This window comes from Streptomyces sp. SS8 (assembly GCF_054072955.1).
Map to the genome: position 1 here is coordinate 1 of NZ_JBSVCZ010000007.1, position 56530 is coordinate 56530.

Sequence of the window (56530 nt, forward strand, 5' to 3'; positions counted from 1 at the left end):
TACGGGACCTTTCGTGTGTTCGGGATGGGTGGCCTATGCGTTATGACCTGGTGATCTTCGACAACGACGGTGTCCTGGTGGACAGCGAGCCGATATCCAACCGGATTCTCGCGGCCTGTCTGACGGAACTGGGGCATCCGACCACCTATGAGGACTCCATCCGGGACTACATGGGCTCCGCCATGCACCGGATTCACGATCTGATCCTGGAGCGATCGGGGCAGCGCCTGCCCCATGACTTCGACGACGTCTTCCACGGCCGGGTCTTCGAGGCCTTCCGGCGTGATCTGCTGCCCGTGCCCGGTGTGGGCGAGGTGTTGCGGAACCTCGACACCGAAAGCGTGCCGTACTGCGTGGCTTCGTCCGGCAGCCACGAGCGGATAAGGGTGGCGCTGGGGAGGACCGGGCTGTACGAGCGCTTCGGGGAGAAGCGTGTCTTCAGCGCGCAGGACGTCGGGCGGGGAAAGCCCGCACCGGATCTCTTCCTCCACGCCGCGGAGGTGATGGGGGTGCCGCCCGAGCGCTGTGCCGTGGTCGAGGACAGTCCTCCGGGAGTGCGGGCGGCCGTCGCGGCGGGGATGGACGTGTACGGGTTCACCGCCATGACGCCGGCGGAGAGGTTGCCGGGGGCGACGGCGCTGTTCTCCGCCATGGACGAACTGCCCGCACTCCTCCTCGCCTGAGAGGCCGGGGCAGGAGGGGAGGCAGGACGAGAGGGGCCCTGGTGGCCGGACTGTCCGTTCGCGGCTCGCGGCGGTGTGGGCGGCCGTGTGGCTCCCCGGGCCGCCCGATACGGTGGCGGGTATGAGCGGCGGCGCACAGTTGATGTGGGACGAGGCGGTCACGGGATACGACTTCGGGCCCGGGCATCCGATGGATCCGGTGCGCCTGAAGCTGACCATGGAGCTCGTCGAGGCTTTCGGGCTGCCCCGTGCCTCCGGGCTGAAGGTGGTCGCCGCGGCGTCCGCGGGCGACTCCACGCTCGGGCTCGTGCACCGCTCCGACTACATCGACACCGTGCGCCGGATCTCCGCGGACCCCCGGGCGGCGGACGGGTCGTACGGCATCGGGACCGAGGACGATCCGGCCTTCGAGGGTATGCACGAGGTCTCGGCGCTGATCGCCGGGCAGTCGGTCGGGGCCGCCGAGGCGGTGTGGCGAGGGGACATCCTCCACGGCGTGAACTTCGCGGGCGGACTGCACCACGCCATGCCGGGCGGTGCGGCCGGCTTCTGCGTCTACAACGACGCCTCCCTGGCCATCGCCCGGCTGCTGGAGCTGGGCGCCGAACGGGTCGCCTACGTGGATATCGACGTCCACCACGGGGACGGCGTCCAGGCGGCCTTCTGGGACGATCCGCGGGTGATGACGGTGTCGTTGCACGAGCACCCCCGCATGCTCTTCCCCGGCACCGGCTGGCCGGAGGAGACCGGCGGGGAGAAGGCGGAGGGCAGCGCGGTCAACATCGCCGTCCCGCCCGGCACCTCCGACGGCGGATGGCTGCGGGCGCTGCACGCGGTGGTGCCGGACCTGCTGCGCTCCTTCCGGCCGCAGGTGCTGGTGACCCAGCACGGCGCCGACACGCACATCGAGGACCCCCTGGCGCACCTGGCGGTGACCGTCGACGCGCAGCGGGCGGCCGCCGAGACCTGCCACGACTGGGCGCACGAGTACGCGGAGGGACGCTGGGTCGCGCTCGGCGGCGGCGGTTACGCGGTGGTCGACGTCGTACCGCGCGCCTGGACGCATCTGGTGGCGATCGCGGCGGGCGAGCCGATCGCGCCGGAGACCATGATCCCGGAGGACTGGCGGCGGCAGGTGTACGCACGCACCCGGCAGGACGCGCCGCGGCGGATGACGGACGGCCGCGAGCCTGTGTGGTCGGAGTGGGAGGCGGGTTACGACCCGGCGAGCGCTCTGGACCAGGCGGTGCTGGCCGCGCGGCGCTCGGTGTATCCGGCGCACGGGCTGCTGCCCTGAGCCGCTGAGCACGGCGGCGGGCCGGGCCCCGAACCGGGCTCGCAGCCGTGTCCCGGCGCAGTCGTCCTGCCGGGAGCACCCGGCCGGCTCACGGGTCCCTACGCTCCCCGTCCGGTGCCCTGTCGGCGGGGTGACCTCCCGTTCTCGCATCGGTGCGGGGGAGATGTGTCGACATGGCGACCCGGTTCGAGGTACGTCCACCGACCCCGCCGGTGCTTGCGCGGGGTCGCGCCGATCCGGAGAGAGGGAGCGCACCTGACGCCCGGTGCGCCGGGCGTACGCTCCCGGCCTCTCTTCCCCGGACGTACGGCCCTCGCCGCCGCGGCGGCGGCCGGGGCCGCGGTGGAGTCGGCGGCCGGGGGGCCGTGCACGGGCAGCGGGGCAGGTCAGCCGGGTGCCGGGATATCGGCTCGGTGGACGGGGGCGGCCCTGCGGCGTCCGCCGCCCGGCCGGGCGGACGGCGTCGGCGGCTGTTCCGGTGTGTGACCGCCCGGCACCACGAGGTCACACACCGCCTGTGTGTTATGTGCTCAATCGTTCCCGTCTGTCACATTAGGAGACCGATGGTTACTCCTCTTCCCCACTCGCATCACCCGCCCCTAATCTGGGGAGGAGCGCGCATGCGAGCAGGAGACACCGGAGGGGAAGCCGGTGCCCGACATGTGCGGAAGGTTCAGGTGTGACATGGCTGCTGCCGAGAGGCCTCTGAACGAGGTCGTGTTCCTGACCGTGGCGGAAGTCGCCTCGGTGATGCGAGTGTCCAAGATGACCGTGTACCGCCTGGTGCACAGCGGTCATCTGCCGGCGATCCGGGTGGGCAGGTCCTTCCGGGTGCCGGAGCAGGCCGTCCACGAGTACCTCCGCGAGTCGTACGTGGAGGCGGAGAAGAGCGCGTAACCGCGGAACGACGGGCTTGTGGCCCCCTCGTGTCACGAGCACTATCCGGCGCCGGGTAGGCTGGGCCGACGTAGGTCGTGTGGGCTCGGACGCCCCGCACCGAGTGACGAAGTGAGCGAGGGTAAGTCGTGGGCTCTGTTATCAAGAAGCGGCGCAAGCGGATGGCCAAGAAGAAGCACCGCAAGCTGCTCAAGCGCACGCGCGTTCAGCGCCGCAACAAGAAGTGAGCGGGCGCGCCGCACACTGATCACCGCCCTCCCACCGCCGTGTCGGTGGGAGGGCGGTGGCGTTCCGCCGTGGAGCGGCGGCCAGCCGATACGGTGGCCGCGGACCGCGCGCAACCGGTCCGGGACCAGGCCGTGAGGAACGGTGGGGAACGGCGAGGAACAATGGAGGGCCGCCGGGGCCCGTGGCAGGACTCCCGGAGGCGCTCCACCGCACGCTGAGAGGGAGCAACGTTGGGCAAGGTCGTGCTCGTCACTGGCGTCGCCCGCCGGCTCGGCGGGCGCTTCGTACGGCGGATCCTGCGCGAGCCCGATGTCGACCGGGTCGTCGGGGTGGACGCCGTGCCGCCCGGACACCACCTCGGCGGGGCGGAGTTCGTCCGCGCCGACATCCGGCAGCCCTCGGTCGCCGGGGTGCTGGCCGAGCACGGGGTGGACACCGTCGTGCACCTGGACGTCAGCGGGGTGCAGCTCCTGCCCGGCACCCGGGCGTCGGTCAAGGAGACCAACGTCATCGGCACCATGCAGCTCCTGGGCGCGTGCCAGAAGGCGCCGTCCGTGCGGCGGGTGGTGGTGAAGTCCAGCACGAACGTCTACGGCTCCTCGTCCCGCGACCCGGCGGTGTTCACCGAGACCACGCCGGCCAAGGGGCTGCCCGGCGGCGGCTTCACCAAGGACATCGTGGAGGTCGAGGAGTACGTGCGCGGGTTCGCCCGCCGCCGCCCCGACGTGGCGGTGACCGTGCTGCGCTTCGCCAACATCCTCGGCCCCGGCGCGGACACGCCGCTGGCGGAGTACTTCCGGCTGCCGGTGCTGCCGACCGTCCTCGGGTACGACCCGCGGCTGCAGTTCGTCCATGAGGACGACGTCGTCGAGGTGCTGCGGCTGTCGGCCGGGGAGCCGCGGCGCGGCACGCTCAACGCGGGGACGTTCAACATCGCCGGCGACGGGGTACTGCTGCTGTCCCAGGCCGCGCGGCGGCTGGGGCGGCCCACGCTGCCCCTGCTGCTGCCGGCGATCCGGTGGACGGGGACGGCGCTGCGCACGGTCGGGGTCACGGACTTCTCGGCCGAGCAGATCCGGCTGCTGACACACGGCAGGGTCGTGGAGACCACGCAGATGCGCGAGGTCCTCGGCTTCGAACCGCGGTACACCACGGCCGGAGCCTTCGCCGACTTCGCGCGCTCAGGGGGTCCGGGGCTGCTGCCGCCGGAGAGACTCGCACACGCGGTGGACCGTATCGAGGAGGTCGTCCGCCATGGCTGACGCCAAGGTCATTCCGTTCGACGACGACCGGTCGCGCGGCGGCCCGGGACGGACCGCCCGGGGACGGGCGGCGGGCGGCGGGCGCCGTACGGGGGGCGACGGTGGCCGTACCGGCCAGGAGGACCGGGGCGGCGCGCAGCAGCCGCTCACGGCCGTTCCCGGAGCCGATTCACGGTCCGGTCCGCAGGACGGCCCGGGGAGCGGCCCGGGGCCGCGGCGGGCGGACCGGGGCGACTGGGACCGCAGGATCGCCGAGGGGCTGGCCTTCCTGCGGCGGCGGATCACCGGGGAGTACGAGGTCGACGAGTTCGGTTACGACGCCGACCTCACCGAGCACGTGCTGCTGTCGGCGCTCCGGCCGGTGTACGAGAAGTACTTCCGGGTCGAGGTGCTCGGCATCGAGAACATCCCCTCCGAGGGCGGCGCGCTGGTGGTCGCCAACCACTCCGGGACCCTGCCGCTGGACGCGCTGATGCTCCAGGTCGCCGTGCACGACCACCATCCGGCGGAGCGGGCCCTGCGGCTGCTGGCGGCCGATCTGGTCTTCATGCTGCCGGTCGTCAACGAGCTGGCCCGGAAGGCCGGGCACACCCTGGCGTGCGCGGAGGACGCCCAGCGGCTGCTGGAGCGGGGTGAGATCGTCGGCGTGATGCCGGAGGGCTTCAAGGGGCTGGGGAAACCGTTCTCCGAGCGCTACAGGCTCCAGCGCTTCGGACGCGGCGGCTTCGTCTCCACGGCGCTGCGGGCCGGGGTGCCGATCGTGCCGTGCTCGATCGTCGGGGCGGAGGAGATCTACCCGATGGTGGGCGACTTCAGGACGCTGGCGCGGCTGCTGGGCATCCCGTACTTCCCCATCACGCCCACCTTCCCCTGGCTGGGGCCGCTGGGGATGGTGCCGCTGCCGACGAAGTGGACGATCCAGTTCGGCGAGCCGGTCCCGATGGACGACTATCCGCCGGAGGCGGTCGACGATCCGATGCTGATGTTCAACCTCACCGACCAGGTGCGCGAGACGATCCAGCACACCCTCTACCGGCTGCTGGTGAGGCGGCGTTCGGTGTTCTTCTGAGCGGCGTTCCCATGGGCACGCGCCACCCGTGGCAGGAGTGCCGTCGGTACGAGCTCCGGGCGGCCGGTGCCCTTCGCGGGCACCGGCCGCCCGTCCGCTAGTCGGAGTCGTCGCCCGCCTCGATGCCCAGTCCCGGCAGGAGGTTCGGGAGGAGGGGCGGGATGGTGATGTCCGGCTCGGGAAGCCGGGGGGCGCCGTCCGGTGTCTTCGACGCGCCGCCCTCGCCGGGGGAGGGGTCCAGCAGATCTCCGGGGTCGGGCAGAAGCCCCTCCCCGTCCGGGGCGGTGGAGCCGGAGGAGCCGGACGGGCTGGGCCGCCGTTCGCCGTCCCGGCCGCCTTCCTCCGCGCCGTCCGCACCGCTCTCGCCGGGCACGGGTGACGACGGCCGGTCCGTACGGCCGGCGTCCGGCCGGTCGCCGCGGCCGGTGTCGGCGGCGGAGTCCGTGTCCTCCTGCGCGGAGTCCAGCAGGGGCCTGAGCGGGCCGACTTCGTCCTCTATGGCGTCGAGGAGCGAACTGACCTCGTCGCCCACGTCGGTGAGCTGGACGGGAAGACCCGCGCGCACCTCGTCCCACTTGGCGCGGTGGGACCGGGAGAAGGACGACAGCGAGCGGATCGGCGCGATCTCGCCCTCGCGCTCGTAGGCCTGGCTGAGCAGCCGGTGGCCCTCAAAGACGTCGTCGCGCATGTGGGAGAGCGTCCTGCGGATGTCGCCGAGCGACTCGTGGTCCAGCGGTCCCGACCGGCCGCGCTCCAGCAGGCGCCGGGCCTCGTCCAACCGTGTGGAGGCGTGGTCCAGATGGACCTCGCCGCGGTCGGCCTCGTCGCCCGCCATGCCGAGTCTGAGATCCTCTATGCCGAGTTTGAGGCCGTAGAGGGTGTCACCGGGCAGGGCGTCGGTGCTGGCCACGGCGGCTCCGCTGAGGGCGCCCGCCGCGAAGCCGAAGCTCAGGCCGCCCGCCGCCAGTCCCCTGGCGAGTCTCGTTCTCGGGCGCAGTCTGCTCAACGGGCCCGGCGCGGAGGCCCGGTGGGTCCCGCCGCGCTCCGTGCGGGCGGAGCGCGGTCCGGGGACCGAGGCGCCCTCGCCGCTTTCGGCGAAGGCGTTCTCCACGGCGGCGAGGAGCTGTGCCCGCTGGGCGGCCTTGACGTCGGGGTCCAGCGCCGGTTTCGGCAGGGCGTCGAGCCTGTCGGCCAGCGACAGCAGCGCCGTGCGCTCGTCGGACGGCCCGCCCGTCGGCCCGGCCTTCGTCTTCTCCGCCTCCCCGGCCGGGACTTCGGGGATCACGCCCCCGGACCGTTCGGCCGCCGCACCCACGGACTCGCGCTCGTCGAGGGCCTGGGCGAAGGCGTTTGCCCGCCGGCTCGGCGATACGGCTCCCATCACGGGCGGCACCTCCTCTCGTCAGCACAGTCGACTCCCTGCCCCACAGGAGGGTTGCACGGCCGTACGGGAGCGGCGGCTCGGGCGCCGCAGTCCGGACGCGACGGGCCGCGGGGAGTCTGCAAACCGCACAACGACCACCGGCCGACGGGGTTACGCCCCGACGGGGGCGCGGTCGCCCTGCCGACCGCTGTGAAACGGAACGTCACCGCACGTCACCACATGTCACCGGCTGTCCTCCGGAAGCAGCCGGGCCAGGGTCCGCACCGCCCGGTACTGGAGGGTCTTGATCGCGCCCTCGTTCTTCCCCATGACCCGCGCGGTCTCGGCGACCGACAGACCCTGCAGGAAGCGGAGCGTCACGCACTCCTGCTGCTGCGGGTTGAGCCGGCGGACGGCGTCCAGCAGGGCGGCGTTGGAGAGGGACTCCAGGACCGAGTCCTCCGGGCTGCGCTCCACCTCGTTGGCGTCGAGCATCTCGCCGGTGGTCACCTCCAGGCGGAAGCGGCTCGACTTGAAGTGGTCCGCCACCAGATTGCGCGCGATGGTGACCAGCCAGGCGCCGAAGTCCCGGCCCTGCCAGGTGAAGGTGCCGATCCGGCGCAGGGCGCGCAGGAACGTCTCGCTGGTGAGGTCCTCGGCCGTGGCCCGGCCGCCGACGCGGTAGTAGATGTAGCGGTAGACGGTGTCGGAGTACTGGTCGTAGAGGCGCCCGAAGGCCTCGGCCTCGCCGCCCTGGGCGCGTTCGACGAGGTCCATCATGCGGCGGCTGTCGCCGTCGACCGGGCGCCGGGCGGCGCCCGGGGCGGCCGCGGCGCGTGTGCGCCGGCCCACCGCGGCGGTGCCGGCGGCTCCCTCGGCCAGGGCGTAGACGGGGCCTGCGGGGACAGGTGCGGCGAGGGCGGGGACGGCGTGCGCGGAGGGGACGAGGACGCGCAGCTGGTCGATGACCAGCGTGCGCAGCGCAGCCAGGCCCGAGGCGTCAACCCCGACGTGTGGGTACACGGGACTCCCAGAGGCAGAGCTTCCATCACGTGCAGTGCGGGACCGTCCGCCCGTCACAAGGGCGTGTGGACACCGGATTGCGTCTGAGGAGAATAACGCTTCGTACAGACCGTGCTACACCTAGTTGCCGAAATCGCCGGTTAGGTTTGCTCTGTTACGCGTTTGCGGCTGCCCGGGCGGCGAACCGGGGTGTTGATGCGATCGGTTCGTGTCGCTTTCCGACCGAATCGGCGTTTCGCCTGTGGCCGGGGACGGCTTCCGTCCGAACTGGCGACCGGTGCGGCCGCTCGGGTGCGGACCGGGCGAGGCCCGGATGCGGCTTCGGCGCGGCCTCAGCGGCGGCGGCGCTGGATCGCCATGGCCGCGGCGGCGCCGCCGGCCACCGCGCCCACCCCGGCCGCGGCCGGGATGCCCACCTTCGCGGCCTTCCGGCCGGTCCGGTAGTCGCGCAGCCGCCAGCCCCGCTCGCGCGCGTGGGCGCGCAGCCTGCTGTCGGGGTTGATGGCGTACGGGTGCCCGACCAGCGAGAGCATCGGGATGTCGTTGGCCGAGTCGCTGTAGGCGGCGCAGCGGGAGAGGTCCAGGTCCTCGGCGGCGGCCAGCGCGCGCACCGCCTCCGCCTTCGCCGGACCGTGCAGCGGCTCGCCGACCAGGCGGCCGGTGTAGACGCCGTCGACGGACTCGGCGACCGTGCCCAGGGCGCCGGTCAGCCCCAGCCTGCGGGCGATGATCGTGGCGGTCTCCACGGGGGCGGCGGTGACCAGCCACACCTTCTGGCCCGCGTCCAGGTGCGCCTGGGCCAGCGCGCGGGTGCCCGGCCAGATCCGGCCGGCCATGTACTCGTCGTAGATCTCCTCGCCGATCTCCGTCAGCTCCGAGACGCGGTGGCCCTTGACGATGGACAGCGCGCTGTCGCGGGCGTCCTGCATGTGCTCGGCGTTCTCCGAGCCCGCGAGCCGGAACCAGGCCTGCTGCCAGGCGAAGCGGAACAGTTCGCGCTTGTGGAAGAACTTCCGCTTGTACAGGCCGCGGCCGAAGTGGAACAGGGCCGCGCCCTGCATGATCGTGTTGTCGAGGTCGAAGAAGGCCGCGGCCCTGGTGTCCCCGTGGACCGGGAACTCCGGCTCCGCCGGTTTCCCCGCCTCGCCGGGGGCGAGCGCGTCGACCTCCCGCGAGGTCTTGCGCGCCGCCTCGGCGGCGGCCTCGCCTGCGAGAACGCTGCGAGCCGTCGCCGAACGCCTGCGGGGAACGAGCCATCCAAGTGCGGCCATGCCGCGAGCATAGCCAGTGTTCCGTGGGGTTCCGGTGACGGAGGGGTGTCGGCAGGGCGGTGACTGCGCCAACCGGGGAAAGCGCGTTCCGGACCGGGCCGGGGACGGGCGAGGACGTGGCGGGAGGTGGCGGGGGACCGGGCGCGGAGGGGTCGGGTGCGGCGGCACAATGGCGGTCATGAAGACCGTCACTCTCATCGGCAAACCCGGGTGCCATCTGTGCGACGACGCCCGCGCGGTGGTCAGCGAGGTGTGCGCGCAACTGGGCGCGCGCTGGGAGGAGAAGGACATCACGCGGGACGAGGAGCTGTACCGCCGTTACTGGGAGCAGATCCCGGTGGTGCTCGTGGACGGCGCGCAGCACGACTTCTGGCGGGTGGACCCGCGGCGGCTGCGCGCGGCGCTGGAGGCGTGATCCGCAGGTCCGCCGTCGGCGGGCCCGCGGCGGGGACCGGCCGCCCCTCGACCGCTCCTCGAGGCGTCCCACGGCCGACGGGCGTATATGTAGGAGGCGTTCCGGGCGGGATCCGGTTCCGCCCGGCGCGTGTGGCACCGGTCACTTTGGCCGGACAAAGCGGACACCGTCTTTGTGCACACGTTCACAAAGACATAGCCTGGGCGGGACGGAGCGGTCCGGACGCATGTCCAGCGGGTGTCCAGCGGGGCCGCTCACCGTTCCGCTCAGACGGCAGGAGCACCGTGGCAACTGGCCGAACACACCGACCGGCGACCCGTAGCCGAGGGATCCCCGAGGCCACCGTCGCCCGGCTTCCGCTGTACCTGCGGGCGCTCACCGCGCTCTCCGAGCGCTCGGTGCCCACGGTCTCCTCGGAGGAGCTGGCGGCCGCCGCCGGCGTCAACTCCGCCAAGCTGCGCAAGGACTTCTCCTACCTCGGCTCGTACGGCACGCGCGGCGTGGGCTACGACGTCGAGTACCTCGTCTACCAGATCTCCCGCGAGCTGGGCCTGACACAGGACTGGCCCGTCGTGATCGTCGGCATCGGAAACCTGGGCGCCGCGCTCGCCAACTACGGCGGCTTCGCCTCCAGGGGCTTCAGGGTCGCCGCGCTGATCGACGCGGACCCGGCGATGGCCGGGAAGCCGGTCGCGGGCATACCCGTGCAGCACACCGACGACCTCGAGGCGATCATCGAGGAGAACGGCGTCTCCATCGGTGTCATCGCCACCCCCGCCGGAGCCGCGCAGCAGGTCTGCGACCGGCTCGTGGCCGCCGGGGTGACCTCCATCCTCAACTTCGCGCCGACCGTGCTGTCCGTGCCCGACGGCGTGGACGTGCGCAAGGTCGACCTCTCCATAGAACTGCAGATCCTCGCCTTCCACGAGCAGCGCAAGGCCGGTGAGGAGACGCCCGGCGAGGGCGGTGCCGACACCACCCCGCCCGCGGCGCCGCCCGCAGCGGCCGTGCGCCGCCGCGGCGAGGGGACCGAACCGGGGCCCGACGGGGACGTGCCCGCCGTGATGCCCGCATGAACGAACGAGCGACCGTGAGACGCGTCACGCGCGCACCGCACGCCGCGCGGTCCGAGCGGAGCGGGGGAGGCGCATGAGTCTGCTGGTAGTGGGGCTGAGCCACCGCAGCGCACCGGTGAGTGTCCTGGAGAGGGCCTCGCTGGCGCCCGAGGTGCGCGGCAAGCTCCTGCAGGACGCGGTCGGAGCCGAGCCCGCCTCCGAGGCGGCGGTGCTCTCCACCTGCAACCGCACCGAGCTCTACGCCGACGTCGACAAGTTCCACGCCGGCGTCGCCGAGCTGTCCTCCCTGCTGGCCCGCTACAGCGGCGTCGACCTGGAGGAGCTGACCCCGTACCTGTACGTCCACTACGAGGACCGGGCCGTCCACCACCTGTTCTCGGTGGCCTGCGGGCTGGACTCGATGGTCGTCGGCGAGGGGCAGATCCTCGGCCAGATCAAGGACGCGCTGGCCGTGGCGCAGGACCAGCACACCGCCGGGCGGCTGATGAACGACCTGTTCCAGCAGGCGCTGCGGGTCGGCAAGCGGGCGCACAGCGAGACCGGCATCGACCGGGCCGGGCAGTCCCTGGTCACCTTCGGCCTGGAGCAGCTCGCGGCCGGGCGCCCGGTCGGCGAGTGGGCGCGCGGCCGGCGCGCCCTGGTGATCGGCGCCGGCTCGATGTCCTCCCTGGCCGCCACGGTGCTCGCCCGCGCCGGCGTCACCGAACTGGTGATCGCCAACAGGACGCTGGAGCGCGCCCGCCGCCTGGCCGCCGGGCTCCACGGCGGCGGGCTCACCGCACGCGCCGTGCCCGCCCACGAGATGCCCGCCGAGCTCCCGCACGCGGACGTCGCCGTCTCCTGCACCGGGGCCACCGGGCTGGTGCTGACGGCCGGCGACCTGTCGGCCGCGCTCACCGCGCGTGCGCGGACCCGCGAGTCCAGCGGCTCCCGCGAGGAGCCGATGGCGCTGCTCGACCTGGCCATGCCCCGTGACATCGACGCCGCCGCGCACCGCCTGGAAGGCGTACGGTTGGTGGACATCGAGTCGCTGGCCGAGGCATCCGCCGACGCGCCCATGGCCGCGGACGTCGACAAGGTGCGCGGCATCGTCGCCGACGAGGTCGCGGCCTTCGGCGCGGCCCAGCGGGCCGCGACGATCACGCCCACCGTGGTCGCGCTGCGCGCCATGGCCGCCGACGTCGTCGCGGCCGAGATGGCGCGCCTGGACGGGCGCCTCCCCGGACTCGACGCCAAACAGCGCGCCGAGATCACCCAGACCGTGCGCCGGGTCGTCGACAAGCTGCTGCACGCGCCGACCGTGCGCGTCAAGCAGCTCGCCGGCGAACCGGGCGGCGCCGGATACGCCGACGCGCTGCGAGAGCTCTTCGACCTCGACCCGCAGACCGTGGCGGCCGTCAGTAACCCCGAACAGGAGCGGCAATGAGCACCAACGCACCCCAGCCGCTGAAGCTGGGCACCCGCCGCAGCCGACTCGCCATGGCCCAGTCCGGGCAGGTGGCCGAGCGCGTCCGGCGGCTCACCGGCAGGCCCGTCGAGCTGGTGGAGATCACCACCTTCGGCGACGTCTCCCGTGAGCACCTCGCCCGGATCGGCGGCACAGGGGTCTTCGTCTCCGCGCTGCGCGACGCGCTGCTCGGCGGCGAGATCGACTTCGCCGTTCACTCGCTGAAGGACCTTCCCACCGACCAGCCGGAGCAGCTCGCGCTGGCGGCCGTACCCGTCCGGGAGGACCCCCGTGACGCGCTGGTCGCCCGCGACGGCCTCACCTTCGAGGAGCTGCCCGACGGGGCGCGGGTCGGCACCGGTTCGCCGCGCCGCATGGCGCAGCTGGCCGCCTGGGCCCGGTCGCTGGGCCGGGACATGGAGATCGTGCCGATCCGGGGCAACGTCGACACCCGCATCGGATACGTGCGCTCCGGCGAACTGGACGCGGTCGTCCTGGCCACCGCCGGCCTCCGGCGCGTCGGCCTGATCGGCGAGGCCACCGAACTGCTCGACCCCGGCGCGGTGCTGCCCGCACCCGGCCAGGGAGCGCTGGCCGTCGAGTGCGCGGCCTCGCGCCCCGACCTCGCAGCCCTGCTCGCCGAGCTCGACGACCCGCGCACGCGGGTCGCCGTGACCGCCGAGCGAACCCTGCTCTCCGCTCTGGAAGCCGGTTGCAGCGCGCCCGTCGGCGCACTGGCCGACTTCCCGGCGGCAGGGCAGGATGTCACCGAACTGCGTCTGCGCGGTGTCGTCGGCACGACCGACGGCGCCACACTGGTGCAGTTGTCCACCACCGGTCGCGTACCGGCGTCCGACGGCGAGCTGCTCTCCCTGGCCCAGGCCATGGGGCGCGAACTCGCCGACGAGATGCTCGCCAAGGGCGCGGCCGGTCTGATGGGGGAGCGAGCACATTGAACCCCACCACCGATCACTCGTACGGCACCCACGGGCACGTCACCTTCCTCGGTGCCGGGCCCGGGGACCCGGGACTGCTGACGCTTCGCGCCGTCGAGGCGCTGGCACAGGCCGATGTACTGGTCGCCGACCCGCAGGTGTACGACGTCGTGCGGGCGCACGTGCGGGCAGGTGCCGACACCCCGCTCCAGAGGGCAGGTGACGACACGTCAACAGCATCCGCGGGTGCCGACGATGCCGTAAATCTTGTCATGAGGGCCGTACGGGGCGGCAAGCGGGTCGTCCGTGCGGTCGCCGGCGACCCCGGCCTCGACGCGGACGCGGCGAGCGAGATGCTGGCCTGCGCCTCCGAGGGCGTCACCTTCGAGGTCGTGCCGGGCATCGCCAACGCGGTCGGGGTCCCCGCCTACGCGGGTGTGCCGCTGCGCAACGGCCACGGCGCGGACGTGCGCTTCCTGGACGCGCGGACCGCCGACGCCCAGGCGTGGAACGAGGTCGGCGCCAGCGACGCCACCCTCGTGGTCTCCACGACCCTGGAGACGGTCGCCGCCACCGCCGCCGAACTGGTCACCGCGGGCCGCAAGCCCGACACCCCGCTGACCGTCACCGTCGACGGCACCACCACCCGGCAGCGCACCTGGACGGCGACGCTGGGCTCCATCGCCCAGACCCTCAAGGCGGCCAAGGTGCTGCCCGCGGCCAACGGCTCCCGGCCGGCGATAGCCGTGGTCGGCGAGCTCAGCGCCGCCGCGCAGCGCGACCGGCTCGCGTGGTTCGAGTCCAAGCCGCTGTTCGGCTGGCAGGTGCTGGTGCCCCGCACCAAGGAGCAGGCCGCCTCGCTCTCCGACCAGCTGCGCTCCTACGGTGCGGTGCCCAGCGAGGTGCCCACCATCGCGGTGGAGCCCCCGCGCACCCCGCAGCAGATGGAGCGCGCGGTCAAGGGCCTGGTCACCGGGCGCTACGAGTGGATCGCCTTCACCTCGGTCAACGCGGTCAGGGCGGTGCGCGAGAAGTTCGAGGAGTACGGTCTGGACGCCCGCGCCTTCGCCGGGATCAAGGTCGCGGCCGTCGGCGACCAGACCGCCAAGGCGCTGGTCGACTTCGGCGTCAAGCCCGACCTGGTGCCCAGCGGCGAGCAGTCCGCGGCCGGGCTGCTGGAGGACTGGCCGCCCTACGACCCGGTCTTCGACCCGATCGACCGCGTCTTCCTGCCGCGCGCCGACATCGCCACCGAGACGCTGGTGGCGGGTCTGATCGAGCTGGGCTGGGAGGTCGACGACGTCACCGCCTACCGGACGGTGCGCGCCTCGCCGCCGCCGGCCGAGACGCGTGAGGCGATCAAGGGCGGCGGGTTCGACGCCGTGCTGTTCACCTCCTCCTCCACCGTCCGCAACCTCGTCGGGATCGCGGGCAAGCCGCACAACGTGACGGTCATCGCCTGCATCGGCCCGGCGACGGCGAAGACCGCCGAGGAGCACGGGCTGCGGGTGGACGTCATGGCGCCGGAGCCGTCGGTGCACAAGCTGGCCGAGGCGCTGGCGGAGTTCGGCGCCAGGCGCCGGGACGCGATGATCGAGGCGGGCGAGGCGGTGCAGCGGCCCAGCGAGAAGCGCCCGGCCAGGAGGAGGGCCCGGACATCGTGAAGATCGGCGAGAGCACCTACGGCAGCGGTTACGGCGGTGCTTACGACAGGGGGCGCGGCGGCTACGGGGACTTCCCCGTGGTGCGCCCCCGCCGGCTGCGCACCACCCCGGCGATGCGCCGGATGGTCGCCGAGCACCGGCTCCACCCGGCCGATCTGATCCTGCCCGTCTTCCTGCGGGAGGGCATCGCGGAGCCGGTGGAGATCTCCTCGATGCCGGGCGTGTACCAGCACACCCGCGAGACCCTGCGCAAGGCGGCGGCCGAGGCCGTGGCCGCGGGCGTGGGCGGGATCATGATCTTCGGCGTGCCCGAGGAGGGGAAGAAGGACGCCACCGGCTCCTGCGGCACCGACCCGGAGGGCGTCCTCCAGGTGGGGCTGCGCGATGTGCGCGCGGAGGTCGGGGACGATCTGGTCGTCATGTCCGACCTGTGCCTGGACGAGTTCACCGACCACGGCCACTGCGGTGTCCTGGACGAGCGCGGCCGGGTGGACAACGACGCCACGCTGGAGCGGTACGCCGAGATGGCGTGCGTCCAGGCCGAGGCGGGCGCGCACGTGCTGGGGCCCAGCGGGATGATGGACGGCCAGGTCGCCTTCGTCCGCCGCGCCCTGGACGAGGCCGGCCACCAGGACGTGGCGCTGCTGGCGTACACGGCCAAGTACGCCTCCGCGTTCTACGGCCCCTTCCGGGAGGCGGTGGACTCCTCGCTGACGGGCGACCGCAAGGCCTACCAGCAGGACCCGGCCAACGCGCGGGAGTCGATGCGCGAGCTGGCGCTCGACCTCGCCGAGGGTGCGGACATGGTGATGGTCAAGCCCGCGCTGCCCTATCTGGACGTGCTGCGCCGGGTGGCGGACGCGGTGGACGTGCCCGTGGCGGCCTACCAGGTCTCCGGCGAGTACGCGATGGTCGAGGCCGCCGCGCAGCGCGGCTGGATCGAGCGGGACCGGGCGATCATGGAGACGCTCACCGGCGCCAGGCGGGCCGGCGCGGACATGATCCTGACCTACTGGGCGACGGAGGCGGCCCGGCGGCTGCGCTGAGCCGCCGGACGCGGCCCGGGACCGGACGAGCGGGCCGGGGCCGCCGGCCCGTGGGGCCGGGCTCAGTCGCGGGGGAAGCCGTCCGTGGCGATGGTGAGCTCCACGGACGTCTCGGTGATCTTCACGGGCTCGCCGAAGTCGACGGTCAGCTCGCTGCCGTAGCCGCCGTCCTTGGGATGGGTGTGGAGGTGGCAGCGGGCGCCGTACGGGTCGACGATCAAGTAGGCGGGGACTCCGGCGGCGGCGTACGCCTTCAGCTTGGGACCGTGGTCGTTGGCCGCCGTGGAGCGGGAGAGGACCTCCACGACCAACTCGACGTCGTCCGGGGAGTAGCGGTCCTGCGCGTCGGGGACCGCGCCTTCGGTGATCTTCACCAGGTCGGGGGCGAAGCCGTTGAGGTGGCCGGGGAAGTCGATCCGGACGTCGGAGCCGATCTCCGCGTCCAGACCGAACTGGTCCTCCAACTGCCGCAGGACCTTCCGGATGATCCTCCAGTGCGTCCAGCGCTGCGGTGTCATGTAGACCGACCCCTCGACGATCTCGACCTTGTATCCCTCGGGGACGGGCATCCGCTCCAGACGCTCGAAGAGTTCGTCCAAGGTGGTCTCGTCGGACTCGGCCATCTCGATCCTGTCGGTCAGCTCGACGGTCACGGTGACGCTCCTCCCCGCCGCGCCGGGATGCGCGGCCGCGCGGTACAACGATACGTCCGGGCCACCGGTCACGCCCTGACCCGGCGCCGCACCGCGCGGGCGCGTCAGCCCTTGACGCAGACGACCTGCCGAAGCTTCGCGACCACCTCGACCAGATCGCGCTGACGGTCGATGACCTGCTCGATCGGCTTGTACGCGGCCGGGATCTCGTCGACGACGCCGGAGTCCTTGCGGCACTCCACGCCCCGGGTCTGCTCCTCCAGGTCCCGCGCGGTGAACCGCTTCTTCGCCGCGTTGCGGCTCATCCGCCGCCCCGCGCCGTGGGAGGCGGAGTTGAAGGAGGCGGCGTTGCCCAGACCGCGCACGATGTAGGAGCCGGTGCCCATCGAGCCGGGGATGATGCCGTACTCGCCGCCGCCCGCGCGGATGGCGCCCTTCCGGGTGACCAGCAGGTCCATGCCGTCGTAGCGCTCCTCGGCCACGTAGTTGTGGTGGCAGGAGATGACCTGCTCGAAGGTTGGGGAGGCCTTCCGGAACTCCTTGCGGATCACGCCCTTGAGCAGGCTCATCATGACCGCGCGGTTGCGCTTGGCGTACTCCTGCGCCCAGAACAGGTCGTTGCGGTACGCCTCCATCTGGGGGGTGTCCGCGACGAACACGGCCAGGTCGCGGTCGACCAGGTCCTGGTTGTGGGGGAGCTTCCGGGCCACGCCGATGTGGTACTCGGCCAGCTCGTTGCCGATGTTGCGGGAGCCGGAGTGGAGCATCAGCCAGACGGCGCCGTCCTCGTCCAGGCAGACCTCGACGAAGTGGTTGCCGCCGCCGAGCGTCCCCATCTGGCGGGCGGCCCGCTCCCGGCGGAAGTGGACGGCCTCGGTGACACCGTCGAAACGGGACCAGAAGCCGTCCCAGCCGGAGGCGGGGGAGTCGGGCAGGCGGCCCGGGTCGACGGGGTCGTCGTGCATGCCGAAGCCGACCGGGATGGCCTGCTCGATGCGCGAGCGCAGCCGGGAGAGGTCGCCGGGCAGGTCGTTCGCGGTCAGGGAGGTCCGGACCGCCGACATGCCGCAGCCGATGTCCACGCCGACCGCCGCCGGGCAGACCGCGCCCTCCATGGCGATGACCGAGCCGACGGTGGCGCCCTTGCCGTAGTGGACGTCGGGCATGACCGCCAGACCCCTGATCCACGGAAGCGTCGCGGTGTTGCGCAGCTGCCGCATCGCGCCGTCCTCGACGCCGGACGGGTCGGCCCACATCCGGATCGGCACCCGGGCCCCGGGAACCTCGGTGTACGACATGTTCGTTCATCCCCCTGACGAAGAAGTGCGAGCACGCTCTGCCACATGCGTGCGAATCGCGCACGGTTCGCGCACGGATCGCGCGCGAACCGGGTACGTCCGCACACACAAGACGGACGTATTACTGCATATGCACCGATGGGTGGAGGTCCCGCGGCGCGCGTGGCGGACGTCGTGCGATAGACATTGTGTTCTGTCGTGGTCGTACGGCGGCAACGTGTTTTCGAGTTCTCGGGCGTTCGCGCGGACATGAGGAGTTGGGCAGTGCAGCGGAAGGCATACGCCACCGGCGCGGCGCTCGTTGCCGCGCTGGCCGTCGGGACCGTCGGCTGCACCGGCGGCTCCGGCACGGGCGGCGCCGCGGCCGACAGCAAGCCCGGCACGGTCGGCACCGCCGCCGCCACGGCTCCGCCCGGCACCTACCGCGATCTGCCCGAGCCCTGCGGCGCGGTCGACACCGGCCTTCTGAAGGCGATGCTGCCGGGTGCCGCGAGCGCCTCCCCCGAGGACGGCGCGGAGGGCGGGGAGACTCCGGCGGCGTACGAGGGCGAGCAGACCGTCACCTACGACGACGACCGCCGGGTCGGCTGCCGCTGGAAGAGCTCCACCGGCATGGGCAGCCGTCACCTCCTGGTGGACTTCGAACGGGTCGTGTCCTACGACCCCGCCGTCAGCGACGACGAGCGGGCGGTGCGCCTGTACGAGGACATGGTGCTGGAGGCGGGCATCCCCAGCTCGCCGCCCTCGGAGGAGGAGTCCCCCGGCCCCGGCGAGGAGACGGACGGGGACGGGACCGGGGACGGCGGGGACGCCGGCGAGGCGTCCCAGGAGAGCGGGGAGCCCGCCGAAAGCGGCGGGGACGGCGACGACGGAGCCCGGGACGGCAGCGGCGAGCCGGAGACGTCCGTCCCGCAGCCGGCCCCCAGCGCGGCGGCGGCACTGGCCCCGCGCCCCCTGGAGAACCTCGGGGACGCCGCGTACATCGACGACGAGCTGGTCACCGCGGACTCGGGCGTCCACCGCGACATCACCCTGGTCTTCCGCACCGGGAACGTCATCGTCACCGTCGAGTACGAGCAGTGGGTGACGGACAAGCGCAGGCTGCCCGACAGCGCCGAACTGCAGGAGAGGGCACTGGAACTGGCCGGCCGGCTCGCCGGGGAGTTCCGGGACTGACGCCCCCTCGCGGGCCCGCTCCCGTGCCCGCCCCGCGCCCCCACCGGGACTGAGACGACGGACACACCCGGCCCCGGCGCCGCCCGGCAGGGCCTGAGGCCGTTCTAGGCTGCTGCGGTGTCATCGCCCGAATGGCGTACCGTCGTGCCGTCCGACAGGGCGTGCCCGGCGCCCAGCACATCCGGAAGCGAAGGAACCATGCACCGTAACGCCACGCGCACCGCCGTCCGCACCCTCGCCTGCGCCGCCGTGCCCATGCTGCTGGTCGCGGGCTGTTCCTCCGGCTCCGGTGGCGACGACTCCGCCGGGCCCTCGCCCAGCGCCTCCGCCTCCAGCGCGTCCCCGACCCCGGCGCCGGTGAAGTTCACCACCCTGCCCGACCCCTGCAAGACCCTCTCGGGGGACACGGTCGGCGAGGTGGTGCCCGAGGCGAAGAAGAAGGGCAAGAACCTCGGCTCCAAGGACACCGACGGCTACGGCACCTGCCTGTGGAGCGGTCTGGACGACTACCAGTACCGGGCGCTCACCGTCTCCCTCAAGCGGTTCGACTCCGACGTGACGCTCGGCAGCGGCAGCGAGCGGGCCGCCGAGTACGCCGGCCAGCAGGTGGCCGCCGTCTCGCAGGACGAGGAGAACAAGAAGGTCAAGGACGCCCCGCTCGACGGGGTCGGCGACCAGGCGACGTCCATAGCCTTCGAGACCGAGCGCAAGGACGGCAAGAAGACCGAGGAGTACCGCGAGCAGCGGGTCGTCGCCATCACCGGCAACGTCGTGGTGACCGTGGACTACGAGGGCGCCGGGTTCGAGACCGGAAAGACGCCGAAGGCCGAGGACATCCGCGAGAACGCGGAGAAGGCGGCGAAGGAGGCCGTCAAGGCCGTCAAGTAGGTGACCGGGCCGGCTCCCCGGTCCCGTCACCCGCCGCGCGTACCCTGTCTTCCCCTCGGGGACCTCCGGCTCCCCGTCCCCTCCGCCGTCCCTCCCGCCGTCCGGCCGGGCGGCGGGCACCGGCGCCGACGACCGACGACGATCTCGCGAGGACGCAGCAGTGGACCTGACACGCACTCACCGAATACTCATCGGCGTGGTCGTCGCCGGGGCGGTGGTGATCGCGGCGATCGGCTTCGCCGGATCGTACGCCGCCGTCCGCGACCTCGCCGAACAGAAGGGCTTCGGCGGCTTCGCGCCGTTCTTCCCCATCGGCATCGACGCCGGGATCGTGGTGCTGCTCGCCCTGGACCTGCTGCTGACCTGGATCCGCATCCCCTTCCCGATGCTGCGGCAGACCGCCTGGCTGCTGACGGCCGCCACCATCGCCTTCAACGGCGCCGCCGCCTGGCCCGACCCGCTGGGGGTCGGGATGCACGCGGTGATCCCGGTGCTGTTCGTCGTCGCGGTCGAGGCCGCGCGGCACGCGGTCGGCCGGATCGCCGACATCACCGCCGACAAGCACATGGAGGGCGTGCGGATCTCGCGCTGGCTGCTGGCCTTCCCCTCCACCTTCCGGCTGTGGCGCCGGATGAAGCTGTGGGAGCTGCGCTCCTACGACCAGGTCATCCGCATGGAGCAGGACCGCCTCATCTACGAGGCGCGGCTGCGGGCGCGCTACGGGCGCGGCTGGAAGCGGCGGGCGCCGGTGGAGGCGCTGATGCCGCTGCGGCTGGCCCGGTACGGGGTGCCGCTGGCGGAGACCGGCCCGGCCGGGCTGGCCGCCGCCGGCATCGACCCGCAGGCACTGCCCGCCGCGGGCGGCAAGGCCGCGGTCGCGGGCGGGAGGGCCGCGGCCGCCGAGGCGCTCCCCGCGGGGACGTCCGCCGAGCGGGCACCCGGCGCGGCGGCCGGTGAGGAACCCGGGCCGGGCACGGCGGTCCCGGTGGAGGCGGCCGGACAGGAGCGGCACGAACTGCTTCCGCCGTCCTGGCGGACCGCCGGGGACAGAGGGGAAAGAGGGGCCGCGGTGAGGGAAGCCGCTCACGGGCCGGCGCCTTCCGCACGGGAGGAGGTCACCTATGTGCGGGCCGCACCGGCGGAAGAAGCCGTTTCGGTGCGGGAGGCCGTGCCGGAGACGGTGCCCCGGAACCGGCCCGCGCCGGAGGAGGTCCCCGCCACCGGGCTCACGATTCCGAGGGATCCGGCCAATCCGGACGGGCCTCACCGTCCGCTGGGAGGGGCCCCGTCGAACGGCCGCTCCGTTTCCGTGCCGGGGCAGTACACGGCCCGGCCGGAAGCGGAGGAGGAAGTGGCCGACGAACCCGTCGGCATACCGGACGGGATGCCCCGCGAGGAGGCCTACTACCGGGCCTACCACAGGTACATCGTGGAGAAGGGCGACTTCCCCAACCCCCACCAGCTCGCTCTGACGCTCCTGGACGACGGCATCAAGGACGTCAACGGCGGGCCCCTCAGCGAGTCCTACCTCCGCCCGTACGTGTACGAGTTCAAGGACCGGTATCAGACGGGCCTGGTGGGCTGACCACCCGTCAGGTTCCCGACTCCACCCGGCGGGCACCCCCCGCGCCGGGAGGTCGGCCCTCCCGCTCCGGGTACGGAACGCACCGTGCCGCGGCCCCGGCACTCCTTCAAGGAGTGCCGGGGCCGCGGCACGGGCGGGCGCCGGTGTTACGCGCCCAGCAGCTTGCGGACCCGGTCCGCGCCGACGGCCAGCAGCAGCGTGGGCAGCCGCGGGCCGGTGTCACGGCCCACCAGCAGCCGGTACAGCAGCGCGAAGAAGGCGCGCTGGGCCACCTTCAGCTCCGGCGTCGGCCTGGCCTCCGGCGACAGGCCCGCCCGGACCTTGGGCACGCCGTAGACCAGCGTGGTCAGCCCGTCCAGCGACCAGTGGTCGTCCAGGCCGTCCAGCAGCAGCCGCAGCGACTCGCGCGCGTCGTCGTCGAGCGAGGCCAGCAGCTCGGTGTCCGGCTCCTCGCGCACCCGGGTGCGCTGCTCGGCCGGCACGTGGGTGCTGATCCAGCGCTGCGCGCAGTCCAGCCGCGGACGCGTCTCGTCCAGGGAGGCCACCGGGTTGTCCGGGTCCAGCTCGCCCAGGATGCGCAGCGTCTGCGCCTCGTCCCCGGTGGTGATGTCCGCCACCGAGGCCAGCGTGCGGTACGGCAGCGGGTGCGGGGTGCGGGGCAGTTCGCCGCCGGCCGTGGTGGTGGCACGGCGGTACGCGGCGGCGTCCGCGGGCTGCGCGGTGCCGTCGGCGACCTTGCGCTCCAGGGCGTCCCACTCGTCGTAGAGCCGCTGGATCTCCTGGTCGAATGCGATCTTGAAGGACTGGTTCGGGCGGCGGCGGGCGTACAGCCAGCGCAGCAGCGGAGCCTCCATGATCTCCAGCGCGTCGAGCGGGGTGGGCACCCCGCCCTTGGAGCTGGACATCTTCGCCATGCCGCTGATGCCGACGAAGGCGTACATCGGGCCGATCGGCTGCTCGCCGCCGAAGATCTCCCGCACCAGCTGCCCGCCGACGACGTAGGAGGAGCCGGGGGACTGGTGGTCCACGCCGGAGGGCTCGAAGACCACGCCCTCGTACGCCCAGCGCATCGGCCAGTCGACCTTCCAGACCAGCTTGCCGCGGCGGTGCTCCGACAGCAGCACCGTCTCCTCGTGGCCGCACCGGCACACGTACGTCATCCGCGTGCTCTCGTCCTCGTACGCGGTGATCGTCGTCAGGTCGCGGTCGCAGACGGAGCAGTACGGCTTGTAGGGGAAGTACCCGGCGTCGCCCGTGCTGCCGTCGTCCTCGCCCGCGGCGCCCGAACCCTCGGCGGCCTCGATCTCGGCCGCGGACATCTCGGCGTCCTTCGGCCCGCCCTGCTTCTTCGGGGACTTGCCGGCGTTCTCGGGCGTGACCTTGGTGCGGTAGCGGTCCAGGACGGCGTCGATGCGGGCGCGCTCGCGCATGGCGAAGAGGATCTGCTCGCCGTACGCGCCGGAGGTGTACATCTGGGTCTGGCTGATGCCGCGCACCTCGACGCCCAGCTCGTCCAGCGCCCGCACCATGGCGGCCCTGAAGTGCTCGGCCCAGCTGGAGTGCTCGCTGCCGGGAGGCGCGGGCACCAGGGTGAGCGGCTTGCCGATGTGCTCCGACCACGAGGCGTCGACGCCCTCGATGCCCGCCGGGACCTTGCGGAAGCGGTCGTAGTCGTCCCAGGACAGGATGTGCTCGCAGGGCACGCCGCGCCGCTTGATCTCGTCGGCGACGAGGTGCGGCACCATGACCTCGCGGAGGTTGCCCAGGTGGATGGGGCCGGAGGGGCTCAGGCCCGAGGCGCAGACGACCGGTTTGCCGGGGGCACGGCGCTCCGCCTCGGCGATGACCTCGTCCGCGATGCGGGAGACCCAGTCGGCCTCTGTGCTCTGAGCCACGGTCGGCACGTCCCTTTCCTGGCTGTGGTGTGCTGTGGTGTCCGGGATGACGGCTCCATTGTTTCAGACGCGGTACGGGCCGCGTGCCCGTGACGAACGCGCGCGCCCCGGCGGTGGACCGCGTGGGATACTGGACCGATCCGGTAAACCCCACTCAGAGGAACGGCACTCCTTCATGGCCTCGGTCCCCTCCCTTGCCGCAACCGTCCACCAGCGCGTCGCGGACGCCCTCTCGGCAGCCCTGCCGGAGGCTGTGGCATCGGGTACGGACCCTTCCCCTCGCTCTTCGAGCTGGGGAGACCCCATGCTGCGACGCAGCGACCGGGCGGACTTCCAGGCCAACGGGATGCTGGCGCTGGCCAAGAAGCTGGGGGGCAACCCGCGTGAGCTGGCCGGCAGGGTGGTCGCCGCGCTGCCGGAGACCGACGAGATCGCCGGCATCGAGGTCTCCGGGCCGGGCTTCCTCAACATCACCGTCTCCGACGCCGCGATCGTGCGGACGCTGGCGGCGCGGGCGGCCGACGAGCGGCTGGGCGTGCCGTACGCCGAGCGGCCGGGCACCACCGTCATCGACTACTCGCAGCCCAACGTGGCCAAGGAGATGCATGTCGGGCACCTGCGCTCGACGGTGATCGGCGACGCGATCGTGCAGATCCTGGAGCACCGGGGCGAGAAGGTGGTCCGGCGGCACCACATCGGGGACTGGGGCACGCAGTTCGGCATGCTCATCCAGTACCTGGTCGAGCACCCGCACGAGCTGGACCACGCCTCCGGCGAGGAGGCCGGCGGATCCGGCGCGTCCGGTGAGGCCGCGATGTCCCGGCTGAACCGGCTCTACAAGGCGTCCCGGGCGCTGTTCGACTCCGACGAGGAGTTCAAGGCGCGCGCCCGCGACCGGGTGGTGCTCCTGCAGAGCGGCGACCAGGACACTCTGGAGATGTGGCGGAAGATCGTCGGCGAGTCGATGATCTACTTCCACGCGGTCTACGACCAGCTCGACGTGGAGATCCGCGACGCGGACGTGGTCGGCGAGAGCGCCTACAACGACGACCTCCAGCAGGTCGTGAAGGAGTTGGAGGACAGCGGCGTCGCGGTCCGCTCCGACGGCGCGCTGTGCGTGTTCTTCGACGACGTCAAGGGCCCCGACGGCAAGCCCGTCCCGCTGATCGTGCAGAAGTCCAACGGCGGTTTCGGCTACGCCGCCACCGACCTGGCCGCCATCCGCGACCGGGTCGGGAAGCTGGGCGCCGACACCCTGCTGTACGTGGTGGACGCCCGGCAGGCGCTGCACTTCAAGATGGTCTTCGAGACCGCGCGCCGGGCCGGCTGGCTGCCCGAGGGCGCGGCGCGGCAGCTCGCCTTCGGCACGGTGCTGGGCAAGGACGGCAAGCCGTTCAAGACCCGTGAGGGCGAGACGGTCCGGCTGGTGGACCTGCTGGAAGAGGCCGTCGAGCGGGCCACGGCCGTGGTGCGGGAGAAGGCGGAGCAGGGCGGCCTGGGGCTGACGGAGGAGGAGATCGCCGAGCGCGGCGCCCAGGTGGGCATCGGCGCGGTGAAGTACGCCGACCTGTCGACGTCCATGTCGCGTGACTACGTCTTCGACCTGGACCGGATGGTCTCGCTCAACGGCGACACCAGCGTCTACCTCCAGTACGCCTACGCCCGGATCCAGTCGATCCTGCGCAAGGCCGGGGACGCGCGGCCCGCCGCGCACCCGGAGGTGGAACTGGCTCCGGCCGAGCGGGCGCTGGGCCTGCACCTGGACGAGTTCGCCGAGACGCTGGCGGGTGTGGCCGAGACGTACGAGCCGCACAAGCTGGCCGCCTACCTCTACCAGCTCGCCTCGCTCTACACCACGTTCTACGACCAGTGCCCGGTGATCCGGGCGGAGTCGGAGGCGGTCAGGGAGAACAGGCTCTTCCTGTGCGATCTGACGGCCCGCACCCTGCGGCAGGGCATGGCGCTGCTGGGCATCCGCACCCCCGAGCGGCTCTGAGGCGGACGCGCCGGAACGGCACGGGCGCGTCCGAGGGCTCAGCGCTCGCGGTGCACCTTGGTGTTGGACGCCTGGGCGCGGGGCCGGACGACCAGCAGGTCGACGTTGACGTGCGGGGGCCGGGTGACGGCCCAGACGACGGTGTCGGCCACGTCCTCGGCGGTCAGCGGCTCGGCGACGCCCTCGTAGACCTTCGCGGCCTTCTCGGCGTCACCGCGGAAGCGGGTGAGGGAGAACTCCTCGGTGCGCACCATGCCGGGCGCGATCTCGATGACGCGCACCGGCTGCCCGCACAGCTCCAGACGGAGGGTCTCGGCCAGGACGTGGGCGCCGTGCTTGGAGGCGACGTAGCCGGCGCCGCCCTCGTAGGTGCCGTGGCCGGCGGTGGAGGAGAGCACCAGCACGGTGCCCTCGCCGGAGGCGGTCAGGGCCGGGAGCAGGGCCTGCGTCACGTGGAGCGTGCCCAGCACGTTGACCTCGTACATCGACTGCCAGTCGGCGGGGTCGGCGGTGGCCACGGGCTCCAGGCCCAGGGCGCCGCCGGCGTTGTTGACCAGCACGCTGCCGGGGGCGAGGGGGCCGAGCCGGGAGGCGAAGGCGTCCACGGCGGCGCGGTCGGTGACGTCCAGGGGGTGCGCCTCGGCCCGGTGCCCGTCGGCGTTCAGCTCGGCGGCGAGCTCCTCCACGCGGTCGGCGCGGCGGGCGGTGAGCACGGTGCGGTACCCGGCGGCGGCCAGCCGGCGTGCGGCGGCGGCGCCGATACCGCTGCTCGCGCCGGTGACGACGGCGGTGGGCTGCTGCTCGGCGGGCATGGGCATGGAGGGCTCCTCGCGGTGTGGCGGACGTTTCCAAGGGCGGACCGCCTCGAAGGATAGGCGGCCGGTTCACCCGCCCCGCGGCGCGTACATGCTGTGCTGTCCCGGGGGCTCCCCCCGGACCCCCGGCCGGTTCACCCGCCCCGCGGCGCGTACATGATCAGCGCGACCCCGGCCAGGCAGACCAGTGCCCCCGCGACGTCCCAGCGGTCCGGCCGGAAACCGTCCACGACCATGCCCCAGGTCAGGGAGCCGGCGACGAAGACCCCGCCGTACGCCGCCAGCACCCGGCCGAAGTTCGCGTCCGGCTGGAAGGTGGCGACGAAGCCGTAGGCGCCCAGTGCGATCACCCCGGCACCGATCCACGCCCAGCCGCGGTGCTCGCGCACCCCCTGCCACACCAGCCAGGCGCCGCCGATCTCCAGGAGGGCGGCCAGGACGAACAGCAGGACGGAGCGCGCGACGGACATACCGGGAGCGTAGGGGGCCGCTCAGGGCCAGACCAGGCAGTACGGCTGGTGGCCGGCCTCGTGGAGCCGGTGGCTGAAGTCCTGCCACTCGTGCAGGAGCCGGTAGACGTCGAAGGCGTCGCGCGGGCCGCCCCGGTCGGGGACGGTGGACCAGATGAAGGCGGCGGCGCCCACCGACTCCTCCCCGATGCCGCGCAGCGGGTCGACGACCGTCATGGGGAGCCTGACCACCGCGTAGTCGGAGTGGAGGACGACCAGTTCCAGCGGAGGCACCTTGTGCAGCGGGACCCCCTCGATGCCGGTGAGGACCATGGCGGCCATCGTCTCCGGCTTGATGCTGGTGAACATGCCGTGGCCCAGTTCGTCCCCGCCGAGTTCGTCCGGGCGCATCGTGATGGGCACACGGGCGGCTGTGGCGCCGTCCGGCGCGCCGAAGTACTTGTAGGTCACCCCCACCCGGCCACCCTTGCTGCTCCTCGTCTCCGTGCCCTCGGCCCCGGCCGTCCCGGTCTGGCCGGCCACGTCCTCGGCGGTCTCGCTCACCGCTCTCGCGTCGCGGTCCCGCCGGTGGCGCCCCCGCGCCCGTCTGGGGCCCCGGCCCAGGTCCCCCGTGCCCTCGCCCAGTCCGCCACCGCGCTGCATGTCACCACCCGACCACTTGCGGCCCCCGCCGCGCAACCAGATCATCGTCTCCAAAGACTTTCAGAGACCTCCCCTTCTGGCGGGCTGTGAAACGCCCGGCCGCACATGCGCGCGAGGCTCTGAGACCATGGCTTGCGTGAGCTATCCGTACGATGCCCCAGTATCGCAGTCGCTGTACGACCGTGCCGCCGTCGTGACGCCCGGAGGCGTGAATTCTCCGGTGCGCGCCTTCCGCGCCGTGGGCGGTACGCCCCGCTTCATGGTGTCCGGTGCCGGTCCGTACCTCACCGACGCCGACGGCCGTGAGTATGTGGACCTCGTGTGCTCCTGGGGTCCGATGGTCCTCGGGCACGCCCATCCCGCCGTGGTCGAGGCGGTCCGCGCGGCGGTCGCGCGCGGCACGTCCTTCGGCACGCCCGGCGAGGGCGAGGTCGAACTGGCCGAGGAGATCGTCGCCCGTATCGCCCCCGTCGACCAGGTGCGGCTGGTCTCCTCCGGCACCGAGGCCACGATGTCCGCGATCCGCCTGGCACGCGGTTTCACCGGGCGGGCCAAGGTGGTCAAGTTCGCCGGCTGCTACCACGGACACGTCGACGCGCTGCTGGCCGCCGCCGGCTCGGGCGTGGCCACCTTCGCTCTGCCCGACACCCCCGGTGTGACGGGCGCGCAGGCCGGGGACACGCTGGTGCTGCCGTACAACGATCTGGACTCGGTCGCCGCCGCCTTCGCCGCGCACCCCGGCGAGATCGCGTGCGTGATCACCGAGGCGTCGCCGGGCAACATGGGCGTCGTGCCGCCGCGCGACGGCTTCAACGCCGGGCTCAAGCGCCTGTGCGAGGAGAACGGCGCGCTGTACGTCTCGGACGAGGTGATGACGGGCTTCCGCGTCTCGAAGGCCGGCTGGTACGGCCTGGACGGCGTCGTGCCGGACCTGATGACCTTCGGCAAGGTGATGGGCGGCGGCTTCCCGGCCGCGGCCTTCGGCGGCCGGGCCGACGTGATGGCCCACCTCGCCCCCGCCGGCCCCGTCTACCAGGCCGGCACCCTGTCCGGGAACCCGGTCGCCACCGCCGCCGGCCTCGCCCAGCTCCGCCTGCTGGACGACGCGGCGTACGAGCGGCTGGACGCCGTCTCCGCGCGGATCCGCGCGCTGGTCACCGAGGCGCTGGCCGAGGAGGGCGTGGCGCACCGGCTGCAGAGCGCGGGCAACATGTTCTCGGTCTTCTTCACCGACGAGGACGTGGCGGACTACGACGCGGCCCGGCGCCAGGAGTCGTTCCGCTTCACCGCCTTCTTCCACGAGATGCTGGCCCAGGGCGTCTACCTGCCGCCCTCCGCCTTCGAGTCCTGGTTCGTCTCCACCGCCCACGACGACCGGGCCGTCGAGCGGATCGCCGCCGCCCTGCCGCCGGCCGCGCGCGCCGCCGCGCGGGCCACCGCCGCGGAGGAGGGGGCATGACCGGCGAGCCGAACGGGAGCGTCCCGAACCCGGCCCAGTCGGCGGACCCCGCGGGCATGACGGATCCGGCGGACGTGGCGGTCACCGGCGAGACGGCCGGAGAGCGCGAGCAGCACGGCGGCGGCAGGCGCACCGTCGTCCACCTGATGCGGCACGGCGAGGTGGAGAACCCCAAGGGGATCCTCTACGGGCGCCTGCCCGGCTACCACCTCTCCGACCTGGGCCGCCGCATGGCCGAGCGGGTCGCCGAGCATCTGGCCGGGCGCGACATCACCCATGTCGTCGCCTCCCCGCTGGAGCGCGCCCAGGAGACCGCCTCGCCGATCGCCAAGGCCCACGGCCTGGACGTGGCCAGCGACGAGCGGCTGATCGAGGCGGAGAACATCTTTCAGGGCAAGACCTTCGGCGTCGGGGACGGAGCCCTGCGGCGGGTCGCGAACTGGCCGCACCTGCGCAACCCCTTCCGCCCGTCGTGGGGCGAGCCGTACATCGACCAGGTGGTGCGGATGATGGCGGCGCTGGAGGCCGCCCGGGACGCCGCGCGCGGCCACGAGGCGCTGTGCGTCAGCCACCAGCTGCCGATCTGGACGGTGCGCAGCTTCGTCGAACGCCGCCGGCTGTGGCACGACCCGCGCAGGCGGCAGTGCACCCTGGCGTCGCTGACCACCTTCACCTTCGTCGGCGACCGGATCGTCTCGGTCGGCTACAGCGAGCCGGCCCGCGATCTGGTGCCGCCGCACCTGAGGGCCGGGGCGAAGCCGGCCAGAGGGCAGGCCGGCCAGGGACCCGGCTTCGGCGCCTGACCGGCTCCGGCGCCGCCGTCTCGCGGGAGGCCGCGGGGCGGCGGCGCGGCAGCCGGTCGCGGCCGCCCGGCGACCGCCGCGAGGAGTGATCCAAGTCACATCCAGGTGGGGGGAGTTGTCGGGTTATCGCCCGGTGGGGCCTTTTGGCGGGGGCGGGGGAACGCCTGCGCGAGGCGCATGGGAAACTTTTCACATGTTTCTTCGCGCTACCGGCTCCCCAGGCCGCTCCCGGCTGTCCGCGGCCTTCACCGCCGCGGCGGCCTGCGCACTGATCCTGTCGGGCTGCGGCGCGGGCGGCGGCCAGGAGCAGAGCGGTGGATCCGGCAAGAACTACGTGGACGGGACGGGCGCGGTCACCGAGGTGAAGCCGGCCGACCGCAAGCCCGCCCCCGATCTATCCGGCGAGACGGTGGACGGGAAGCGGCTGGACGTCGCCGACTACCGGGGCGATGTCGTGGTCCTCAACGTCTGGGGCTCGTGGTGCCCGCCCTGCCGCGCCGAGATGCCGCACCTGGTGAAGGTGGCCGAGGAGACCGAGGACCAGGGGGTGCGGTTCGTCGGGATCAACACCCGGGACCTCGACCGGGTCCCGGCCCAGCGCTTCGAGGAGGAGTACGAGGTGCCCTACCCCAGCCTCTACGACCCCTCCGGCAAGCTCCTGCTGCGCTTCCCCAAGGGCAGCCTCAACCCGCAGGCCATCCCCTCCACCCTCGTCCTCGACCGGGAGGGGAGGATCGCCGCCCGGGCCCTGAAGCCCCTCGGTGAGGAGGAACTCCGCTCCATGATCGACCCCCTGGTCGAGGAGAAGTGAGCCGGATGCCCCACCTCGCCTCCGAGACGGGGATCTACGAGACCGTCCTGACCGGCGGTCTGCTCCTGGCGATCCCCATCGCGCTGCTGGGCGGGCTGGTGTCGTTCTTCTCCCCGTGCGTCCTGCCGCTCGTCCCCGGCTACCTCTCCTACGTCACGGGGATCGGCGGCGCCGACCTGGCCGAGGCGCGCAGAGGGCGGATGGTGCTCGGCGCCTCCCTGTTCGTCGCCGGCTTCACGGCCGTCTTCGTCTCGGGCGGCGCCCTCTTCGGGTACTTCGGCCAGACGCTCCTGGAGTACCAGGAGACGGTCACCCGGATCCTGGGCGTGTTCCTGATCGCGATGGGCCTGCTCTTCGCCGGACTGCTCAGGGGGGTCGGGCAGCGCGAGTTCCGCTTCCACCGCAGACCGGCCGTGGGCCTGGCCGGCGCCCCCGTGCTCGGTGTGCTCTTCGGCGTCGGCTGGACCCCGTGCCTGGGGCCCACGCTGGCCGCGGTCAACACACTGGCGCTCAGCGAGGCGAGCGCGGGGCGGGGAGCGCTGCTGACGGTCGCCTACTGCCTGGGCCTGGGCCTGCCGCTGATACTGACGGCGGTGGCCTTCCGGCGGGCGATCGGCGCCTTCGCCGTGGTCAAGCGGCACTACGTATGGGTCATGCGGATCGGCGGGGGGATGCTGGTCGCGCTGGGGGTCCTGATGCTCACCGGGGCGTGGGACCTGCTGCTGACCGAAATGCGGACCTGGACCAACAGCTTCACCGTAGGGATCTGAGATGCCCACAGCCGATGTCGGGAACACTCCCGAGAACACCCGGGCCGGCGCCGAGGAGCAGGAGGCGGGCGGCCGGATCTCCACGGCCCCCCGCGAGGACTCGGCGGTCGACGTCCCCGCCCTGGGGCCGGTGGGCTGGGCCCGCTGGTTCTGGCGGCAGCTCACCTCGATGCGGGTCGCGCTGATCCTGCTCTTCCTGCTCTCGCTCGCCGCCGTCCCCGGCTCGCTGATCCCGCAGAACGGCTCGAACGCCTTCGCGGTCCAGGACTTCAGGGAGCGCAACGGGACGCTGGCGGAGGTCTACGACAAGCTCCAGCTCTTCGACGTCTACAGCTCGGTGTGGTTCTCCGCGATCTACATCCTGCTGTTCGTCTCCCTCATCGGCTGCATCCTCCCGCGCAGTTGGCAGTTCGTCGGCCAGCTCCGCTCCCGTCCGCCGCGCGCGCCGCGCCGGCTGACCAGGATGCCCGCCCACACCACCTGGCGCACCGACGCCGAGCCGGAGCGGGTGCTCCGGGCGGCGCGCACGCTGCTGAAGGGGCGCCGCTTCCGCACCTCCCCGACCGAGGAGCCGGGAGATTCCGGCGGCTCCGGTTCCGGGGGCTCGGTCGCCGCCGAGAAGGGCTATCTGCGCGAGGCCGGGAACCTCGTCTTCCACGTCTCGCTGATCGTGATGCTGCTCGCCTTCGCGGCCGGGCAACTGTGGAACTCCGAGGGCGGCAAGCTCATCGTGGAGGGCGACGGGTTCTCCAACACGCTCGTCCACTACGACGACTTCACCTCCGGGTCGCTGTACGACACCGACGACCTGGACATCTTCGGCTTCACGCTGGAGGAGTTCCACGCCTCCTTCGAGCGCACCGGCCCGCAGCGCGGCACCGCGCGCACCTTCCGCGCCGACGTCTCGTACTGGGAGGGCGCCGACGGGCCGGAGAAGAAGACCTCCATCGAGGTCAACCACCCGCTGAAGGTCGGCGACTCCAAGGTCTTCCTGGTCGGCCACGGCTACGCGCCGGTCGTCACCGTCACCGACGGGCAGGGGAAGATGGCCTACCGCGGCCCGGTGCCGTTCCTGCCGCAGGAGAGCCTGGGCCTGACCTCCACGGGCGTCATCAAGGTCAAGGACTACCGGAACAAGGACGGCGAGAAGGAGCAACTGGGCTTCCAGGGCATCTTCACGCCCACCTACGGGATCGACGCCGAGCGCGGCCCTCACTCGACCTTCCCCGAGCTGGACTACCCGGTGCTCTCCCTCAACGCCTTCCACGGCGACCTGGGCGTCAACGCGGGCCTCCCGCAGAACGTCTACCAGCTCGACACCGACAAGATGGAGCAGTTCAAGGCCGAGGACGGCGACCTGTTCCGGGCCGACCTGCGCCCCGGCGAGTCGGTGGAGCTGCCGGACGGCGCGGGCACGCTGACGTTCGACCGCGTCGAGCAGTGGGCCAGCTTCCAGGTCTCCCAGGAGCCCGGGGAGGGCTGGGCGCTGGCCGGGGCCACCGCCGCCGTGCTCGGCCTGGCCGGCTCGCTGTTCATCCGCCGCCGCAGGGTGTGGGTCCGGGCCCGGCGCGGCGCGGACGGCGTCACCGTGGTGGAGATGGCCGGACTGGGCCGCAGCGAGTCCACGCGGCTCCCCGAGGAACTGGGCGACCTGGCCTTCGCGCTCCAGGACGACGCCCCGCCCACGGCGGATCCGGACGGGGCGGGCCCGGACGGGGCGGGCCCGGCCCCCGGCGGGAACGCCGACCGGAGCTCCGGCCGGGACACCGGGGGGAGCACAGAAGACGTACCGGCTGCCATCGAGGACGCCGGCCCCTCGTCACGAGGAGAGAACGAGTGAACCCAGTGGACATCGCCGTCGCAGCGAACGAGAGCCTCGCCGAGTTCAGCAACCTGCTGATCAAGTCGGCGATGGCCGTGTACGCCCTGGCCTTCGTCGCGCACATCGTGGAGTGGGTGTTCGGCAGCCGCAGCAAGGTGGCCCGCACCGCCGCCGCGCTGACCGCCCAGGGCGCCGGGAAGTCCGGGGGCGCCCGGACCGCCGCCGCGGACAAGGGCGCCGACAAGGTCTCCGTCACCGTGCGCACCTCCGGCGGCACGGAGGTGCTGGAGCGCCCCAGGGTCGTCACCCGCTCCGCCCCGGGCCGCCGGGCTGGAGTGCCGGACGGTCCGGGCGCGGCCGGCGGGGACGAGCAGGGCGACCTGTACGGCCGGATCGCCGTCTCGCTCACCGTGCTGGCCTTCCTGCTGCACTTCGGCGCGGTGCTCACCCGCGCCCTGTCGGTACAGCGCGCCCCCTGGGGCAACATGTACGAGTTCTCGACGGCCTTCTCGATGGTCGCCGTCGGCGCCTACCTGGCCTTCCTGGTGGCGAAGAAGGACATCCGCTGGCTCGGGCTGCCGCTGGTCACCACCGTGCTGCTCGACCTGGGTCTGGCCATCGTGGTCTTCTACACCGAGAGCGACCAGCTCGTCCCGGCGCTCGACTCGTACTGGATGTGGATCCACGTCTCGCTGGCCATCGTGTGCGGCGCGCTGTTCTACCTCGGCGCGGTCTCCACGCTGCTGTACCTGTTCCGGGACCGCTACGAGGCCAAGCTGGAGGCCGGCGGGCGGCCGGGCGCCTTCGCCACCTCCGTGCTGGAGCGGCTGCCCAGCTCCGCGTCGCTGGACGGCTTCGCCTACCGCATCAACGCCGCCGTCTTCCCGTTCTGGACCTTCACCATCATCGCGGGCGCCATCTGGGCCGAGAACGCCTGGGGCCGCTACTGGGGCTGGGACCCCAAGGAGACCTGGTCCTTCATCACCTGGGTCGGCTACGCGGCCTACCTGCACGCCCGCGCCACGGCGGGCTGGAAGGGGCGCAAGGCGGCGTACCTGGCGCTGATCGCCTTCCTGTGCTTCCTGTTCAACTACTACGGCGTCAACATCTTCTTCGACGGCCTGCACTCCTACGGCGGGGTGTGACCGTCCCGGCGTGAGGTGACGTGACGCGGGCGCGCTCTCAGGAGGCGGCGGGCGGGGTGGTGTCCTCCGGCCCGCCGTTCTCCCTGTCGGTCTCCCTGCCCGCGCTGCCGTCCTTCCGGCCCCGCTCCTCGCCGGGCTCCCGCTCCTGCTCCCGCTTCCGCTCCGGCTCCGGCGTCTCGGGGTGCTGCCGTCCGCGCTCGTTGATCGACTTCAGGAAGTCGGGGTTGTCGTCCGGGGCCACCCACCGGCGCTCGGCGGGGCGGGTGGCGCCGTAGGGCGCGTTCCTGCGCGGCCGTCCGACCACCAACCAGGCGATGGGGCCGACCGGGGGGAAGAGCAGGATGACGAACACCCACGCCAGCTTCGGAAGCTTGCGGGCCTCGTTCTCGGGGGTGTTCAGGCAGTCGATGAAGGCGTAGAGCAACACCGCCAGGAGCAGAACGGTCGGAAGGATCCTGAGCATTGGGCAACGCCCCCTGGAAGCGTGTAGTGCGGCAGGTGCCGGTCCCTGTGCGGGCCCGCGGTCCGGGGTGCCCGGCCGGAGGAGGCCCCGTGACACGCCCAGGGTAGTCGGTGTCGGATACTTGCCCGTATGGCATACGACGATCTCCGCTCGCTGCTGCGGGCCCTGGAGCGCGACGGCGACCTCGTACGGATCAAGGCCGAGGTCGATCCCCATCTGGAGGTCGGGGAGATCGTCGACCGGGTCCAGAAGTCCGGCGGCCCGGCGCTGCTCTTCGAGAACGTCAGGGGCTCCGACATGCCGCTGGCGATGAACGTCTTCGGCACCGACCGCCGCACGCTCAAGTCGCTGGGCCTGTCCTCCTACGACGACATCAGCGAGAAGATCGGCGGGCTGCTGCGGCCCGAGCTGCCGCAGGGCTTCGTCGGGATGCGCGAGGCGTTCGGCAAGCTCGGCGCGATGGCGCACGTGCCGCCGAGGAAGGTCAAGGAGGCGCCGGTCCAGGAGGTGGTCCTCACCGGCGACGACGTCGACCTGGAGAAGCTGCCCGCGCTGTTCACCTGGCCGAAGGACGGCGGCTCCTTCTTCAACCTGGGCCTGACCCACACCAAGGACCCCGAGACCGGCATCCGGAACCTGGGCCTGTACCGCCTCCAGCGGCACGACCGGCGCACCATCGGGATGCACTGGCAGATCCACAAGGACAGCCGCAACCACTACCAGACGGCCGCACGGCGCGGCGAGCGGCTGCCGGTCGCCATCGCCTTCGGCTGCCCGCCCGCCGTCACCTACGCCTCCACCGCGCCGCTGCCGGGTGACATCGACGAGTACCTGTTCGCCGGCTTCCTCCAGGGGAAGCGGGTGGAGATGGTGGACTGCAGGACGGTGCCGCTCCAGGTCCCCGCCCGCGCCGAGGTGGTGCTGGAGGGCTGGCTGGAGCCGGGCAGGATGCTCCCGGAGGGGCCGTTCGGCGACCACACCGGCTTCTACACGCCGCAGGAGGACTTCCCGGCCCTGACCATCGACTGCGTGACGATGCGCAGACGGCCGGTCTTCCAGTCCATCGTCGTGGGCCGCCCGCCGACGGAGGACGGGCCGCTGGGCCGGGCGACGGAACGCTTCTTCCTGCCGCTGCTGAAGATCATTGTCCCGGACATCGTGGACTACCACCTCCCCGAGGCGGGCGGCTTCCACAACTGCGCGATCATCTCGATCGACAAGAAGTACCCCAAGCACGCGCAGAAGGTGATGTCGGCCATCTGGGGCGCGCACATGATGTCGCTGACCAAGCTGATCGTGGTGGTCGACTCCGACTGCGACGTCCACGATCTGCACGAGGTCGCCTGGCGGGCCCTGGGCAACACCGACTACGCCCGCGACCTCCTGCTCACCGAGGGGCCGGTGGACCACCTCGACCACGCCTCCTACCAGCAGTTCTGGGGCGGCAAGGCGGGCATAGACGCCACCGCCAAGTGGCCCGAGGAGGGCTACACGCGCGACGGGGGCTGGCCGGACATGGTCCTGTCCGACCCCGACACGGCCGAGAAGGTCAGCCGCCGCTGGCGGGAGTACGGGCTGTGAGCTCCGTCACCGAGGGCGTCGCAGGCCCCCAGCCCGCCCGGCCCGCCGGGCGGGTCAGGGCGTTCCTGCGGCTGGTGATGATCGAGCACTCGGTCTTCGCGCTGCCCTTCGCCTACATCGCCTCCCTCACCGCGATGTTCCTGGACGACGGCACCGTCCACTGGTGGGAGCTGTTCCTGGTCACCGTCGCGATGGTGGGGCTGCGGACCTTCGCGATGGCCGCCAACCGGATCATCGACCGGGAGATCGACGCCCGCAACCCGCGTACCGCGGGGCGCGAGCTGGTCACCGGGGCGCTGTCGGTGCGCACCGCGTGGGCCGGGGCGCTGGTCGCGCTCGCCGTCTTCCTGGGGGCCGCCGCGCTGCTGAACCCGCTGTGCCTGGCGCTCGCGCCCGTCGCCGTGGTGCCGATGGTGGTCTACCCGTACGGGAAGCGGTTCACCGACTTCCCGCACGCCATACTCGGGCTCGCGCAGGCCATGGGGCCCGTGGGCGCCTGGATCGCGGTCACCGGCGCCTGGTCGTGGGAGGCGGTGGTCCTCGGGCTCGCGGTGGGCGTGTGGATCGGCGGCTTCGACCTGATCTTCGGCTGCCAGGACGTGGCCGCCGACCGGGCCCACGGGGTGCGGTCCGTCCCCGCGCGCTTCGGCATAGCCGCCGCGCTGTACGGGGCCCGCGGCTCCCATGCCGTCACCGTGGCGCTGCTGGCCTGGTACGGCGCGCTGACCGGGGCCGGCGCGCCTTACTGGGCGGGGCTGGCGGTCGTGGTGGCGGCGTTCGTCTACGAGCACTCCATCGTGCGGCCCGGCGACCTGTCCCGGCTGAACCGGGCGTTCTTCACCGTCAACGGCTTCATCGGGATCGTGCTGTTCGCCTGCGCCCTGCTCGATCTGGTGCTGCGCGGCCTGACGGTGTGACGTCGCGGCCGCGGGGCGGCTGCCCGGCGGTGTGACGTCGCGGCCGCCGCGGCGGGCCCGGCCAAACAGACGAATCAGGGGATCTGCCGACTCACCCGCGCGGCGGGCGCCGAGCGGCGGAACCAGAACGCCGCCAGCACCCCGCCGATCAGCCCGAACAGATGCCCCTGCCAGGAGACGCCCTGGGCGGTGGGCAGCACGCCCCACAGGATCGAGCCGTAGAGCAGGACGACCGTGATGCCCACGGTGATGTCGAGGGCGTCCCGGTCGACGAAGCCGCGCACCAGCAGATAGCCGAAGAGGCCGAAGACCACACCCGAGGCGCCCGCCGTCAGGGAGTTCTCCGGCGCGGTGAGCCAGACGCCGAGGCCGCTGACGACGATGATCGTCAGGCAGACGGCCAGGAAGCGGCCTATCCCGCGCACGGCCGCCAGGAAGCCCAGCACCAGCAGCGGCAGGCTGTTGGCCGCCACGTGGTCCCAGCCGAAGTGCAGGAACGCCGCCGGCACCACATCGGCCAGCTCCTCCGTCTCGCGCGGCGAGATGCCGTACGGGTCGAGGGAGTTGCCGGTGGCCACGTCGACGGCCTCCAGCACCCACAGCAGGGCCACCCAGGACACCATCAGCACACCCGCCGACATCGCCCTGGAGGCGCGTGAGGAGCGGGAAGCCCCGGCCGCCGATCCGTACACCATCCGGTCTCTCCCGTTCGATACCGCTGTCGGTCCCGGCGACCCCGGCGATCACCGCCTGCGCCGCCCGTGACGGCGGCGCCGCCGCCTTGCCGCCCGCCCGTCCCGCCGCCGCGTACGTCCTGAGAACGTCACCGAACGTGTCGGGAGTTCCGGCCGGGGCGCATCAGGGCCGGGGCGGACCCAGCTCCTCGTAGAGCACCGCGGCCATCACGTCCTGCGGATCCAGCCACCTGGCGCCCCTGGGCGCCTTCACCGGTACCGCCGAGCCGGGCGCGAACGACACGGTGAGCGGTATCTCCTCCGCATCCCCGGCGCCCGTCTCCTCGGTGAACTGCGCCAGGTCCACCGTCATTCCCGACAGGACGCCGCCGCGCAGCGCCAGCTCCGCCGTGACCCGCCGGTCCGGTGCCCGCTCCAGCCAGGAGAACCCGATCCCGTCGAAACGCTCCTCCAGCGGGGCCAGCGCCGGCGCGAGGCCGTCGGCGACCTCGCGGGCCGGGAGGGTCACCCTGACGCGCTCGGTGCCGTCCGCCCGGCCGGCCTCCCGCAGGACGGCGTGGTCCTCCAGCGCCCGGCGCACCGCGCCGATCACATGGTGCTGGGCCCGGGCGCTCTGCAGGATGTCCACGCTGTTGGCCAGCCGCTGGGCGCGCTCGCCGTACTTGCCGCCCACCGCCCGCGCGAAGTGGTCGAACTCCTCGGGGTCCATCTGCACCCACCGGCCCTCGAGCAGGTCCCGGGCCGCGGCGAGGGAGGGCGGCAGGGAGTCCGCCGAGCGGGCCAGCCCGGCCGCCCGCACCACCGTCTCGCGGCTCCGGTTCGTCTCGTGCGCCAGCCGCGTCCAGTCGGCGCGCACGTAGAAGTCGGCGCCGACCGACTTGTAGGCGGCCACGTCCCGGTTGCCGAAGTTCACGGCCGCGGCCGTGTCGATCCGGTCCTTGCCGCCGAGGTCCTTCAGCGGCCTGTCCGCGCCGAACACGAACGCCGTCTCCATCCGGGACAGCAGCAGCGCGTCGGTGCGGGAGACCGCCGGGCCCGCGCCCCGCTCGTGCTCGCGCCGCAGGAAGGCGTGTATCTCGTCGGCCGAGGCCTCGACGCGCACGGTGGCCGACACCGTCTCCCACTCGCCGAGCCTCTCGACGGCCTGGCGGACCCTGGTCCCCGCGTCGGCCCTCCCGGGGGTCTGGCAGGCGGCGGAGGCGGCTATCAGGAGGGCGCAGCCGGCCACCGCCAGGCGTATGCGCCCGTTGTGCCCGGCGCGGAGGGCGTGCGGGGCGCGCCCGGGGCGCTCGGCGGGAGTGGGGGCGGTGCGGGACGTACGGGGCATACGGCGATCCAACTACTTCGGGGCGGAGACGGCCAGGGTCCGGAGTGCCCCGGCCGACGCGGGAGGGCGGTGCGGCGGCCGTTAGGCTCGGTGCCGTGAGGGACAGTGTGCGACGGCCGTGGATCGTCGGTGTGTCCGGGGCGTCCGGGACGCCGTACGCCGCTTCGGTGATCCGCGCGCTGCTCGCGGCGGGCGAGGACGTGGACCTGGTGGTCAGCCGGGCCTCCCGGCTGACCCTGCTGGACGAGACCGGCCACCCCTTCCGCGACGCCCACTGGCGCGAGGACCTGCGCCGCTGGCTGGCCCGGGGGGCGGACGGCTCCCCGGACGCGTACGACGTGGCGGTGCCCGAGCCCGGGGGCCCGGAGACGGAGACGGCCGGGGGGAGGGCGGCGGGCGGCACCGTGCGGTACTGGCCCGCCGGAGACCTGGCCGCCGGACCGTCCTCGGGCTCGTACCCGGCCAGGGGGATGATCGTCGTCCCGGCCTCCACCGCGGCCGTGGCGGGCATCGCCCTGGGACTGTCCAAGGACCTGCTCCAGCGCACGGCGAGCGTCACCATCAAGGAGCGCCGCCCGCTGGTCGTCGCAGTGCGCGAGACGCCGCTGGGCGGCCAGACCCTCAGGCATCTGGTCACCCTGGACGAGGCGGGGGCCGTGGTGCTGCCGGCCTCGCCCGCCTTCTACGCGGGGGCGGCCCACATCCAGGAACTGGTCGACTTCGTCGCCGGCCGCGCGCTGGACGCACTGGGCGTTCCGCACGATCTCTACCGCCGATGGGAAGGCGAGCTGGGGGGCGCACAGGGGCAGTCGTAGGGCAGCGGGCACGGATGCCTTAGATTCGATTACGGAAAGCTCTTGCGGTATCCGACAGCCGGACAGCCCGGACGACAGCCGAACGACGGAAGGCACCAGGACGCATGGACGCGGTGGACAGACAGCTCATCCAGGCGCTGCGCGAGAACGGCAGGGCCTCGTACGCGGAGCTGGGCCGGCTCGTCGGCCTCTCCGGCCCCAGCGTGACCGACCGCATCAACCGGCTGGAGGCGGCCGGCGTCATCACCGGCTACCGCGCGACCGTGGACGCCCCCTCCCTGGGCCTGGGCGTCACCGCCCTGATCGGCATCCAGCTCTCGGACTCCGTCGACCACGAGGACGTGGTGGAGCGGCTGCGGGACCAGGCGGAGATCGAGGACTGCTGGTTCATCGCCGGGGACGACTCCTTCATGCTCAAGGTGCGCGCCACCGACGTGGACGGCCTGGAGCGGACGATCCGCAGGCTCTCGGGCACCAAGGGCGTCTCGCGGACCCGCACCACCATCGTGCTCTCCACCAAGTGGGAGAACCGGGTCGGCGTACTGCCCACCGAGGAGGAGTGACGGCTTCCGCCGCGACCCCGGGGATCCGGCCCGCCGCGCCCCCGGGGCCCCGCCCGGGGCGCGGCGGGGCAGGCGTAGGCTCAACGGGCCGCCCGCAACGGACGGCCCCGCAGGACCCGCAACCCGCAGACAGGAACAAGGAGGCGGCGACGCATGGACGCTGGGCTCAAGCGCGAGCTGGAGGAGAAGGTCCGCGCCGGTGAGCGGCTGAGCCGTGAGGACGGCATCGCCCTGTACGAGTCCGACGACCTGGCCTGGCTGGGCGGCCTCGCCCACGAGGTGCGCGTCCGCAAGAACGGCCACGTCGTCTACTTCAACGTCAACCGCCACCTGAACATGACCAACGTGTGCACGGCCTCGTGCGCCTACTGCTCCTTCCAGCGCAAGCCGGGGGAGAAGGACGCGTACACCATGCGCATCGAGGAGGCCGTGCGGCTGGCCAGGGCGATGGAGGGCGAGAACCTCACCGAGCTCCACATCGTGAACGGCCTCCACCCCACCCTGCCCTGGCGCTACTACCCGCGCTCGCTGCGGGAGCTGAAGAAGGCCCTGCCGAACGTCTCCCTGAAGGCGTTCACCGCCACCGAGATCCACCACTTCGAGACGATCTCGGGCCTGTCGGCCTCCGAGATCCTCGACGAGCTGATCGACGCCGGACTGGAGTCGCTCACCGGCGGCGGCGCGGAGATCTTCGACTGGGAGGTGCGGCAGCACATCGTCGACCACCGCACCCACTGGGAGGACTGGTCGCGCATCCACCGCCTGGCGCACTCCAAGGGCCTCAAGACGCCCTGCACCATGCTGTACGGGCACATCGAGGAGCCCCGCCACCGTGTCGACCACGTGCTGCGGCTGCGTGAACTGCAGGACGAGACCGGCGGCTTCCAGGTCTTCATCCCGCTGCGCTACCAGCACGACTTCGTGGACGTGAAGGACGGCAAGGTCCGCAACCGGATCCAGTCCCGCACCACCATGGCCACCGGGGCGGAGGCGCTCAAGACGTTCGCGGTCTCGCGGCTGCTGTTCGACAACGTGCCGCACGTGAAGGTCTTCTGGGTGATGCACGGCGTGCAGACCGCCCAGCTCGCCCTCCAGCACGGCGCGGACGACATGGACGGCTCGGTGGTCGAGTACAAGATCACCCACGACGCGGACAACTACGGCACCCCCGACAAGCTCACCCGCGAGGACCTGCTGGAGCTGATCCGCGACGCCGGCTTCCGCCCCATCGAGCGCAACACCCGCTACGAGATCGTCCGCGAGTACGACGGCCCGGACCCGGCGCGGCGCGATTCGCCGCAGCCGATGCGGCTGTGACCCGGCGGCGGACGTGACGCGGAACACATCGGTGAGGGCGGCTCGATGACGCTGCGGTACGTACTCGACCCTCCCGTCGACCGGCGACTGGCCGACGGGGTCTGCGACCTGTGGGCGCGGGTGACCAACGCGGGCGGCGCCGTCGGCTTCGTACCGCCGGTGACCGCCGAGGACGTACGGCCCGAGCTGGCCCGGCACCTCACGGCGATGGCCGAGGGGCGGGCGCGGCTGCTGGCGGCGTACGACGAGGAGGACCGGGTCGCGGGCACCGCCTTCCTGATGCCGAACACACACCGGCTGATGCGACACTGGGTGTGGCTGTACACCGTGATGCTGAGCCCCGACCGCCAGGGCCGGGGCGAGGGACGGGCCCTGATGGCCGCCGTGGAGGAGGCCGCCCGGGGCATGGACGGCATCCGCGGCATCCGGCTCACCTGCCGCGGCGGGCTCGGGCTGGAGCACTTCTACGGCTCGTGCGGCTACAAGGAGGTCGGACGCGTGCCCGACGCCATCCGCGTCGCGGACGACGACCTCCGGGACGACATCACCATGTGGCTCCGGCTCAGCTGACCCGGCCACGCCGAAAGGACCCACCACCGTGACCAGCACATCGGAGACCGGCAACACGAACAGGGCACCGCACGCCGCTTCCGACGCCACTTCGGACGCCGCCTCCGGGACGGCGTCCGGCACGGTGCCGGGCCGCACGCCGCACGCGACGCTCCGCTACACGGCCATGCGCCTGGGCGTCTTCCTCGCCTGCTTCGTGGTCGTCGCGGTGCTCGCCTACGTCGGCGTACTGCCCGAGGCCATCGGCAAGGCCAACCCGCTGTGGCTGCTGATGCTCGCCATGGTCGTCTCCGCGCCGCTCAGCCTGGTGCTGCTGCGCCGGCAGCGCGACGAGATGTCCGTGCAGATCGCCGAGCGCGTGGACCGGGCCAAGCGGAAGCTGGCCGCCAACCAGAGTCAGGAGGACTGAACCCGGGGGAGCGCGGACCGGGCTGGGCTCGGGAGGTCCGGGCCCACAGGGCCCGGGCCCTGTGGGAGCGCGGAGCGGGCGGGCGAGGCGGACCTGACCGGTCGCCGGGCCGCTCCTGCGCCCGTCACGCCGCTCCGGGCCGCGTAACCCTCGTCACACCCCCTCATGACGCCCCGGCCGGGAATGCCTTTCCCCGCCGGGGCGTTGTGCGTCGGCGGAAACCGTTCCGCCCGGGAGGCCCCCGGGCCCGGTGTTAGCGTGAGGACCATGACTACCGCAGCCCGCACCACTCCCCAGGCCAGGAGCACGATGCTCGTGGCCCGGCTGCACGTCGACCTCTGCCGCTGCCTGTCCGCGGCCTGTCGCATCGGCTGAGTCCCGCGCGACCCGGTGCCGCGTCAGTCAGGGTTCACCCCGCTCGCCGCCTCCCCCAGCCTCCGGCCGGGGGCGCCCCCATGCTGCGTTGGTCGAAAGCCCAGGTAGGACGACTACATGCGGCTTCCGACCGCCTTGCGATCGCACGCGCCAGGACGCCTTGCTATCGGGCGAACCCTGACTGACGCGGCACTGGGCGGCCGGATCCCTCCGGCGCCCTCTTCCCTCTTCCCGGGTTCTCCGGGACCGTCGAGTCCTCGACGTACGCATGGAACGCGCACAACCCCCGAGAACCAGAAGAACCCTGTCCCCGCCACATGTCCCACCGGAGTGTGTCCGTGTCCTCCAACACGCCATCCAGCGCGCCCGGCGAGTCCGCCCCGACCGCCGGGAACACCGCGGCCGGCGAGCCCGCCGCGCCGAAGCGCCGCACAGGTCTCGCCAGAATCCCCTTCTGGGCCCAGATACTCCTCGGCCTGGTCCTGGGAGCCCTGCTGGGCTGGGTCGCCCGCAGCGGCGACGTAGCCTGGCTCAGCACCGCCCTCGACAAGGTCGGCGGCACCTTCGTCCAGCTGCTGAAGCTGGCCGTGGGCCCGCTGGTCTTCTTCGCCATCACCGTCTCGATCACCAACCTGAGGAACGTCTCGGGCGCCGCCCGGCTGGCCGGCCGCACCCTGCTGTGGTTCATGGCCACCTCGCTGATCGCCGTCGGGATCGGCCTGACCATCGGTCTGCTCACCAACCCGGGCGCGGGCACCGGACTGTCCCCGAAGGACGGCGCCCGGCCCGAACAGGCGGGCTCCTGGCTGGACTTCCTCACCGGGATCATCCCCACCGACGTGATCACGCCGTTCACCGAGCTGAACGTCCTGCAGATCGTCTTCATGGCCGCCGTCGCCGGCGTCGCCGCCCTGCGGATCGGGGAGAAGGCCGCACCGCTGCTCTCCTTCTCCGAGTCGGCCCTCACCCTGCTGCAGAAGGCCCTGTGGTGGGTCATCCGCCTGGCCCCGCTGGGCACCCTCGGCCTGATCGGCCGCGCCATCGACCAGTACGGCTGGGACCTGATCGGCCAGTACGCCACCTTCACCGCCGACGTCTACATCGGCTCCCTGCTGGTGATGTTCGGCGTCTACCCGCTGCTGCTGGCGCTGGCGGCCCGGGTCAGCCCGCTGCAGTTCTTCCGCGGGGCCTGGCCCGCCATCCAGCTGGGCTTCGTCTCCCGCTCCTCGGTCGGCACCATGCCGGTGACCCAGAAGGCCATCGAACGGCTCGGGGTGCCCAGGGAGTACGCCTCCTTCGCCGCGCCGTTCGGGGCCACCACCAAGATGGACGGCTGCGCCGCGGTCTACCCGGCGCTCGCCGCGATCTTCGTCGCGGAGATCTTCGGCATCTCCCTCGGCGTCGGCGACTACGTGCTGATCGCCTTCGTCTCGGTCATCGGCTCCGCCGCCACCGCCGGCCTCACCGGCGCCACCGTGATGACCACGCTGACCCTGTCCACCCTCGGCCTGCCGCTGGAGGGCGTGGGTCTGCTGCTGGCGATCGACCCGGTCCTGGACATGATCCGGACGGCCACCAACGTCGCCGGCCAGGCGGCGGTCCCGGTCGTGGTCGCGGCCCGGGAGAGGATCCTCGACCTGGACGCCTTCCGCCGCGCCCGCAGCTTCGACATCGACGACCTCGACGGCACCGAGGACGCCGGCGGGACCGTCCCCGCCGCAGGCGCGGGAGACCGCCGCGGCGGCGAGCCCACCCCCGCCACCGCCTGACCGGCTCCCGCGCGACGGTCGGCCACAACGGCCATGGGCCCCGGCGGGCTCCCGAATCCGGGAGCCCGCCGGGGCCCGTCGCGTCCCCTCCCGAGCCACCGCACCGAGCGGCGCCGGAACCGGGCCGGCGACGCCGGAGCCGTGCGGGGAGAGGCAGCCGTGCGGGGAAAGGCAGGAGCCCCCGTCGTGACGGGGGCTCCTTGGGTACTGCTTATCCGGTCGTCTGCCGGCGCCGTACCGCCCTCACGGGCGGACGCTACGCCGTCACGGCCAGGGCGTCTGGCCGAGCCGGGCAACTCAGGCCGCGGTGACGTTCTCCGCCTGCGGACCCTTCGGGCCCTGCGTCACGTCGAAGGTGACCGCCTGGTTCTCCTCCAGGGAACGGAAACCGTTGGCGTTGATCGCGGAGTAGTGAACGAACACATCGGGACCGCCGCCGTCCTGAGCGATGAAACCAAAGCCCTTTTCGGCGTTGAACCACTTGACGGTTCCGGTAGCCATAAGCCCTCCTTGGGCCTATAAGGGTTGCCCTGCTCCAGAAGCCAGTGAAGAACTCTGAAAACGACGAGAGCCCGCGGTCACATGCTCCGCAGGCTCTGTACTGCAAGGGAAACCAAACTGCAACTTGCTGTGAGCGTAGCACGGTGCCCACCGGAGGGGAAGGGTGATCATGCTCCGGCGCGCCCGTCCGGGTGAGCACCCCCGAGGAGGCGGAGCGGACCTGCGGGGATAGCCTCGCGAGGTGGACACCAATGACGCTGACCAGCCCGTCGCCGAGCCCCTGCGGAGGCGGCCCCGCGTCGGGCACATCCAGTTCCTCAACTGCCTGCCCCTGTACTGGGGACTCGCCCGCACCGGCACCCTGCTGGACCTGGAGCTCACCAAGGACACCCCCGAGAAACTGAGTGAACAGCTGGTGAACGGGGATCTGGACATCGGCCCGGTCACCCTCGTGGAATTCCTCCGCAACGCCGGCCGGCTGGTCGCGCTGCCGGATATCGCGGTGGGCTGCGACGGCCCGGTGATGTCCTGCGTGATCGTCTCCAAGGTGCCGCTGGCCGCCCTCGACGGCGAGCGGGTCGCCCTCGGCTCCACGTCCCGCACCTCCGTGCGGCTGGCCCAGCTGCTGCTCGCGGAGCGCCACGGCATCGCCCCCGACTACTACACCTGCCCGCCCGACCTCGGCCTGATGATGCAGGAGGCCCAGGCCGCCGTGCTGATCGGCGACGCCGCACTGCGCGCCTCCCTGCACGACGCGCCCCGGCTCGGCCTCCGGGTCCACGACCTGGGGCTGATGTGGAAGGAGTGGACGGGCCTGCCGTTCGTCTTCGCCGTCTTCGCCGCCCGCCGCGACTACCTGGAGCGCGAGCCGGAGACCGTGCGGGAGGTCCACCGGGCCTTCCTCGACTCCCGCGACCTGTCCCTGGAGGAGGTCGGCAAGGTGGCCGAACAGGCGGCCCGCTGGGAGGCCTTCGACGCCGAGCTGCTGGAGCGCTACTTCACCACCCTGGACTTCCGGCTGGGCCCCCAACAGCTCGGTGGCATCGCCGAGTTCGCCCGCCGGACCGGGCCCACCACCGGATTCCCGGCCGATGTGCGCGTGGAACTCCTGAGCTGAGGCCGTACCCCGCCGCCCCGGCCGCCGCGTTGCCCCGGCCCCGCCCGGCCGGAGCGGACTGACCTGCCGAAAGGCCGCCCGGGCACTGGCGTACGCTGGATCGGACGCCGTGCCGCCGCGCACCGGCCGGCCCGGCCGCCAGGCCCGACCGACCCGACCGCCAAGCCCGAGAGGACCGCCCGGTGACCGATAACGCCGACCTCCAGTCCGTACTCGACCGCGCCGCCGGGGGCGGGCGGATCAGCGCGGAGGAGGCGTTGGAGCTCTACCGGCACGCCCCGCTGCACGCACTGGGGCAGGCCGCCGACACGGCGCGCCGCCGCCGGTACGCGGGCACCGAGCACATCGCCACGTACATCATCGAACGGAACATCAACTACACCAACGTCTGTGTGACCGCCTGCCGGTTCTGCGCCTTCTACGCGGCCCCCAAGGACACGGACAAGGGCTGGACCCGGGACCTGGACGACATCCTGCGCCGCTGCGAGGAGACCGTGGCGCTGGGCGGCACCCAGATCATGTTCCAGGGCGGCCACCACCCCGACTTCGGCGTGGAGTACTACGAGGAGCACTTCTCGGCGATCAAGAAGCGCTTCCCCGAGCTGGTGATCCACTCCCTGGGCGCCTCCGAGGTCGAGCACATGGCCCGGATCTCGGGCGTGACGGTGGAGGACGCGATCCGCCGCATCCACGCCGCCGGCCTGGACTCCTTCGCCGGAGCCGGCGCCGAACTCCTCCCCGAGCGCCCGCGCAGGGCGATCGCGCCGCTGAAGGAGTCCGGCGAGCGCTGGCTGGAGATCATGGAGACCGCACACCGGCTGGGTGTGGAGTCCACCTCCACCATGCTGATGGGCACCGGCGAGACCAACGCCGAGCGCATCGAGCACCTGCGGATGATCCGCGACGTGCAGGACCGCACCGGCGGCTTCCGCGCCTTCATCCCGTACACCTACCAGCCGGAGAACAACCACCTCAAGGGCCGCACCCAGGCCACGATCTTCGAGTACCTGCGCATCCTGGCCGTCGCCCGGCTCTTCCTGGACAACGTCGCCCACATCCAGGGCTCCTGGCTGACGACGGGCAAGGAGGTCGGCCAGCTCTCCCTGCACTACGGCGCGGACGACCTCGGCTCGGTGATGCTGGAGGAGAACGTCGTCTCCTCGGCCGGCGCGAAGCACCGCTCCAACCGCATGGAGCTGATCGACCTCATCCGCAAGGCCGGACGCGTCCCGGCGCAGCGCTCGACCACGTACGAGCATCTGGTCGTCCACGACGACCCGGCGAAGGACCCGGTGGACGACCGCGTCGTCTCCCACCTGTCCTCCACCGCGATCGAGGGCGGTACCGCGCACCCCGAACTGAAGCTCATCGACGCCGGCTGAGCGCCCTCGCCCCCGCGATCCCGTGCTGACGATCCACGTCCCGCTCGCCGTCCGCCTCACCGGGGACGGCGAGCGTCTGGACGGGCACGCGGTGGCGGTCTCCGGCGACCGGATCGCGGCGATCGGCCCCGCGGGCTCCCTCGCCGAGACGTACCCGGCCGCCCGCGTCCGCCACTGGCCCGGCGAACTGGCCCCCGGCCGCTGCGCGGTGGACGCGGTGGCGTGGCTGGAGGCCGCCTACCACCCGGACCCGCGCGAGGTGGGCCTGCCCGGCATCCCCGACACCGAACCGCTCACGGGCTCCGCCCTGGCCACCCTCCCCATGGACGAGGCGCGCTGGGGTCACAGCGCCCGCCGAGGCCTGCAGCGCCTCCTGCGCGAGGGCGTCACCTCCGTCGTCGGCCCCTTCACCCGCCCCTCGGTACGCACCGCCGTCCAGCGCTCGGGCCTGACCGTCCTGGCCGCTCCCCGCCCCGCTGCCCTCTCCGCGGGCGCCCGCGCGGACTTCGCCGTCCACGCCGCCGACGGCCACTGCCTCGCCACGGTCCTCGCCGGCCGCCTCCTCCACCGCCGCTCCTGACCGCCCTGGCCTCCGAGGCGCCGCCGAGCCGGCCTCCTGGAACTGCTTCTGAACCCCCGCACTTCAGAAGTTCACCAGGGCTCAGTCCTCTTCTGAATACCTCCGTGGTTCTCGCACTCCAACTCCCCGGCAACATTGCGAGCTACGTACTGAAGAAAATCCATGTTTCTCTTCAGTGTCTTCAGGCCGGCCCTGCTGGTTTTCTCGTAATCAAGTTCAGCGCGGATCACAGTAGAGACGCCTTTGCCTTTCGTCCATGGTGCGTGACATTCAAAGTATATGTCAGATCCTCTGGGGTCGCTCACGGATCGAAGAGCTACAGGGAAATTACTCTCTCCAGCCAATCCCTTTTCAACCGGCGGTGGGATTTCCTCCTCACTGGAAAGCGTGAATTTTACTTCTGGGCTGGGGAAATCGTCACCCTTTGGGTTGGGTATCTTACAGAAAACGCGTGAATCCTCTTCGTCGCTCCCTTCGGTTGCGAGGAATTCTTCAGCGAACTTCTTCGCGTCTGCTTGAGATGAAGCGGGAAAGCGTTTCCCCCCTGTAATTTCAGCCAGCGCTGTGGCTGCGATATCGGACAGCTCGCCGCAGGTTGATTTCGCTTCGACTCTTCCTTCCTCTCCCCCTGTGCATCCCGAAACTATGGCGAGGGATGCCGCAGCGAATACGGTCAACACCTTCCTTGAGAAGAGTGTTCCTATGTTGTTGTCCACTCAACTTCACCCTTCATCTCCCGTGTTACTTACCGTAGTAGAGTTCTATGAACCTTCTGCGCTCTGCAAACCATGGATCGTCGCTGGGAATGCCATGAGCCTTTGCGTAGGCTAGGCGGAGAGAGGGGATGCGGCGCTAGACTTACCGATATCCTTGAACTCGTCTTTCTCTATTTCCGCCTTTCATCCTCTAGGATCATCCGGTTCCGGGATGCCCCCGTGACCATCGCATCCCAATTCACCCGCGACATTGCGAGCCACATGCTGAAGTATGTCCATGTGCAATTGAATTGATTTCAAACCACCCTCGCCCCCAACGAGCCGAGGGCCGTAGGAAAGTTTTCCGTGCACTACAGGGTGTTCTCTGCTGTTTCTTCTTTCGCTACTTGAGCGACACTCGAAATATATTTCAGCGGAGGTGTAGGTCGAAGTCGCCCGTAGGGCAAACGGGAAATCCTTCTCGCCGACGACCGCCGTTTTTCTGTCAGGAGGGATGTTGTCTCGACTGATTATTTCGAAATGAATGCGTGGAACAGGTGTTCCTTTCCCTTCTGTAGGGTGGACTCGGCAGAACTCTCTCCTCTTTCCTGTTCTTTCTTCCTTCAGGTCGGACAAGAGGAGGTCCGCGAACTTCCCTTCGTCGTCGGCAGAATCTTTTCTGAATTTCTCTGCCTCTGTAATTTCTTTCACGGCTGAGGCGGCTTTCTCTGCCAGCCCGCCGCACACCTCCTGTGCGGAAACTGAGTTTTCCCGGTCCCCGCTAGAGCAAGATGACGCCATCAGAATGATGCCCACCAAGGCGGAGGTGATGCGCAATCGAAAAATTTTCTTCCCCATCAGACAATCTCTCTAAGTGTTTCATCTTCGAGGTGACGGGTGCTCACCTTTCGCGATCTGATCGAGTGCTTTCTACCGGGATTGCTTCGTCCACTTCTAAGTATTTCGTCGGCAACTCGTGTTATTTTTGGAATAGCGGTGCAATGTCGTTCCTTCCAGTGTCGTACCTGTCCTCGAGGTTGATCTCCCGAAGCCAAGAGCTGCCTGGCTGGATTTCATGAGCGACAACGAAGGCATCGAGCGGATCCACGGACCGGACTTTCCCGCGATCGTAGAATTCCATAGCGTCAACTTTGTTTTCTTCCTCGAATTTTTTCATCCTTTCTTCCAGTTGGCGATTCAAGGACACCTCATATTGGGTTTCTGTGGCGCTCGCCACCCCTTCCACCACGGCGGGAACCGCGAAGGCAACCGCTGCAGAAGTGGTAGGTCCCCCAAAGGGAAGAGTCAGAAGCCCGGCGCCCAATCCGATTCCCTGGCTAACAGCAAATTTTTCCCACTCCGCAGCCTCGGTCAACTTGCGCTCTGCCTCTTCCTTGTTGTCCTTATATGTGCCCAAGATGTCCAGGGTTCGCGCACCGTCAATCACTCCGTTGAACTTGGATCCTGATTCGAGGATCAGTTTCGCCTCATCGGTCGGCCCAGGTTGCACTCTCATCAGGGATGCAACGTACTCCTGCTGAGCTGACGCAAGTATTTCGTAGCCACCTTCGACTCTTCCAACAGAAGTGAGGAACCTTTCGGCAGTGCTGGCATTTACGCTGAAGTGGCCATCCCCTTCTCTATGACGGAAGGCAGAGTTCCTTGCCTCTTCTGCGTAGTCCGCTTCCCCGAAATCAGAGACTGCCCAATTCAGGTCGTCGATGTAGCCAGCTCCCATCCTTGCCAAGCTGTCCCCCACTCCGGGCCGGTCAGAGGCAAAACCCACGTCCGTGCTGACGACTGCGACAACTTGACTCATGACATTTGCTGTCGCTTCATCTCGCTTCAGGCCAAGATCGGGGCGATCGTAAGGGAAGCCGAGGGTCGCCGACTCCAGAGCGTGCCCAAGTTCACCGTACCCGTATCCTTTTTGGGATTCTTCGCCTGCAGTCGAGTCTTGGATCCATTCACGTTCGCGCATCAGGTAATTGAGGAACGGGCTGAGGTTGTTTTCATGGTTTCCGTTTACGGCCCAGGGCACTGAGTTGAACATTGCCTTGGAAGCTTCCGGGTTGTGACCGAGGGCCTCCAAGTAACCGGACATGGGGTCGTTTCCTTTATCGGAGCCAAAATTGAGGCGGGCTTTGTGATCATCGACATGCCAGAGATCCTCGGGGTTGCCTTTGTGTTCCTTCTCGAAATAGTAGAGCTCATTGCCGTACTCTTTGAGAAAATCCGTTTCGTACTCGCCGTGACGCATTAGGCTGCTCATGATGGAGAACCCGTAGGACCCCTGGCTCGGGAGGTTCGCCGTCTCGCCCGAGTGGGTGAAATAGATGCGCTCTTTTCCGAGTTCGACCATCTTCTCCTTCCACTCCCGCATGGCCTCGCTCTGGGAATGTGAAGCAGTGGCAAGAGTGTGGGAAAGCGACTTCTGAATACCGGCCAGAGTTTTTTCCGCTGTGCTGCTGGACGGACGGGCGTCGGCGATGCCCTGCCAGAAGCGCAGAGTGCCCTCGGGACCCGTTCTGACGGCGAACCGTTCGGCGAAGTAAGGGTCGCCCTCGTGCTTCCGGGCCAGGCGGTTGAACTGCTCGAGCTGTTCGTCGGTGATGCCGGGACCGAGAGAGGTGAGCTTGACGAGTGTGTCGGCGTCCTTGCGGGCCCGGTCCTGCCCCTGCTGGGCCTCCCGGATGCTGCGGAACATGTCGGGGTGGAAGCCGGGGGAGCGCCCGTTGGGATCCTGGGAGAGCGCCCAGTGCAGCGCGGTGTCCGCCCCGGTGGCGTCTTCGAGGGCCGCTTTGATGCGGTCGTTGTACCCGCGGATCACGTCCTCGTAGGCCTGCTTGAGGACGGCGAGCCGCTCGGGTTTCTTCTTGTCGTCCGGGTCCAGGTATACGAGCCCGGTGGAGGAGAGCTTGAGGTTCCTGTCCTCGGAGACCTCGTCGGCGACGTTCCGGAGTCGTTTCTGGGCGGAGCGGAAGCTCTCCAGAGCGCTGTCGAGCAGCCGGTGGACGTCACCGGCCTCCTCCGCGGCGTTCCCCATCTGCTTCTGCACTTGATCGAACTTCTTGAACGCGGCCTTCGCCGCCTCCCCTTCCCAGTCGGAGGCGAGCAGGGCACCGGACACCTCGGTCTTGAAGGAGGTGGCGATGGTGGTGAACTTGCCCGGCAGATTCCGCCACTTGGCCACAGCCTCCGACAGCGGTGCGAGGTCGGCGTCCTTGACCGTGCTGTAGCTCAATGTCACTTGTCCGAGCCCTTCCCGTCCTCCATCTTGAGACCGTCGATCACCTTGGCCCGGTCGCCGTCCTCCTGCTGGAGTTCGCCGGCCGCGGCGCGCAGGGGCTTGGCCACTCCGTTGTCCAGCAGCCCTTGGAGATACTTCGTCTGCTCCTCCCAGCGCTCCAGGAAAGTGGTGAACGCGGTGGCGGACCTGAAGCCGGTGAGGCCGGCGGGGACTTCCTCGGTCTGCTTGACGACGGCGTTGTCCGCGTCGGCGAAGTTGCCGCGGATGGTGTCGGTCTTCCCCGCGCGTTTGGTGAGCTCGCCCGGGGTGACGTGGAGGAGCTTCGTCGTGCCCCCACCACCCCCGTCCCCGTCGAGTGTGTTGAGACGGGTGCGGGCCGCCTGCTCGCGCGTGGCCTTGGCCACGAGCTGGGCCCACTCTTCGTCGAACGACACGATCCCCCCACGGTGACAGTCAGGACATTTACGCAAGCAGTGTGTAACGCACCCGTCGGGGGCGCCGCAAAGGAATCGGGCCGTGGCCCGGCAGGATCGGCCGGATCCGAGCGGTCCTGGCCCCTGTGCCGGCCGGCGGGTTCACGGCGATGCCCGGAAGTTCTGTGCGTCCACGCGCCGGGGAGCCGGGGCGGGGGCAGGGGGGTGGGGCTGGGAGTATGGGCACATGACGCGCGCATCCCTGGACAAGCAGCCCAACGAAGTCGCCGCGATGTTCGACAAGGTGGCGGCCCGGTACGACATCACCAACGACGTGCTGTCCCTCGGGCAGGCCCGGCTGTGGCGGCGCGAGGTCGCCCGCGCCGTGGACGCGCGGCCGGGGGAGCGGGTGCTGGACCTGGCGGCCGGGACGGGCACGTCGTCGGTGCCGTTCGCGACCGCCGGGGCGTACACGGTGCCGTGCGACTTCTCCCTCGGGATGCTGCGGGAGGGCAAGAAGCGCGAGCCGTGGATGCCGTTCACGGCCGGGGACGCGACCCGACTGCCGTTCGCCGACGACGCGTTCGACGCCGTCACCATCTCCTTCGGGCTGCGCAACGTCCACGACACCGACGCCGCGCTGCGCGAGATGCTGCGGGTGACCAAGTCCGGAGGGCGGGTGGTGATCTGCGAGTTCAGCCACCCCACCTGGGAGCCCTTCCGCAAGGTCTACACCGAGTACCTGATGCGGGCCCTGCCGCCCGTGGCGGAGGCCGTGTCCAGCAACCCGGACGCCTACGTCTACCTCGCCGAGTCCATCCGCGCCTGGCCCGACCAGCCGGGTCTGGCCCGCAGGCTCCAGGACGCGGGCTGGGAGAAGGTCGCCTGGCGCGATCTGACGGGCGGGATCGTCGCCCTGCACCGGGGGTTCGCCCCGTAGGACCGGGAGCGGTCCGGGGCGGGCGGACAGGGCGACCGGTCACGGGGAGCGGGAGTTCGCCCGCGCATCCCTTCTCCGGCGGGCCCAGGGCCCCTGCATAGACTGCATCCGTCCAGTGCCCGGCGCGACCGGCACGTTGAATACCGAGTCTTGCGGGAGTCCGTCGTGACCGAGTCCCCCTCGAAGGCAGCCTCCGAGCACAGCGCCGATGTGATCGTGGTCGGGGCCGGCCCCGCCGGGTCCACCACCGCCTACCACCTGGCCCGCTCCGGGCTCGACGTCCTGCTGCTGGAGAAGACTGCCTTCCCCCGGGAGAAGGTCTGCGGCGACGGGCTGACCCCGCGCGCGGTCAAGCAGCTCGTGGCGATGGGGATCGACGTCTCCGAGGAGGCGGGCTGGCTGCGCAACAAGGGCCTGCGGATCATCGCCGGCGGCACCCGGCTCCAGCTCGACTGGCCGGAGCTGGCGAGCTACCCGGACTACGGACTGGTCCGCAGGCGCGACGACTTCGACGAGCAGCTCGCCCGGCAGGCCGAGAAGGCCGGGGCGCGGCTGTACGAGCGGTGCAACGTCGGTGCGCCGATCACCGACGGGCGCACGGGCCGGATCACCGGTGTGGAGGCGAAGCTGGGCGAGGACAGGACGCCGGTCTCCTTCCGGGCCCCGCTGGTGGTCGCCGCGGACGGCAACTCCACGCGACTGTCGCTGGCGATGGGCCTGCACCGGCGCGAGGACCGTCCGATGGGCGTGGCCGTGCGCACGTACTTCACCTCGCCGCGCCACGACGACGACTACCTGGAGTCCTGGCTGGAACTGTGGGACCGGCGGGGGGCGGAGGACCGGCTGCTGCCCGGCTACGGCTGGGTCTTCGGGATGGGCGACGGCACCTCCAACGTCGGTCTGGGCGTGCTCAACACCTCCTCGTCCTTCAAGGAGCTGGACTGGCGCGAGGTCCTCAAGGCGTGGTGCGCCTCGATGCCCGAGGAGTGGGGGTACACGCCCGAGAACATGACCGGCCCGATCCGCGGCGCGGCCCTGCCGATGGCCTTCAACCGCCAGCCGCACTACACGCGGGGGCTGCTGCTGGTCGGTGACGCGGGCGGCATGGTCAACCCGTTCAACGGGGAGGGCATCGCGTACGCCATGGAGTCCGGGCAGATCGCGGCCGACGTCATCGTCCAGGCCCACGCCCGGCGGAGCCCGGCCCAGCGGGAGCTGGTGCTGCGGCGCTACCCGAGGGTCCTCAAGGACACCTACGGCGGCTACTACACGCTGGGTCGCGCCTTCGTGAAGCTGATCGGCAACCCCAAGGTCATGAGGCTGGCGGCCGAGCGCGGTCTGACCCACCCGATGCTGATGCGCTTCACGCTGAAGCTGCTGGCGAACCTGACGGATCCGACGGGCGGCGACGCGATGGACCGGATCATCAACGGGCTGACGAAGGTCGCCCCGCGCGCGTAGCGGGCCGCCCGCGCGCGGGGCGCGGGGACGGGCCAGGAGTCGGCGAAGGGCCGTCCGGTTCTCCGGACGGCCCTTCGCCGTGTGCGTGTCCGTGTACGTGCCGTACGCGCGCCGCGCGGCGTCAGAGCACGCGCACCGCGCCCGTCGGCATGTCGTAGCTCATGTCGCGCTCGACGACGCCGGTGGAGGGGTTCTGGGCGCCGATGAAGCGGCCGTTCCCGATGTAGACGGCGACGTGGTACGCGTTGCCGGCGCTGCCCCAGTAGAGGATGTCGCCCGGCCGCACGCTGCTCAGGGAGACCTGGGTGCCCGCCGTGGACTGCGGCTGCGAGGTCCGCGGGAGGCTGACCCCGATCTGGCGGAAGGCGGCCTGGGTGAGGCTGGAGCAGTCGTAGGCGCTCGGTCCGGTGGCGCCCATGACGTACGCCTTGCCGACCTGCGCGCGCAGGAAGCCCACCAGGGTCGCCACGTTGCCGCTGCCGACCGGCGCGGACGTGGCGGGGGCGGCGGTCCCGGCGGGGGCGGCGCCGAGAGTGGTGCGCCGGGAGTCGCGCGCCGCGCGCTCCCGGGCGGCGCGCTCGGCCTCGGCGGCTTCGGCGGCCTCCGCCGCCCTGCGCTCGGCCTCGGCCTTCTTCTTCTCGGCCAGTTCTCCGGCCCGCTCCATGGCCTGCTCGGCGGCCAGGGTCCGCGCGGCCTCGGTCTCGTACCGGGTCGCGACCGTCCGGTTGGCGTCGGCGGCCCGCAGGGCACCGGTGGCCGCGTCGGGGACGATCACGGGCATCTCGGCGGTGTCGGCGACCGTCTTCCGCTCCTCGGCGGAGGAGGGGGCGGCCGCGGCGGTCACCGCGAGAGTGCTGAGGACGCCACCGGCAACGCCCGTGCGCAGCAGGGGGTTCCTGCCGGCTCGACGGGGTTTCCGGTGGCTGGGTATGTGGGCGGTCTGGGACATGTCACCACGGCTATCAGCCGTGGGAGGTTCCGTTCAACAAAGGTGTGTTACGCCACACTCGGCGTGTACGCGCCCACTTTGAGCGGAGCGGGGCACTCCGGAGGCCTCTCCCGGAAGTTGATCATTGCCCCGTTAAGGGGCCGTGACCATGACATTGTCCGATTGATCCACTTCGATCCGCACGCCTAGCACGGGCGGCGCTCCGTGCGCAAAGACGGGCCCGCGCCGCGAGGGCCGGGCGTGGTGGAGGTCACAGATTGAGCACGGATTCACGATCTTGCCGCGCAGGCCTTCCGGGAGATCGCGAAGGCGGGTCCGGGTGGCCGGCCCCGGCTCCGGCCGAGGTCCTCCCGAGGTCCCGCTCCGCGCCGTCTAGCGAGTTCGGACGTCCAGGGCAAATTTGCTTGTAGTGGGCATCTCTTGATAGGGCGCACCCCCTCCGACCAGCGAAGACGCATCGGAATGTCACGTGTGGTGATCAGTCGGCCGCTTCACGTGTGAAGATCGCCGTCCATCCGGCTTCATGATCATTCGTCA

At 71.4% G+C, this 56530-nt stretch carries 53 protein-coding genes; 35 read left to right on the top strand and 18 right to left on the bottom strand.

Annotated features, from left to right (window positions below):
- Positions 1-35: 35 nt before the first annotated feature.
- The 6 genes from ACW69E_RS08910 (at position 36) to ACW69E_RS08935 (ending at position 5436) form a co-directional block, all read left to right on the top strand.
- Positions 36-683 (top strand): HAD family hydrolase, encoded by a 648-nt coding sequence (locus ACW69E_RS08910; RefSeq protein WP_457497638.1) that lies wholly within the window; start codon positions 36-38, stop codon positions 681-683.
- Positions 684-804: 121 nt separating this feature from the next.
- Complete coding sequence (locus ACW69E_RS08915) at positions 805-1980, top strand: acetoin utilization protein AcuC (RefSeq protein WP_457497639.1); 1176 nt, start codon at positions 805-807, stop codon at positions 1978-1980.
- A 684-nt stretch (positions 1981-2664) separates the two neighbouring features.
- A complete protein-coding gene (locus ACW69E_RS08920; protein ID WP_158238993.1) occupies positions 2665-2877 on the top strand; it encodes a helix-turn-helix domain-containing protein in 213 nt (70 codons plus the stop codon).
- 128 nt (positions 2878-3005) lie between these two features.
- Positions 3006-3104, top strand: coding sequence for a 30S ribosomal protein bS22 (locus tag ACW69E_RS08925; protein ID WP_003948845.1), 99 nt, complete (start codon positions 3006-3008; stop codon positions 3102-3104).
- Between the two features lie 231 nt (positions 3105-3335).
- Positions 3336-4367, top strand: a complete 1032-nt coding sequence (locus tag ACW69E_RS08930) for an NAD-dependent epimerase/dehydratase family protein (RefSeq protein WP_457497640.1) — start codon at positions 3336-3338, stop codon at positions 4365-4367.
- Positions 4360-5436: a lysophospholipid acyltransferase family protein gene (locus ACW69E_RS08935; protein ID WP_457497641.1), complete on the top strand. Its 1077-nt coding sequence runs from the start codon at positions 4360-4362 to the stop codon at positions 5434-5436. Before ACW69E_RS08930 ends, ACW69E_RS08935 begins: the two co-directional genes overlap by 8 nt.
- Positions 5437-5533: 97 nt before the next feature.
- Here ACW69E_RS08935 and ACW69E_RS08940 read toward each other — a convergent pair whose 3' ends face one another.
- The 3 genes from ACW69E_RS08940 to ACW69E_RS08950 all read right to left on the bottom strand — a co-directional run bounded on the left by ACW69E_RS08940 (position 5534) and on the right by ACW69E_RS08950 (position 9093).
- Entirely contained in the window at positions 5534-6820 is a 1287-nt protein-coding gene (locus ACW69E_RS08940) for a DUF5667 domain-containing protein (protein WP_457497642.1), read from the bottom strand.
- A gap of 222 nt (positions 6821-7042) precedes the next feature.
- Complete coding sequence (locus tag ACW69E_RS08945; protein ID WP_457497643.1) at positions 7043-7822, bottom strand: ECF subfamily RNA polymerase sigma factor, BldN family; 780 nt, start codon at positions 7820-7822, stop codon at positions 7043-7045.
- 332 nt (positions 7823-8154) lie between these two features.
- Positions 8155-9093 carry an HAD family hydrolase gene (locus ACW69E_RS08950; protein WP_457497644.1) on the bottom strand — a complete coding sequence of 313 codons (939 nt, stop codon included), beginning with the start codon at positions 9091-9093 and terminating at the stop codon, positions 8155-8157.
- Positions 9094-9271: 178 nt separating this feature from the next.
- On the opposite strand from ACW69E_RS08950, the gene ACW69E_RS08955 reads away from it, so the two are divergent.
- The 6 genes from ACW69E_RS08955 to hemB all read left to right on the top strand — a co-directional run bounded on the left by ACW69E_RS08955 (position 9272) and on the right by hemB (position 15676).
- Positions 9272-9508, top strand: coding sequence for a glutaredoxin family protein (locus ACW69E_RS08955; protein WP_457497645.1), 237 nt, complete (start codon positions 9272-9274; stop codon positions 9506-9508).
- A 284-nt stretch (positions 9509-9792) separates the two neighbouring features.
- Complete coding sequence (locus ACW69E_RS08960; protein ID WP_457497646.1) at positions 9793-10584, top strand: redox-sensing transcriptional repressor Rex; 792 nt, start codon at positions 9793-9795, stop codon at positions 10582-10584.
- 73 nt (positions 10585-10657) lie between these two features.
- Positions 10658-12010 carry a glutamyl-tRNA reductase gene (locus tag ACW69E_RS08965; RefSeq protein WP_457497647.1) on the top strand — a complete coding sequence of 451 codons (1353 nt, stop codon included), beginning with the start codon at positions 10658-10660 and terminating at the stop codon, positions 12008-12010.
- The gene (hemC, locus tag ACW69E_RS08970; protein WP_457497648.1) at positions 12007-12987 is read left to right on the top strand and encodes a hydroxymethylbilane synthase; all 981 of its coding nucleotides are present in this window, start codon (positions 12007-12009) and stop codon (positions 12985-12987) included. Before ACW69E_RS08965 ends, hemC begins: the two co-directional genes overlap by 4 nt.
- The gene (locus tag ACW69E_RS08975; RefSeq protein ID WP_457497649.1) at positions 12984-14630 is read left to right on the top strand and encodes a uroporphyrinogen-III synthase; all 1647 of its coding nucleotides are present in this window, start codon (positions 12984-12986) and stop codon (positions 14628-14630) included. The genes hemC and ACW69E_RS08975 overlap by 4 nt, the downstream gene beginning before the upstream one ends.
- 77 nt (positions 14631-14707) lie before the next feature.
- A complete protein-coding gene (gene hemB, locus ACW69E_RS08980) occupies positions 14708-15676 on the top strand; it encodes a porphobilinogen synthase (RefSeq protein ID WP_457497790.1) in 969 nt (322 codons plus the stop codon).
- Between the two features lie 62 nt (positions 15677-15738).
- Here hemB and ACW69E_RS08985 read toward each other — a convergent pair whose 3' ends face one another.
- Positions 15739-16329 (bottom strand): Uma2 family endonuclease, encoded by a 591-nt coding sequence (locus ACW69E_RS08985; protein ID WP_457497650.1) that lies wholly within the window; start codon positions 16327-16329, stop codon positions 15739-15741.
- 104 nt (positions 16330-16433) lie between these two features.
- A complete protein-coding gene (locus ACW69E_RS08990; RefSeq protein WP_457497651.1) occupies positions 16434-17627 on the bottom strand; it encodes an RtcB family protein in 1194 nt (397 codons plus the stop codon).
- Between the two features lie 264 nt (positions 17628-17891).
- On the opposite strand from ACW69E_RS08990, the gene ACW69E_RS08995 reads away from it, so the two are divergent.
- The 3 genes from ACW69E_RS08995 to ACW69E_RS09005 all read left to right on the top strand — a co-directional run bounded on the left by ACW69E_RS08995 (position 17892) and on the right by ACW69E_RS09005 (position 21276).
- Positions 17892-18803, top strand: a complete 912-nt coding sequence (locus ACW69E_RS08995) for a hypothetical protein (protein ID WP_457497652.1) — start codon at positions 17892-17894, stop codon at positions 18801-18803.
- Between the two features lie 198 nt (positions 18804-19001).
- Positions 19002-19691, top strand: coding sequence for a DUF3558 family protein (locus tag ACW69E_RS09000; RefSeq protein ID WP_457497653.1), 690 nt, complete (start codon positions 19002-19004; stop codon positions 19689-19691).
- Between the two features lie 166 nt (positions 19692-19857).
- Positions 19858-21276: a DUF2637 domain-containing protein gene (locus tag ACW69E_RS09005; protein ID WP_457497791.1), complete on the top strand. Its 1419-nt coding sequence runs from the start codon at positions 19858-19860 to the stop codon at positions 21274-21276.
- A 146-nt stretch (positions 21277-21422) separates the two neighbouring features.
- Here ACW69E_RS09005 and lysS read toward each other — a convergent pair whose 3' ends face one another.
- Complete coding sequence (lysS, locus tag ACW69E_RS09010) at positions 21423-23171, bottom strand: lysine--tRNA ligase (RefSeq protein WP_457497654.1); 1749 nt, start codon at positions 23169-23171, stop codon at positions 21423-21425.
- Positions 23172-23346: 175 nt separating this feature from the next.
- On the opposite strand from lysS, the gene argS reads away from it, so the two are divergent.
- Positions 23347-25167, top strand: coding sequence for an arginine--tRNA ligase (gene argS, locus ACW69E_RS09015; RefSeq protein WP_457497655.1), 1821 nt, complete (start codon positions 23347-23349; stop codon positions 25165-25167).
- 38 nt (positions 25168-25205) lie between these two features.
- Here argS and ACW69E_RS09020 read toward each other — a convergent pair whose 3' ends face one another.
- The 3 genes from ACW69E_RS09020 to ACW69E_RS09030 all read right to left on the bottom strand — a co-directional run bounded on the left by ACW69E_RS09020 (position 25206) and on the right by ACW69E_RS09030 (position 27094).
- Positions 25206-25985 (bottom strand): SDR family NAD(P)-dependent oxidoreductase, encoded by a 780-nt coding sequence (locus tag ACW69E_RS09020; protein WP_457497656.1) that lies wholly within the window; start codon positions 25983-25985, stop codon positions 25206-25208.
- A 131-nt stretch (positions 25986-26116) separates the two neighbouring features.
- The gene (locus ACW69E_RS09025) at positions 26117-26452 is read right to left on the bottom strand and encodes a YnfA family protein (protein ID WP_457497657.1); all 336 of its coding nucleotides are present in this window, start codon (positions 26450-26452) and stop codon (positions 26117-26119) included.
- A gap of 21 nt (positions 26453-26473) precedes the next feature.
- A complete protein-coding gene (locus tag ACW69E_RS09030; protein ID WP_457497792.1) occupies positions 26474-27094 on the bottom strand; it encodes a hypothetical protein in 621 nt (206 codons plus the stop codon).
- 127 nt (positions 27095-27221) lie between these two features.
- Between ACW69E_RS09030 and hemL the strand changes: the two genes are divergently transcribed.
- The 6 genes from hemL to ccsB all read left to right on the top strand — a co-directional run bounded on the left by hemL (position 27222) and on the right by ccsB (position 33904).
- Positions 27222-28553 (top strand): glutamate-1-semialdehyde 2,1-aminomutase, encoded by a 1332-nt coding sequence (hemL, locus tag ACW69E_RS09035; protein WP_457497658.1) that lies wholly within the window; start codon positions 27222-27224, stop codon positions 28551-28553.
- 146 nt (positions 28554-28699) lie between these two features.
- Positions 28700-29356: a histidine phosphatase family protein gene (locus ACW69E_RS09040; RefSeq protein ID WP_457497793.1), complete on the top strand. Its 657-nt coding sequence runs from the start codon at positions 28700-28702 to the stop codon at positions 29354-29356.
- 193 nt (positions 29357-29549) lie between these two features.
- On the top strand, positions 29550-30167 hold the full coding sequence (locus ACW69E_RS09045; RefSeq protein ID WP_457497659.1) for a TlpA family protein disulfide reductase: 618 nt from the start codon (positions 29550-29552) through the stop codon (positions 30165-30167).
- Between the two features lie 5 nt (positions 30168-30172).
- Positions 30173-30937 carry a cytochrome c biogenesis CcdA family protein gene (locus ACW69E_RS09050; RefSeq protein WP_457497660.1) on the top strand — a complete coding sequence of 255 codons (765 nt, stop codon included), beginning with the start codon at positions 30173-30175 and terminating at the stop codon, positions 30935-30937.
- Between the two features lies 1 nt (position 30938).
- Positions 30939-32777 (top strand): cytochrome c biogenesis protein ResB, encoded by a 1839-nt coding sequence (resB, locus tag ACW69E_RS09055; protein ID WP_457497661.1) that lies wholly within the window; start codon positions 30939-30941, stop codon positions 32775-32777.
- A 5-nt stretch (positions 32778-32782) separates the two neighbouring features.
- Positions 32783-33904: a c-type cytochrome biogenesis protein CcsB gene (gene ccsB, locus ACW69E_RS09060; RefSeq protein WP_457497794.1), complete on the top strand. Its 1122-nt coding sequence runs from the start codon at positions 32783-32785 to the stop codon at positions 33902-33904.
- Positions 33905-33941: 37 nt separating this feature from the next.
- Here ccsB and ACW69E_RS09065 read toward each other — a convergent pair whose 3' ends face one another.
- The gene (locus ACW69E_RS09065; RefSeq protein ID WP_457497662.1) at positions 33942-34367 is read right to left on the bottom strand and encodes a PLD nuclease N-terminal domain-containing protein; all 426 of its coding nucleotides are present in this window, start codon (positions 34365-34367) and stop codon (positions 33942-33944) included.
- A gap of 129 nt (positions 34368-34496) precedes the next feature.
- On the opposite strand from ACW69E_RS09065, the gene ACW69E_RS09070 reads away from it, so the two are divergent.
- Positions 34497-35948, top strand: a complete 1452-nt coding sequence (locus ACW69E_RS09070; protein WP_457497663.1) for a menaquinone biosynthesis decarboxylase — start codon at positions 34497-34499, stop codon at positions 35946-35948.
- Positions 35945-36865: a menaquinone biosynthesis prenyltransferase MqnP gene (mqnP, locus tag ACW69E_RS09075; protein ID WP_457497664.1), complete on the top strand. Its 921-nt coding sequence runs from the start codon at positions 35945-35947 to the stop codon at positions 36863-36865. The genes ACW69E_RS09070 and mqnP overlap by 4 nt, the downstream gene beginning before the upstream one ends.
- Positions 36866-36939: 74 nt before the next feature.
- Here mqnP and ACW69E_RS09080 read toward each other — a convergent pair whose 3' ends face one another.
- The gene (locus ACW69E_RS09080; RefSeq protein WP_457497665.1) at positions 36940-37560 is read right to left on the bottom strand and encodes a rhomboid family intramembrane serine protease; all 621 of its coding nucleotides are present in this window, start codon (positions 37558-37560) and stop codon (positions 36940-36942) included.
- Positions 37561-37723: 163 nt separating this feature from the next.
- Complete coding sequence (locus tag ACW69E_RS09085) at positions 37724-38887, bottom strand: hypothetical protein (RefSeq protein WP_457497666.1); 1164 nt, start codon at positions 38885-38887, stop codon at positions 37724-37726.
- A gap of 95 nt (positions 38888-38982) precedes the next feature.
- Between ACW69E_RS09085 and ACW69E_RS09090 the strand changes: the two genes are divergently transcribed.
- The 6 genes from ACW69E_RS09090 (at position 38983) to ACW69E_RS09115 (ending at position 44705) form a co-directional block, all read left to right on the top strand.
- On the top strand, positions 38983-39702 hold the full coding sequence (locus tag ACW69E_RS09090) for a UbiX family flavin prenyltransferase (protein ID WP_457497667.1): 720 nt from the start codon (positions 38983-38985) through the stop codon (positions 39700-39702).
- 104 nt (positions 39703-39806) lie between these two features.
- Positions 39807-40265 (top strand): Lrp/AsnC family transcriptional regulator, encoded by a 459-nt coding sequence (locus tag ACW69E_RS09095; RefSeq protein ID WP_093852066.1) that lies wholly within the window; start codon positions 39807-39809, stop codon positions 40263-40265.
- A gap of 153 nt (positions 40266-40418) precedes the next feature.
- On the top strand, positions 40419-41582 hold the full coding sequence (mqnE, locus tag ACW69E_RS09100) for an aminofutalosine synthase MqnE (RefSeq protein ID WP_457497668.1): 1164 nt from the start codon (positions 40419-40421) through the stop codon (positions 41580-41582).
- 45 nt (positions 41583-41627) lie between these two features.
- Entirely contained in the window at positions 41628-42152 is a 525-nt protein-coding gene (locus tag ACW69E_RS09105; protein WP_457497669.1) for an N-acetyltransferase family protein, read from the top strand.
- A 28-nt stretch (positions 42153-42180) separates the two neighbouring features.
- Positions 42181-42561: a DUF4229 domain-containing protein gene (locus ACW69E_RS09110; RefSeq protein WP_457497670.1), complete on the top strand. Its 381-nt coding sequence runs from the start codon at positions 42181-42183 to the stop codon at positions 42559-42561.
- Positions 42562-43253: 692 nt separating this feature from the next.
- The gene (locus tag ACW69E_RS09115) at positions 43254-44705 is read left to right on the top strand and encodes a dicarboxylate/amino acid:cation symporter (protein WP_457497671.1); all 1452 of its coding nucleotides are present in this window, start codon (positions 43254-43256) and stop codon (positions 44703-44705) included.
- Between the two features lie 297 nt (positions 44706-45002).
- Here the strand turns inward: ACW69E_RS09115 and ACW69E_RS09120 are convergent, their stop codons facing one another.
- On the bottom strand, positions 45003-45206 hold the full coding sequence (locus ACW69E_RS09120; protein WP_093660436.1) for a cold-shock protein: 204 nt from the start codon (positions 45204-45206) through the stop codon (positions 45003-45005).
- 241 nt (positions 45207-45447) lie between these two features.
- Between ACW69E_RS09120 and ACW69E_RS09125 the strand changes: the two genes are divergently transcribed.
- The 3 genes from ACW69E_RS09125 to ACW69E_RS09135 all read left to right on the top strand — a co-directional run bounded on the left by ACW69E_RS09125 (position 45448) and on the right by ACW69E_RS09135 (position 48285).
- Positions 45448-46323 (top strand): menaquinone biosynthetic enzyme MqnA/MqnD family protein, encoded by an 876-nt coding sequence (locus tag ACW69E_RS09125; protein ID WP_457497672.1) that lies wholly within the window; start codon positions 45448-45450, stop codon positions 46321-46323.
- A gap of 182 nt (positions 46324-46505) precedes the next feature.
- On the top strand, positions 46506-47705 hold the full coding sequence (gene mqnC / locus ACW69E_RS09130; protein ID WP_457497673.1) for a cyclic dehypoxanthinyl futalosine synthase: 1200 nt from the start codon (positions 46506-46508) through the stop codon (positions 47703-47705).
- Positions 47706-47727: 22 nt separating this feature from the next.
- A complete protein-coding gene (locus tag ACW69E_RS09135; protein WP_457497674.1) occupies positions 47728-48285 on the top strand; it encodes an imidazolonepropionase-like domain-containing protein in 558 nt (185 codons plus the stop codon).
- A gap of 71 nt (positions 48286-48356) precedes the next feature.
- Here ACW69E_RS09135 and ACW69E_RS09140 read toward each other — a convergent pair whose 3' ends face one another.
- The 4 genes from ACW69E_RS09140 to ACW69E_RS09155 all read right to left on the bottom strand — a co-directional run bounded on the left by ACW69E_RS09140 (position 48357) and on the right by ACW69E_RS09155 (position 52664).
- On the bottom strand, positions 48357-49001 hold the full coding sequence (locus ACW69E_RS09140; RefSeq protein ID WP_457497675.1) for a hypothetical protein: 645 nt from the start codon (positions 48999-49001) through the stop codon (positions 48357-48359).
- A 183-nt stretch (positions 49002-49184) separates the two neighbouring features.
- Positions 49185-49838: a hypothetical protein gene (locus tag ACW69E_RS09145; protein ID WP_457497676.1), complete on the bottom strand. Its 654-nt coding sequence runs from the start codon at positions 49836-49838 to the stop codon at positions 49185-49187.
- Positions 49839-49959: 121 nt separating this feature from the next.
- On the bottom strand, positions 49960-52230 hold the full coding sequence (locus ACW69E_RS09150) for a hypothetical protein (protein WP_457497677.1): 2271 nt from the start codon (positions 52228-52230) through the stop codon (positions 49960-49962).
- Positions 52227-52664, bottom strand: a complete 438-nt coding sequence (locus ACW69E_RS09155; RefSeq protein WP_457497678.1) for a type VII secretion target — start codon at positions 52662-52664, stop codon at positions 52227-52229. Before ACW69E_RS09155 ends, ACW69E_RS09150 begins: the two co-directional genes overlap by 4 nt.
- A gap of 226 nt (positions 52665-52890) precedes the next feature.
- Here ACW69E_RS09155 and ACW69E_RS09160 point away from each other — a divergent pair, with 226 nt between their 5' ends.
- Entirely contained in the window at positions 52891-53583 is a 693-nt protein-coding gene (locus ACW69E_RS09160; protein ID WP_237877711.1) for a demethylmenaquinone methyltransferase, read from the top strand.
- Positions 53584-53748: 165 nt separating this feature from the next.
- Positions 53749-55044 (top strand): geranylgeranyl reductase family protein, encoded by a 1296-nt coding sequence (locus ACW69E_RS09165; protein WP_457497679.1) that lies wholly within the window; start codon positions 53749-53751, stop codon positions 55042-55044.
- Positions 55045-55165: 121 nt separating this feature from the next.
- On the opposite strand, the gene ACW69E_RS09170 is transcribed toward ACW69E_RS09165, so the two are convergent.
- Complete coding sequence (locus ACW69E_RS09170; RefSeq protein WP_457497680.1) at positions 55166-55993, bottom strand: C40 family peptidase; 828 nt, start codon at positions 55991-55993, stop codon at positions 55166-55168.
- Positions 55994-56530 lie beyond the last annotated feature (537 nt).

What these genes read in the sequence shown, in the direction of transcription:
- ACW69E_RS09115 (WP_457497671.1), top strand. Translation starts at nt 43,254, where the DNA reads ATGTCCCACCGGAGTGTGTCCGTGTCCTCCAACACGCCATCCAGCGCG.
- ACW69E_RS09120 (WP_093660436.1), bottom strand. Translation starts at nt 45,206, where the DNA reads ATGGCTACCGGAACCGTCAAGTGGTTCAACGCCGAAAAGGGCTTTGGT.
- ACW69E_RS09080 (WP_457497665.1), bottom strand. Translation starts at nt 37,560, where the DNA reads ATGGTGTACGGATCGGCGGCCGGGGCTTCCCGCTCCTCACGCGCCTCC.
- ACW69E_RS08915 (WP_457497639.1), top strand. Translation starts at nt 805, where the DNA reads ATGAGCGGCGGCGCACAGTTGATGTGGGACGAGGCGGTCACGGGATAC.
- ACW69E_RS09000 (WP_457497653.1), top strand. Translation starts at nt 19,002, where the DNA reads ATGCACCGTAACGCCACGCGCACCGCCGTCCGCACCCTCGCCTGCGCC.
- ACW69E_RS09050 (WP_457497660.1), top strand. Translation starts at nt 30,173, where the DNA reads ATGCCCCACCTCGCCTCCGAGACGGGGATCTACGAGACCGTCCTGACC.
- ACW69E_RS09085 (WP_457497666.1), bottom strand. Translation starts at nt 38,887, where the DNA reads ATGCCCCGTACGTCCCGCACCGCCCCCACTCCCGCCGAGCGCCCCGGG.
- ACW69E_RS08935 (WP_457497641.1), top strand. Translation starts at nt 4,360, where the DNA reads ATGGCTGACGCCAAGGTCATTCCGTTCGACGACGACCGGTCGCGCGGC.
- ACW69E_RS08920 (WP_158238993.1), top strand. Translation starts at nt 2,665, where the DNA reads ATGGCTGCTGCCGAGAGGCCTCTGAACGAGGTCGTGTTCCTGACCGTG.
- hemL (WP_457497658.1), top strand. Translation starts at nt 27,222, where the DNA reads ATGGCTTGCGTGAGCTATCCGTACGATGCCCCAGTATCGCAGTCGCTG.
- ACW69E_RS09045 (WP_457497659.1), top strand. Translation starts at nt 29,550, where the DNA reads ATGTTTCTTCGCGCTACCGGCTCCCCAGGCCGCTCCCGGCTGTCCGCG.
- ACW69E_RS09025 (WP_457497657.1), bottom strand. Translation starts at nt 26,452, where the DNA reads ATGTCCGTCGCGCGCTCCGTCCTGCTGTTCGTCCTGGCCGCCCTCCTG.
- hemC (WP_457497648.1), top strand. Translation starts at nt 12,007, where the DNA reads ATGAGCACCAACGCACCCCAGCCGCTGAAGCTGGGCACCCGCCGCAGC.
- ACW69E_RS08990 (WP_457497651.1), bottom strand. Translation starts at nt 17,627, where the DNA reads ATGTCGTACACCGAGGTTCCCGGGGCCCGGGTGCCGATCCGGATGTGG.
- ACW69E_RS09160 (WP_237877711.1), top strand. Translation starts at nt 52,891, where the DNA reads ATGACGCGCGCATCCCTGGACAAGCAGCCCAACGAAGTCGCCGCGATG.
- ACW69E_RS09095 (WP_093852066.1), top strand. Translation starts at nt 39,807, where the DNA reads ATGGACGCGGTGGACAGACAGCTCATCCAGGCGCTGCGCGAGAACGGC.
- ACW69E_RS09070 (WP_457497663.1), top strand. Translation starts at nt 34,497, where the DNA reads ATGGCATACGACGATCTCCGCTCGCTGCTGCGGGCCCTGGAGCGCGAC.
- ACW69E_RS09030 (WP_457497792.1), bottom strand. Translation starts at nt 27,094, where the DNA reads ATGCAGCGCGGTGGCGGACTGGGCGAGGGCACGGGGGACCTGGGCCGG.
- ACW69E_RS08950 (WP_457497644.1), bottom strand. Translation starts at nt 9,093, where the DNA reads ATGGCCGCACTTGGATGGCTCGTTCCCCGCAGGCGTTCGGCGACGGCT.
- mqnE (WP_457497668.1), top strand. Translation starts at nt 40,419, where the DNA reads ATGGACGCTGGGCTCAAGCGCGAGCTGGAGGAGAAGGTCCGCGCCGGT.
- argS (WP_457497655.1), top strand. Translation starts at nt 23,347, where the DNA reads ATGGCCTCGGTCCCCTCCCTTGCCGCAACCGTCCACCAGCGCGTCGCG.
- ACW69E_RS09040 (WP_457497793.1), top strand. Translation starts at nt 28,700, where the DNA reads ATGCGGCACGGCGAGGTGGAGAACCCCAAGGGGATCCTCTACGGGCGC.
- ACW69E_RS08910 (WP_457497638.1), top strand. Translation starts at nt 36, where the DNA reads ATGCGTTATGACCTGGTGATCTTCGACAACGACGGTGTCCTGGTGGAC.
- ACW69E_RS08955 (WP_457497645.1), top strand. Translation starts at nt 9,272, where the DNA reads ATGAAGACCGTCACTCTCATCGGCAAACCCGGGTGCCATCTGTGCGAC.
- ACW69E_RS09145 (WP_457497676.1), bottom strand. Translation starts at nt 49,838, where the DNA reads ATGGGGAAGAAAATTTTTCGATTGCGCATCACCTCCGCCTTGGTGGGC.
- ACW69E_RS09105 (WP_457497669.1), top strand. Translation starts at nt 41,628, where the DNA reads ATGACGCTGCGGTACGTACTCGACCCTCCCGTCGACCGGCGACTGGCC.
- ACW69E_RS09020 (WP_457497656.1), bottom strand. Translation starts at nt 25,985, where the DNA reads ATGCCCATGCCCGCCGAGCAGCAGCCCACCGCCGTCGTCACCGGCGCG.
- resB (WP_457497661.1), top strand. Translation starts at nt 30,939, where the DNA reads ATGCCCACAGCCGATGTCGGGAACACTCCCGAGAACACCCGGGCCGGC.
- ACW69E_RS09065 (WP_457497662.1), bottom strand. Translation starts at nt 34,367, where the DNA reads ATGCTCAGGATCCTTCCGACCGTTCTGCTCCTGGCGGTGTTGCTCTAC.
- ACW69E_RS08965 (WP_457497647.1), top strand. Translation starts at nt 10,658, where the DNA reads ATGAGTCTGCTGGTAGTGGGGCTGAGCCACCGCAGCGCACCGGTGAGT.
- ACW69E_RS09170 (WP_457497680.1), bottom strand. Translation starts at nt 55,993, where the DNA reads ATGTCCCAGACCGCCCACATACCCAGCCACCGGAAACCCCGTCGAGCC.